The organism is Chitinophaga sp. Ak27 (genome assembly GCF_012726295.1).
In the GTDB taxonomy this organism is placed as follows: Bacteria; Bacteroidota; Bacteroidia; order Chitinophagales; family Chitinophagaceae; genus Chitinophaga.
In genome coordinates this window covers 1-57,671 of record NZ_JABAOB010000007.1, presented here as the reverse complement: position 1 = coordinate 57,671, position 57,671 = coordinate 1, and the positions used below count along the sequence as shown (strand labels likewise).

Here is a 57,671-nt window from a genome sequence, read left to right as displayed (position 1 = left end):
GCTAACAACCAGCATCGGGCTACCGATATGGAAAGTGTTTTTTTTATACCTTCATACATCATTCAAGACACGCTTATGGAAAATAAATCCACACCCGAATTCTGGGATGCCGCTTTCATGGAAAAACAGGAGATGTGGGGCTTTGAGCCGGCGAAATCCGCTATCCTGACAAAAGATTTTTTCGTGCAGCAGGGTGTTAAAAATGTGCTCATTCCAGGTATAGGCTATGGCAGGAATGCCCAGCTTTTCAGAGATAATGGTATGAAGGTAACAGGAATCGAGATATCAGCCACTGCGATACAAATGGCGGAAAAACACTACGGCACAGGAATGGTCATCCACCATGGCTCTGTTACAGATATGCCGTTTGACCATAACCGCTATGACGGCATATTCTGTTATGCGCTCATTCATTTATTAGACAGTAACGAAAGAGCTAAACTTGTCCACGACTGCTATCATCAATTATCAGAGAATGGCTACATGGTGTTTACAGTCATCTCTAAGGAGGCGCCCACCTATGGCAAGGGTACATTTATCAGCCAGGACCGCTATGAAATGTTTGGAGGCGTTAAAATGTTTTTTTATGACAGATCATCGATCCAAGCGGAGTTTGGGCCAGCAGGGTTGTTTGATATTATGGAGGTAAATGAAAATTATCCTTTCTTTTTGATTAAGTGTAAGAAGGTATCTGATCATTAAAAGCGAGTAATAACAAACCCTTCCATCTATTACTGCAAAGACAGAAGGGTTTATGATACCAACAGCATTCTTGCCTGTCACATGTATAGCTAATATGATAATGTTCTTGTAAATACCCCATATGGGGTATTTACAAGAAAGCCGGTGATTTGTTTGTTATTATTGTAGCTATAAGTATAGGTAGTTTTCTTTCCATTTTCTGAAGAACTCTCAGGCATATTTTTGTTAATAAGGCTTTCGTCATTCGCTACTCCGTCCAACCCCAGATTGTTAATGTAATTCAGCAAAGACAAGGGCTGAAAGATATTTGCGTTGGTGGTATATGTATAACTAACTTCTGCCTGTAGCTCCCCTGCACTATTGTACTCCTTACGATGGGTAACATTACCATTCGTTATCTCGTAAGTAAAATATCGCCATAAATTCAGCGTATTGGGTTCATTGAGATTGGTAATTGTATAGTAACTCTTTTTTGAAAGCACACCGTTAGTATACTCATATAAAAAGCGGTTGGGATGTCCAAAAAGATGGTGATCAGCTTCAATCAACTGGTTATTTGCATTGTATTTAAATGTCATCATTTCTGAAGTATCTCCCCTGTAATTCTCCGCTATTTCAATAAGGTTGTCGGCATTATCGTAACTGGCAATAAATTCATCTCTATCTGAGGTATTATTGACATTTTTTATTCGCTTCTTGTCGTCATAAGTGATGGTGAAAAGAGTGTCGTCCTGTGTGGTAGTTCCCTGACGCCATCCGCTTAAAAGACCGCTTGCCGCTGGATTAGGCTCTGGCGGCTGATTATCTGGTTCTGCTGATTTTTCTTTGCTACAAGACATCAGCCCAATAAAAATAAATAGGCATAAATAAGGGGTAAATTTTAATTTCATGGTATACAGTCATATTTTCCTTAAAAATACACATTAATTAAATATCTATATAAAATAAGCGGTGTAGATATTTTTTTTGAGTCTATTACGCTACATACACAGGCTGCCAGTATGCTATACTCACATTCTACCAGGCGCCGATAAAAAATAGTATGATTTAATTTTTATAAAGTATTATTTTGCGGCCATCAGTACATATTGTACATACCTCCTTATTGCATTCAGGATCTTTTTTAAATTATTGTAGGAGTATGTATAACATGGAAAAATTGATCAATGCAAAAAGGGCCCTCCTTAAAGGATGGTGCTGCCTTTTATTATGTACCATTTCCCCGCTCAGGGGCTTTTCTCAAAGTGATGCACAACAATGGTACGGCGACCAGGCCACCATTAATTCAAATGCTATTGAAGCAATCCGGGATGCCACCCATAAGATTCAATGGCTGGCATTAAAACCGCAGGCCGACAGTAACCGTACCCCCCCCGATATTATTTATAAAATAAAAGTACCCCGGGCGGGAATTTATGAGATGATTACCTATACCGCTGCCGGGGCCGACTTACCACCCACACCGGATGGAAAAACAGCGACAGCCTATATCCGTATTCAAATTGACCAGGAGCGGCCTACCCGGAGAATTTTATACGATGCCTATGGCGGTGCAATACAGTCGTCCGGGAAATTTACGCTTACAGGCCGGGAACAGATCATAAAACTCTGGCTGCCCAAGGGTATACAACTGGGACATATTGAATGGAAAGCCTATGTACCACCGCCAGTTCCCGAGGCAGCGCAGCATTATGTACCTGCTATTACGCCACCAGCCAGCCACCCACGTTTATGGGTAAATGAACAAACATTACCAGTGATAAAAGCGCACCTCAACATGGGCGACAACCAACCCGCCTGGGCTAAAGTGAAGCAATTGGCGGAAACACCTTATCCGTTTGCATTTGATGCCAATAAAGAAATATTTCACAATGAAGAACTTGAGAAAGTAGCACAAACGAAAGCCTTTTATTACCTGATGACGGACAATAAAAAAATCGGTAGAGAAGCCGTCCAGCTGATGGTTCACTATCTTTCCGTACTTGAATTCGGTAATATCCGGTATGGAGATATTACCCGGGAAATTGGCCGTGCTATTTATATAGGCTCCACGGTATATGATTGGTGCTATGATTTACTCAGCAAACAAGAACGGCAAGCCTTATGTAAGCACCTGATGAGACTAGCCATGGATATGGAGATAGGCTGGCCTCCGTTCGACAACAGTGCTATTAATGGTCATGGTAACGAAGCCCAGGTAAGCCGTGACTTATTGGCCATGAGTATTGCCATTTACAATGAAGATCCGCTACCCTATCAATATACCTCCTATATCGTATTAGAGCAGCTGGTCCCTATGCGGAAATTTGAGTACCAATCGCCGCGCCACAACCAGGGCGTGGACTATGGCGCCTATCGCTTCGGCTGGGAAATGCACGCGGCATGGCTATTTTACCGCATGACCGGCACCCCTGTTTTCGATGATAACATCAAACGCTTATCAGATTACTGGCTATATATGCGTCTTCCAGACGGTGATATGTTGCACGACGGTGATAAATTTAATGTGAACACCCATGGCAAGCCATTTTACTGGAAACAGCCACAAACCATGTTGCTATGTTACGGCTACAACCATGATCCATTGATAAAAGGAGAATTTGAGCGGGAAGGCGGTTTACCAGACAATCCTGTTTTATACCTGTTGGTCAACGATCCGGCTCTGAAGGCGGAACCTGACATAGCCTCCCTCCCACTCACCAAAGATTTTGGCCCGGTGCTAGGCGGTATGGTTGCCCGTACCGGCTGGAATAATATACCAGGAAGCAGCGATGTAATTGGGGCCATTAAAGGAGGAGGGTATCATTTCGGTAATCACCAGCATGCCGATGCCGGGGAGCTGCAGATCTACTATCACGGTATGCAGGTGGGCTGTATTGGGTTGTATTTATCGTACGGTACGCCTTACGATTTCAACTTCAACAAGCGCTCTATATCACATAGCATGATGCTGGCCAGGGATCCTGCCGAGCCCCTGCTTTTCAGGACAGAAGCCAATGACGGCGGATCAAGGTTCAGTCAGCGATTCCCGGTTACGCCGCGGGAAACCATAACCGATCCCTGGTTTGACTATGGTACGGTGCAGTCTTCCGATTACGGGCCTTCTGCACAAACACCCTCTTACAGTTACTTTAAAGCAGATCTTACCGCTGCTTATACATCCAAAATGAGTAGCTATACACGGGGATTTTGCTTCCTGAACCTGGGAAGAACAGATGTACCGGCCGCAATCATCCTCACAGACGATATGACCACTTCCAGCCCGGCATTCAAAAAATACTGGCAGATCAATACCTTGAAAGCACCGGTAGAAACAGCCAATGGTGTGATCTTACACAATGAGCAAAGCGGTATAAGCGGTAATACCTATACAGACATGCTGGTCCCCGCCGCGAAAGATCGTGAAACCACCATACTCAGCGGCGATAAGGCTAACAGCACATTTGAGTTTCCATACAAAGTAAACTCAGATAAGCCGGAGGCGCATGCTTACCGTATTATGGTTGCACCTAAAACTGCGCAGCAACGCGACCGTTTCCTCACTGTATTCCAAATGGCTGCTAATGGTGTTGCACCGCTGCCGGTTGATTTTTATGAAACAGGAGATAGTTACATTATTACGCTCGCAGATCGTATTGTGGGCATGAGCGCCAGCACGGACCTGGTGCATACGCCAATTACGATAAAGGTACCTGCTGGTAAAAACTATGACGTAGTACTCACTGGCTTAGCGCCCGGATTCTGGCATGTAGCCGGTTCGGACAAACAAGCGACCAACCGGAAAGTAATCGCTGGTAAAAATACTTTGTTCTTCCGCGCTACTGTCGGGGAATATGTGATTACACCTGGAAGGGTATATGAGCCGGTTCAGGCTAAAAAATAGTTGCACCGCAAATGAATACCAGGAGAGGAATATGGTGATCGCTTCCCTCCTGGTATTATTTAAACCAGGAACCGGACAGGGTAAAATATCTCATTAAAAATATTATTATTTTGTAAACAAAATAATAACCTAAAGGTAAACAAAAACGATTTTCCAGCGACAATCATTGCTTTACAAGGGCTTATTACATGGAGTATGATTATATTTACAGAGAACGGGTGAGCCGAAAAGGTGTATTATCACTATATTTCTTAAAAACTTTTTTTGTATACAAATAATACGTATAATTGTATACAATTACTTGAATGCAATAAGTAAATACCGGGTTTAAAACCGGTGAGGTATATATATCATTGGCTATGTTTTTTGCAGTCTGCATGCAGCACTGCCACCACGAGAAAAAGTAACGTAGAAAAACTAAAATCAGCCTTCCAACACAAAGGAGTGATGGCGGCGTATTCCCGCAGGAGAGTGACAGAATACATCATTAGTAAAAGACAATAATATCAACCAATAAAACCGGTATCATCTCAGATATCGGTTTAAAACCAGGAAACATACACCAGCATTATTAAGCAACCGGTTATCAATCTGCCGTTCTTTCAGACATCTCAGCTGATAGCTGGTCAGGCTTTAACGCGCGTATGCAAGTCGGCGCCTTGCATACAAGGCAATCTTGTGCCGGATTACAAGCAATCTGATTTATCACCTGTAATTAACAAATATGATTTTCAACGTTCGTACCGAGGGTCGTGTAAATGCCTTGCTGCCTGCATTTAACACCCGGCCAGGTATTTTCAACTTCCGCATGATAACAAAGCTGATGATCGTATGCTTTGTTTTCTTCTTCCATGCGCACGGCATTGCAGCTACTTCCACTGCGGCTAACTTACGGGGTACCATCACCCCGGCCGACTCCATCAGCGTAAGCGGTACCGTTACCGACTCTCTTGGCCATCCCATACCTGGCGTAGTGGTACGAGTAGTCGGCACCGCTCACGCCATCCCTACAGATGCCAATGGTTATTATCACTTTAAGCAGGTAACCAAAGGAGCTTTGCTCTCTTTCAGCATGATGGGATATGCACCTCAGCAGGTAATCGCTAACAGTAACCAGGTAAACGTTCGCCTGCAACAGGCCGTTCGCACTCTCGATGAAATCATCATTACAGATCCCTACCGGACCACCACCCGGGCCACCAATGCCAGCGCTATTGGCAGCATCCGGGGCAACGCACTGGAAAACAAACCCTTCTCGTCCTTTATGCAGGCCATGCAGGGACAGGTGGCCGGTGTAGTAGCCCCTTTAACCAGCGGTCAACCAGGCGCCAATGTCAATATCCGTATCAGGGGCGTTGGGTCGTTATCGTTATCTTCCGATCCACTGATCGTCGTGGATGGCATGATCGTTAACTCCGGCAGTTTATCAGGTGCCGTAACTACCTCCAACGCACTGGCAGGCATCAATCAAAATGATATCGAGAGTATAGATGTGCTCAAAGATGCCGCTGCGACTGCTTTGTATGGCTCCCGTGGCGCTACCGGCGTAATTGTTATCACCACCAAACGCGGCAAACTGGGAAAAACCCAGGTAAGAATTGATGCAGAAGGTGGCAATACCAGCCCTATCGGGTTACCGCATGCCGGCCAACCACTCAATGCCAGTCAATATGCCGAGTTATTCAAAGAAGCACTCAGCAACTCCGGTTACACTGAGGCACAGGTAAAAGATGCCGCCGATAAATATGGATTAAACAGTGGAAAAAGCAATAACTGGTACGACCTGGTTACCCGCAACGGACGGCAACAACAGTATAATGTAAGCATCAACGGAGGTACAGAAAAAACAAAACTATTTGCCTCCGCCGGCTATTTCGATCAGCAAGCCACCACCATCGGCGCCGACTTTAAAAGAATATCCGGGCTCTTCAACTTCGATCACCAGATTAACAAGCGAATCCAATTGTCGGCCGGCATCAACTTTTCCAACGTAGATCAAAACACGCCCTATAGCAGTAATTATTCCGGTAATCCCACCTATGCGGCGCGCATCCTGCGGCCCTATCAGCTGGCCTACAACGATGATGGCTCTATCAATACCAGCACCGCAGGAAATATCAATTTCCCCGGTGTGTACAACCCGCTATGGATCGCACAATATGATAACAAACACTTGTCGGAAACCCGGGTGCTGGGTAATACCCGGCTTAAATGGAATATCTGGGATAAACTGACCTATACCAGCTATTACAGCATCGACTACAACCTGTTGGAAGAAACCATGTTCTTAAATGCCACCATGGGTGATGGTGTATCTTCCGGCGGTACCAGTAAAAACTATTATACCCGTTACTTTAACTGGCTTACCCGCAACCAGCTCGATTATCGCTATGATATACCCGGGTATGATAACTTTTACGTAACGGCTGCAGTAGGATACGAAGCGCAGAAATCCAAAAAGTACCTGCTGGCAGCAGTCGGCACCGGCTTCCCGTCCAGCCATGAAGACCTGACCGCGCTTAGTAATGCTGCCACGCCCACCGGCGCCTATGGTCAAATCAGCAACTATGCGTTTACTTCGATGTATTCCAATGCCGGGGTGAACTATCAAAACAAGTATGCGCTCAATGCCTCCTTCCGCAGAGATGGCTCCTCCAGGTTTCCTGCCAATCACCGCAATGCCAGCTTCTATTCTATAGGAGGTACCTGGAATGTACAGGAAGAAAACTTCTTCCGGCAACAACATATCCTATCTTCCCTGAAACTGCGCTCTTCCTATGGCACCACCGGTAATGCCAATCTCGGCAACTACGACTGGATGCCACAGGTAAGCTATAGCAGTACGTATAGCTATGCGGGTTATAATGGTAGCCAATATTCCGTGATTGGAAACACGGACCTGCGCTGGGAAACGTCCAAAAAGTTTGACGCCGGTACTGATATCGGGTTTATGGCCGACCGGTTCATACTGACGGTAGATTATTACTACAATAACATTGATGGACTGATCAGGTCTGTGCCCACTTCCCTTTCCACCGGTTTTGGCAGCGTGAGCCAGAACGTAGGCGCTATGGCTAACAAAGGCTGGGAGTTTACGATTAAGGGAGATGTGGTAAAGCTCCGGAACTTCAACTGGTACAGTAATTTCAACTTATCTCTCAATAAAAATGTGATCACCAGGCTACCAAAAAATACCAACGAACGCAACGACCAGTTTTACCTGAAAGAAGGGTATAGCTTCAACACCTACTACATGAAAGAATTTGCCGGAGTAGATACTCAAACTGGTAGTCCACTGTATTACACCGACGGAGGACATGGTACCACTACCACCGATATTTCCAAAGCAGCCTATGTAGTACTCAACAGGCAGTCGGTTCCCAAAGCTACCGGTGGGTTCAGCAATGTATTTACCTACCAGGGCATTAGCCTGGGTGTCGATATTAACTACAACCTGGGATACTGGGTATATGGGGCATCCGACATTTATTTCACTTCCGGCGCCTATTATACTTACAATAAGTACCAGTTTATCTATGACCGGCGCTGGACTACACCCGGGCAGCAAACCGATGTACCTAAGTACTCCACTACTACCGACAATTCCACCAGCACCTATCGTTTATATCGCGGCGATCACATTCGCTTGCAGAACCTCAGCATAGGATATGACTTTAAAAACATACCGGTTGCCAAACGGTTGGGGGTAAGCAAACTGCATGTATATGCCAGGGGTACCAACCTGTTTCTCAAGACCTTCGACAGCCGGCTGCCATTTGACCCGGAAGTCAATTATTCCGGCTATGACTATCAGAATATGTTGAAATACAAAACTTATACACTCGGTATTAATGTTGGACTTTAAACGATGATGAAAATGAAAAAAAGATATATCCATCTCTCACTTTTGCTGGCATTTGTAGTAACGATGTCGTCCTGCAGTAAAAAGTTCCTGGATGAGGAGCCTTCCACATCTGTATCAGTTGAAAACGGCATACTCACCGATAAAGATATGATGGAAGCACTTGCCGGCTTGTACCGGAACCTGGACAGCTATTACCTGTTTGGCCGTAATGCAGTAGTATTCGGTGATTTGCTGGCAGACAATATCTATCTGAGCAGTACCAATTCCACGCGCCTGCTGATGCAGTATGCTTACACCTTTACCGCATCAAGCCCGGAGGCAAAGCTATTGTGGTCACAGAGTTACTACAGCATTCTCCAGGCTAACCGGATTATTGGCGCCCATCTGAAAGTGTCGGCCAATGTAAATCAGCTGCGTGGGGAAGCCTATACGATCAGGGCGCTTTGCTACCTTAACCTGGTAAACTGGTTTGCCACTCCCTACACAGTAAAACCAAGTGCTGATGGAGTACCGCTGGTAACCGTATCTACCGAAGTAGGCGGCGCTTACATTAAGCCGGCACGGGCCAGTGTAGCAGATGTATACACACAAATTATCGCCGACCTGGACAGTGCCTATACGCTGATGCCCGACGTTACACCGGCTATTCATACTACCAGCTCCAATTTTATCGCTAAGTATGCGGCGAAAGCACTTCAGGCCAGGGCATATCTGTATAAGGGTGATTACGAGCATGCCCGTGATGCTGCGTTACTCGTGGCAACCAATGGTGGTTATACCCTGGCGCCAGATGCCAATAGCTTTAGTAGTTACTGGGCATCGGCGGTAGCCCGCACCGACAAACAGGAAACCATTTTTGAGTTGAATAATTCCCCTGCGGCCAACAATGGTCCAGAAGGAATGGATTATATTTATTCTCCCAATGGATTGGGCGATTTGCTGGTAACCGATGATACCTATGCCTTGTACACGGCGAGCGACAGGCGGCTGGGATTGATGCTCGATGGAAAAAGGGGAAGCTACCAGGCTTACCAGGTAAACAAATACCAGAATGCCAATAAAACAGATAAAGACGAAGTGAAGCTGCTTCGGTATGCGGAAGTATTACTAACACTGGCAGAATCTTATGCCCGCCTGGGTAGCGAACCAGATGCCTTGAAATATCTTAACCAGGTAGCACAAAACCGGGACCCTAACCTCATCGCATATACGTATACCGGCCAAGCGCTGGTAACTGCTATCATTACCGAAAGACGCAAGGAACTGGCGTTTGAAGGATTGAGATTCTTTGATCTTACCCGCACCAATGTAGCCTTTACCCGGCAAAATATGGGGGTGAAAGCATATGCATTTTATACCGATGTTAAGACGACTGATTTCAGGAGACTACAACCTATTCCCGAAGCGGAAACCGGCGCGAATGCCAATGTGAATCAAAATCCCGGGTACTAGTATGTACAATCCACAGGTAAGAACCGGGGACATTTGGTTCCCGGTTTTTTATTATCCCCTGTTTGACATAGTATGATTAAAAAGACAGGTCTGCAATAAAGCTTACGCTTCATGCAGATCCTGTCCTGGTCCGGCAATCCCTCCTGCCGTTGCTTTGTAGCGCTGCATTCCCGGATATGATGAGCATAGAAAGGTCATTACCCTGTTAGAGGTAGCGCAACAAAGCATCCATGCAATTTGTAAATAATAGGGGAAGGACCTGGCTTACAGGTGAGCGGGACTAAAGTAACCGCGTAAAATTTTTACGGCAGTACCGATTTGATTCTTTACGGTTTGAATACTGGTATTCATTTCCGCAGCAATTTCTTTATGGCTCTTTTGCTCATAATGTCTTAAACGGAAGGCTGCAGAGGACTTGGGCGGTACTTTCTTCTTCAGCGCGCTGTTCACCTGTGTATAAATTTCTTTGCTTTCCAGCGGATCATTAGGCAGAAAAGGTTCATCCGGGATGTCGGAAATAAATTTCTTCTCCCTGGTAATCTTATTCAAACAACGATTACGAATACTGGCATACAGATAATTCTTCATGATGCTGTCCTTATCCCTGTTTTGATAATTAATATCAATTTTGAGAAACAGCTTTTTGTGCCAGAAATCCATGAAAAACTCCTGCAATAAATCTTCTGCCTTGTTTACGTCTTTCAACATATCACAGGCCATGACCATTAGCATGTGATGGTACTTGTGGTACACAGTTGTAAAAGCTTGCGCGCTCCCATCTTTTAGCAGATCCAGGAGGACCGCATCTTGGTTGTTTTGTTGCATGCTCATTTCCTTTTAGAGAGACTGATTAGGAAAAATATTTGTTCTTATTGTTGCCGGTAATTAGAAAAAATGAATTTTCTATGGTTTATTACCATGGTTGAAAGTGGTTTATTTTGCATTCCTGACTTTAAAACTTAACCTAAAAGTAATGCTATAAAAGATGTCAGATGGTTAATACATTGTTAAGCAGGAATGTTTAAATATCTTTAAGAATCAATCCCATAGCGGAAAGGGCGAATTTACATTTATTAAACGAAGGAGACATAAGCAACCAAACAATTGCATGATAGACGGGTATTCAAAACGGGATTAACAAACACATCATAACCTTTAAAAAATGATTGATCAGGGCTTTAGAAAATCACCGTCAATGATCAGCAATTTTACCCCTGCCTCAGATATAGAACGATGGCTACTCATTTCATCTGCTACTACATAAGTCATTCCTTCCAATAACTCAAAGCGATCACCATTCTGCAATTCACTCACAAAGGCTCCCTGTAAACAGTGTACCACATGCCCTTTCTGGCACCAGTGGTCCGCCAGGTATCCGGGAGAGTATTCTACGATACGCAAACGCAGACCTGGCAACTGCAAGGTTTGCCACCAGGCAGTTCCCGTTTCACCCGGATGCGCCGTCTTTTCAATAGTTGTCCAGTCGATCGTTTGAAAAGGATAATTTGCACTCATAGGAAAAATATTTTAACGTAAACGGATATACGCTTCTATAATCTCATGGTTTACCTGCAGGCTATCAATTTTCTCTATCCCACGCTGTATCAATGTATCATTGTGCAATGTGAGCGTAAAAGAGAAATGCTTATCCTCCCAGCCCCTATAGCTGCAATATTGCAGGTGTTCTTCATATTTATCGCCCGACAATACATAGGTGCCAGCGCCGGATGAATACACGGCATTACTGGTGTCGGTACCTTTTGATAAGTCGTGTTGAAAAAAAGCAAAATGGCTGCCGTTAAATAGCTTGATCATTTCCAGCCCTGCTACCGGAAAGGTACTGGTAGTATCGCCATTCTTAATCATTTTACTATAGGCCAATTTCCAGGTGCCTGTGAGGGTTAAACCTGGTGTTGAGGAAACTGCAGGCGTTTTATCGCCGCAGGCAGCAAATGTCAATGCCATTATACCAATGGCGGAGAATAATCGTAGGTTCATATCTGTTATAGCTGTTTTAATCACAACGGGCACCATTGATGACCGGTATTATTCCGGCAGTACAAGGTTAATAAAAAAGTAGCAGGAGTTTTAGTTCATAACAGGCGTCACGGTATATCCTTGCTTTCTCAGTAAGGTAATGATGCCTATAGGTCCTCCCAGGTGGCCTGCTCCTACAGCAAAAAAGCTGGAACCTTTCTGCATCATTTCCGGCATCTCCGTTACCCAATGAAGGTTTCTTTCTTCGAGCATTATCTGGATGGTATGTTTATCTGTTAACTCCTCCACCATCCGGTTATACAGGGCGCCTACATCTTCTGCTTTATAATTTTCTACCATTTCATTCATCATTATCCGGGCGCTATCAAATCCTTTTACCTGGGTAATAATCTGCTCGTCTGAAAATGCCTTATTCATCAGGTCGAGCTGCTCTTGTACCGTTTCCAGTGCCCCTACCGGCAGCTTTTTAACGGTAGCCATCTGATTGAAAGTCATCTCGTATGATTTGGGTTGTGCACACGAAAATAATTTTTGTGCCATCAGGGCCATTACCATGGTGAGTTTGAAATTATCGAAAGGTTTCAGGGTCATACCCATTTTCTGCTGCATCAGAGAATCCAGCATGGTATATTCTGTTGGAGAAAGTTTCTTGCTTAGTGGTGTATCCGCTGTCATAGCCGCTTTCACCAGTGCAGGTGTTGAAGGGTTAAATAAATCGGCCTCCAGTACCAGTTGCGATGCCTGCTCAAAAGCGTTCTTCGTTTTGGTGGCTATTTTAAAATCGGCGTCACATATCATATGGATTGTGCCGTATAAGTAAGATGGTTGGGTTAATCCTTTCCCGGTTACTTTCCAGAGGAGTGATTTTTCCAGCAGGGGTTGTTGCTGTCCATTGGCGTTGCCTGTGAAAAGGCCAACAAATACAATGGCTAACAGGCCTATAGTTTTCATGATGTATTGCATATTGGGTTTTATTTGAAGGATTAGTAGCCGAAACCATGATTTCGTTACATCAAGGGGGGCGTTTTTTTTATTTTTTTTTGGAGAGATAGGTATGCAGCATTATTTTATCGCTGCATACCTGTGTATCAATATTTATTCAAACGGTAACTCTGCCCGTTTGGCAGCGACGTGATTCAAATTGTGCTCAATCATTTTTTCCAACAGGTAGTAGCCCGCATTAGGCCGCACATGGGCATATTCGCGTTCCAGTTTGGTAATGGGCGATAGCCAGTATAAATTCACCTTGTCTCCATATACTTCCGGCAGTTGGATTTCCGGGCCATTGTATAGGGCGGAAGAAAGCACTATGCTTTCGAAGGGAGCTATCAGCTCATCAGATTTAACCGTATGTCCTTCACCCAGCCAGGTCATCTGTTTCCATGGACGGTCGGCCAGCCCTGACATAAAGCTACCCATATTCATGATCTCCTTGTCGCTGAAATCGTCTTTACGGAAGGCCATGGCCAGTTCCATCCTCCGAAAACCGGGCGCTCTTTCATTATATAACAACTCCACCCATGGCATGGGTCGTATGCTTACGCCTAGCGTGAGCAAATACACGATGGCCTCTTTTTCAAATTTGCCGATAGCCATTGGCGGCCATTGATCACCATCTATCGCGTAATATTGCTGCAGGGGGCCCAAAGCCGCCTCGTAGGCTTTAATATATTTGTCCTGTAAAATGCTCCATGCCTGGGAGGTTTCATTCGACCATTCATTCCAGAAGGCAATAGCCTGGTCTACCCGGTCATACATGGCATTGGCGCCTCTCTTCCCCAGAGGCATCAGACGGTCTGTGTCGCCGGCGCCGATACAATCAGCCGCATAGGCTACCGAATGCTCTTCGTTATATAAACTCCAGCCCGGGATAACACCCAGCATTTCGCCATCATACATAACGGCAGCGCCATCGCCTTCCTCCATCCATACAATCGCCAGCCGCTCTTTTTCCAATGGTTCCTTTCCCTGCGGATGATTGCAGAAAGCCACCTCCAGCATAGGCGCCATGCCTTCTTTCATAGCGGCCACATCTTTTTTTGCTGGGGCCGGCTTTAAATTACGCAACCAGCAGGGGCGCGGAGAATATTTAGACGTCAGCAATTCAGACGGATAAAGATAAAAATAAGCTACCCGGTCGTCCTGTTCTACTACGGCATATAAAGTACCTCTATTGTTAGCTTGTTCTATTAACATTACCGGTTCAGACATAAATTACATTTTTAGATCCTTCAAATTTAGTGCATTCAACCCAGTACTATAAATCCTGATTTATTTGCAGTATTTTGTCAATTATACAATTCATTTTATTATGAGAAATTCCACCTTTTTATTGGCATTCCTGTTGTTTTGCAGCACTGCACTTTTTGCAAAAGAGCGGCAATTCTACCAGATCAAGATCTATCATCTTACCACTACTTCCCAGGAGGCATTGGTAGACAATTACCTGGAAAAGGCTTTCCTGCCGGCATTGCACCGGGCAGGTATCAAACAGGCGGGCGTTTTCAAACCCGTTACGCCCGATACCGCAGATATCCGGATCTATGTATTCATTCCATTTCAATCGATGGAACAATTCGTAAACCTCGATAAAACCCTGCAGGCAGATAAATTGCTGTCAGCTAACAGCCAGGCCTATACGGATGCACCCTGGAATAATATTCCCTTTGCCCGTATAGAATCTATTCTATTGCAGGCATTTCCTGGGATGCCCATTATGGAAGCACCTGTTCTGTCTGCGCCCAAAAGCGAACGGGTATACGAACTACGCAGTTATGAAAGCCCATCTGAAAAATACCATATTAACAAGGTAAAAATGTTTAATACGGGCGACGAAATTGGCATTTTCAAAAGCCTGGGTTTCCATGCCGTATTTTATGCATCGGTTATTTCCGGCCCCCGGATGCCCAACCTTATGTATATGACCACCTTTAATAGCAAAGAAGACCGGGACGCACACTGGAAGGCATTTAGCGCCGATCCCAGGTGGAAAAGCCTGTCTGCCCTGGAAGAATATAGTCACAACGTATCCAAATCAGATATCCTCTTTTTGAGACCTGTCAATTATTCCGATATATAATTTTTTTTCCGGGTAGATAACGGTATGCCGTTATCTACCCGGATGCCTTGCAGGTACCCGGATTTTTTTACTGATAGCGGTTTGTAGCTGTCAAAAGCGGCGATCCACTTTTAGCAACCACCAGAAAATATTTTTTTCTGCTGCAATTCATCAAAAATCCCATCTCACAGCAACTACCTTGAAACACTGTACAGCAATACATTACACAGGATTGTTGTTTAGACAATATGATCACAATTCCCGTGAAATGCTCGTCAGTACTCAAAAAAATTAATCGTTAAATTTTGTAGTTTAAATTATTTACCTACATTTGCAACCACATTGCGAGGTAGAGCAGAGGTAGCTCGTCGGGCTCATAACCCGAAGGTCAGTGGTTCGAATCCGCTCCTCGCTACAAATTATGGAAGTCCTGGACACACTGTTCAGGACTTTTTTTTTCCCATATAGCGGATCATCAAATAAATTAGTATTATTACAACAGGCCACCAATATGCTAAAAGCGCACTTTTGTTAGCCATCAAACCTAATCCCAACAATAAAAAGTAAATCAATCTATGAAGCAAAAACCATCAATGGCATTTATTGCTGCCTCCTGGGTGGCTGTACTAGCAGGTATTCTGGGCTTTGTTATTGGTCTTTGGAATGCCACCATGCAACTGAATGAAAAAGGATATTACTTCACCGTATTGATGTACGGATTGTTTTCCGCCGTATCTGTGCAGAAATGTGTGAGAGATAAAATCGAGGGCATTCCTGTTACTGATATTTATTATGGACTGAGCTGGGTATCTATGCTCCTCACCATTTTGCTGTTGACCGTGGGTCTATGGAATGCTACGCTGGCTCCCAGTGAAAAAGGGTTTTATGCGTTCGCATTTCTACTCAGTGTTTTCGGTGCTATTACCGTACAAAAAAATACCCGGGATACACAGGCGGCTAAAGCAGCCGACGTGTCCAGGGAAACTATTTAGCTCCTTTCCTCCCACCGGAAGGCATAAACGAATAAATTATCCTGTAAAACAAGGCCTTCGGCAGCTTGCTGCTGAGGGCTTCTTTTTTCATTCCTTCCTCTCACTGCGACATTCAGAAAAAAATGTTAAAAATGATTTCATTTAATGCAAATAAGTATTACTTTTATTCCTGAGTTAGAGAAATTGTGTCCGTTAATTAACTTGTTATTCAAACCAGAGATTCCCATGAATCTTTTTTTTGACCATATTTGCTAAATCGATTTTTTAATGACAGTAAAATGATCGTTAACAAATAGTGATAGGAGATACCGCGTATGAACGAAAAAACTAAAAGGTGTATAAAGCATATTCCGGTGCTGTATTAAAAAAATAAACTTGTTATTCTCGTTGTTAGCTAAATCGATATAGTATTATAAGGAAGGTACTATAAGCGACCAGTGATTTTTACTTATGCTACATCATTAGAGGAACCATGTAAACCTGAATGGAAACCAGGTTACTGCCTCCTATGGAGGTATTTGCACTATTCTAAAACAATTAAAAAAACGTAACTCAAATTCTAAGAAACAGCCTGTACCCTTATTGCTAAATCGTTTTTTCAATAATTCAGACAGGCATCTTTATTAACCAATATCAATAAATGTATATGCACAAACGATCCACGTTTTGGGCTCGGACGAGTATTGCCGCTACTGTCCTGATGCTCCTTTCGCTGTTCGCCTCTTCCCAGAGCAGAACTGTAACCGGAAAGGTAATGGACGGTAGCGACCAATCCGTCATTCCGGGAGTTTCCGTCCAGGTAAAAAATACCAGTACCGGTACGGTTACCAAAGCAGATGGTACCTTTTCTCTGCAGGCGCCGGAAAACAGCGTCCTGATTTTTTCCTTCGTGGGATATCAGCCACAAGAAGTTCCTGCCAGCAAAGGCGCACCTATGCTTATTAAACTTACTGCTGCCGTTAAATCATTACAAGACATCGTAGTGGTAGGTTATGGTACACAAAAAAGAAATGAGGTAACTACCTCCGTAGCCACCGTAAAGCCTGAAAGCTTTAACCAGGGCGGCTCCCGCTCACCGATGGACCTTATCCAGGGTAAAGTGGCCGGCTTATCTGTTACCAGAACACAGGGTAACAACCCTAACAGTGGCGCCTCCATCCAAATCAGAGGTATCAGCTCCATCTCCGGCAACATGAGCCCCCTGATCGTTATTGACGGTATTCCCGGCGGCAACCTCGACCTGCTGCAGCAAGATGACATCGCCAGCTTCGACGTACTGAAAGATGGTGCCGCAGCAGCTATATATGGTACCCGCGGTAACAACGGCGTAATCCTCATCACCACCAAAAAAGGGAAAGCCGGCGATCCGCAGTATACCTACTCTACTTACCTGCAACGTGAAGGCGTAGCCAAAAGACCTCACATGCTCAGCGCTGCCGACTACGTAAAAGTAGCCGGAGCCAGCAACAACCAGGGCGCCGATGTTGATATGTACGACCTGCTGCTGGATAAAAACAACCTTAGCCATTATCACAACTTCGCCGCTTCAGGCGGTACCGCCAACAGCAATTACAGAGCCTCCCTCTACTACAGCGATGCCAATGGTATTGCCATAGAAAACGGCCGTAAACAATATGGTGGCAGGGTAAACGTAAATCAAACAGGATTACAGGGTAAACTGACCCTCGCCATGAACCTGGCTACCAACTTCAACAAAGCCAATCTCAATGGTGGTAACAGCGGCGATAAAGCAGGCGGCAACGGCGCGGACTTCGAACAGGCCGTACAACGCAATCCTACCGCTCCTATTTATGATGCCAATGGGAAATTTATCGAAACCAACGGGTACAATAACTATAACCCGCTGGCCCGCTTACAGCAGGAACTGTATGACCGCGATCAGAAAACTTACTCCGGCGATGCCCGCCTGACCCTGGAGCCAATCCGCGATCTGAAACTATCTGCCTTCGGCGCCATTCTCCGCGACGAGTGGAACGACCGCAACTACCGCAGTAAGTTGTCACGCTCCTCTATCCAGGATTACTCCGGTGGTGGTTATGCTTATAAAGGTAATCATACCGACCTGAGTAAAACATTTGAAGCAACCGCAGATTATACCAAAACCGTTAACAGTGATCATACGTTCAACCTGATGGGCGGTTATAGCTATCAATACCAAACACTGGAAACCTACGATATGGATAACAACGGGTTCCTTACCGATGCCTTCCAGGACTGGAATATCAACGCCGGTAACGCTATCAACGATCCAAAACTGCCACGTCCTTCCCAGAACAGCTTTAAGGAAGACAATACCCTTATCGCGTTCTTCGGCCGTTTGAACTATAACTACAAACAGAAATACATGCTGCAGGCCATCCTGCGCCATGAAGGTTCTTCCCGGTTTGGAGCCAACTACAAATGGGGTAACTTCCCTGCGGTATCAGCAGGATGGGTGATCTCCAAAGAAGCATTTATGCAAAACCTTACCGTAATCAACAACCTGAAACTGCGTGCTGGTTACGGTATTACCGGTAACCAGGGCATTCCCAACTACAAATCACTGATCACACTGGGCACCGGTGGTGCTTACCTCCAATATGGTAAGTGGATACAGACCTATGGCCCGGATAAAAACCCGAATCCAAACCTGAGATGGGAAAAGAAAAAAGAATTCAACGTGGGTCTGGACTTCTCCCTGTTGCAAAACAGGTTGGGTGGCGCTATCGACGTATACAGCCGCAAAACAGTGGACCTGTTGTTCGGTTATGCAGCAGCATTGCCTCCTAACATCGTCGACAACATCTTTACCAACGTAGGTACCATTTCCAATAATGGTGTGGAAGTAGTGATTAATGCCGTACCGGTAAAAACCAGGGATTTCGTATGGAACAGTGATGTGACTTTCAACTCCCAGCGGAATAAAATGGTATCGTTCTCCAACAATATCTACAAAGCTACCGAACAGTATTTTGGGGACCTTCCTTCCCCGGGTAACCTGGGCCCTGCTATCCGCGTAGTGGAAGGCGGACCGCTGGGTACCTTCTATGGTTACCGCTATGCAGGTCTTACAGATGATGGTAACTGGCTGTTCTATAAAAAAGATGGCACTAAAGGCACTCCTTCAGAAGTAAACCAGGATGATAAAGTAGTATTAGGCAATGGTATCCCTAAATACATGGCTTCCTGGAACAACACTTTTCACTATAAAAACTTTGACCTGAGCGTGTTTTTCCGTGGCAAGTTTGGCTTCAAAATCCTCAATCTCCAGGATATGTATTTCGGTAACAAGAAATGGGCGCCCAACAATATGCTGAGCAGCGCTATCGGCAAAAACAGCAAGATCAATGCAGATCCGCAATTTTCCGATTATTACCTGGAAAAAGGTGATTTCGTGAAGCTGGATAACATTACCCTCGGCTATAACTTCAAGCTGAAAACCAAGTATATCCGCAACCTGCGCGTATATGCGAGCGGCCGTAACATTGCCACCTTTACCAAATACAGTGGCCTGGATCCGGAACTGGAAGATACCGCCCTGGATTCCGGTATAGATGGAAGAGGATTTTATCCACGTACCCGTTCCTATACCATCGGATTGAACATTGGATTCTAAAAGCAGTAAAACCGACACGCATGAAAAAAACTAAAGTATATATCAGTGCAGCTTTACTGGCGCTCGGCATGAGTGCCTGTACCAAGCTCGATGAAAAGCCATACAGCGTTATCACCGCGGATAACTTTTATCATAACCGGGAAGAAGTGCTGGCCGCCGTATTACGCCCCTTTACGCACGCTAACGCCTGGGCTGCTCCTACCGGGCAAACCGGCTACTGGCGTCTCCAGGAATTATCAGCCGATCAGCTGGCATGGCCGCAAAAAGGCCGCCACGGCTATGATGGCGGTAACTGGATCCGCCTGCACAACCATACCTGGATCGCCAACGACGACAACGCCTGGAATCCATGGCGACTTATGTTCTGGGGAATGGGCTTCTGTAACAACTCCATCGCCGACTTTACTAAACTGGATTTTACCAAAATTGGTATGACCGAAGCCGATAAAGTCAGCATTATTGCAGAAACGAAAGTGCTCCGAGCCTGGCACTATCTCAAACTGATGGACCTCTACGGCAATATTCCCATCGTAACCGAAGTAGGTATTCCGGAAACACCTCCAACCAAACCCCGGAAGGAAGTATTTGCCTTTATTGAAAAAGAAATCAAGGACAACGTAGAACAGCTGAAACCTTTATCCGCCGACATGGTGGGCCGCGTTACCAAAGCAGGCGCCTATGCCATGCTGGTAGAGCTTTACCTCAATGCCAAAGAATGGTCCGGCACCGAACGCTGGGATGACTGTATCACCTATTGCAATAAAATTATTGCAGGTGACGGTGGCTCCCTCAGCGGTTCCATTCCTGCCCTGGAACCAGATATCTTCCGTGCATTTGCCAATACCAATGCTACATCTCCGGAAGACCTGTTCCAGATTGCCTACGACTTCAGAAACGGTAACTTCCGCTTCGGATGGAACGGCGATTTCTGGCACTACCGCCAACGCCAGGTATACAACGTAGACCGCGATGGTAACAATGGTATCGTAGTAATACCCACCGCCTACGATGCCTTCAAAGACAATGACCTCCGTAAACAAAACTGGATGCTCATTGGTCCGCAGAAAAAAGATCCGGCACTGCGCACCAGTGTAGGCGACAGCCTGGTACTGGGTACAGAAGAGTACAACAACAAGCCACTGGTATTTGTGAAAGAGATCCGCAGAAATTCAGAAGGAGAAACCGGACCTGGTGGCATGACCCGTGGAGAAGAGAATAGCGGCGCGCGTTTCGCGAAATACCTGCCTGGTAAACTAGACGATCCTAACTACTGGGGCAATGACTTCGTATTATACCGCCTCACTGAAATTTATTACAACAAGGCAGAAGCGCTTATGCGGAAAGCCGGCGGTGTAGCTACCCAGGAAGCAGTAGACCTGATCAACACCTGTAAAAAACGCGCCTTTAAGCCGGCCGATTGGCCTAAAGAAGCCTATACGACCAATTCCCTCACCATGGATGAATTACTGGCAGAAAGAGGCCGCGAATTCATTTTCGAAGGAAAGCGCCGTACAGACCTGATCCGCTTTAACAAATTCACCACCGCTACCTGGTGGGATCATCAGCCATCCGCTGATAAATACAAACTGTTTCCAATTCCATTCAGACAAATGAGCATCAATCCTAACCTCGTACAAAACGACGGTTATTAATTCAACTATTTGGGCCTGATGGGGTAGACGACACAGGCCCGGATGCGGAACCAGACAAAGAAATGCCATCTCCGTGAAGAGATGGCATTTTCTTTTCATTCCAACAAATCATTAGTCTACAACATTACCAGCCAAAAATCTGCTTGAGATTCGCATTCAATACTAACTGTGACAATGGTATTGGGCGATAGTAATATTTTGGTTCTATGAATACCCGTTTGCTGTCGCGATCACGCGTAAACATAATGTGGCCGGAAGTGCCACTTTCCAGGTAGAAGTTATTGTCTTTTCCATTGTTATCCTTCAGATAAAACCTGGCGACGCTGGCCCGTACATCTGCCGGTAAACCTGCCAATGCGGAAGTATCTGTAGGAGATGCCAGGATAGCGATATCCGCTTTTCCGTCGCCAGTCATGTCGATACCACCCAGCGCAGCTACATACATGCCTTGTTGGGAATCCTGGAAGCGCATACCGGCCTTCCATCTGTTAACATCGTTAAAACGCAATCCTTCGCAGGCTGTTTCTACCCTTCTTTCTCTTCTGATTTCCAGCAATACGCCTTTATTGGCGCCGGTCACATTCGAATAAGCCGCTGCCTGTACAGGATCGGGTGCTGCATTAGCCAGTCCCATGTTCAGGTGAGGCATTTGAACGCGGTCCCTGAGCTGATTAACGGTATTATCAATATCTGTTTGTGTTAACGTACCCAGCTCAGCTTTCGCCTCTGCATAGTTCAGCAGAACTTCGGCATAGCGGAACAGCGGAAGCGCAGTGTAATCTGCACCCCAACCCTGGCGCTGCGCCGGATCACGTGGATAAAACTTCAGCTGATCAAATCCTCCCAGGTTGGGCTTAGGAATATAATAGCTTTTATCATTGGTAGTAGAGAATCCCGGGTAGGCTACGGTTTCGGCTAAACGTGGATCGCGGTTAGAAAAAACGCTGACGAAATCCTGTTTAGCATAGCCCGGAGTAGAAGTAAACGGTGTACCATCTGTCATCAGATAAGCATATACCAGGCTTTGACTCAGCGACCAGGTCCACCCCAGTACGGCATGCGTATTATTACCACGGCCTAAACTTTGCTGGAAATCTACCCACTGTATCATTTCAGGATTGCCGGACAAAGAACCACTGGCAAACAACGCGCGGTAATCTGCGGCCCCTTTGCCGGTATTGTAAATCTTAAATTTACCGGAAGCCATCAGCTGCTCACAGGCCCAGGCTGCCTTTTGTAAATATGTACCGGCAGTTGCCTGCAGGTTCAGCTCATCGTGATACTTGCGGAAAGTTCCTTCAAATACCCCGAAACGGGCCATCAATGCGAGTGCCGTCCATTTAGTAACACGGGTATTATTTCCCTGATCTGGTTTAATGTTATCCACCGCAAACTGCAAATCAGCCATAATGGAATCTACCACCAGGGTACGTGGATCGCGTGGCTTGTACAACGACGAGTCGAGATTAGATAAGGCATGTGAATACCAGGGTACATCAGAATAGCGGGCCACCTTAGCCATATAAAACCTGGCACGGAAAAAACGCGCAATACCAATATAATGGTTAATAGTAACCTGGTCGCCGGTTGTTTTGGACACATTATCCAGCATAAAGTTAAAGCTGCGTAAGTCACTCCAGTCGTCCCATCCACCTACGGTAGTAGGATTGATGCCATTTTCCACCAGCAGATCCATTTCACCGCCACCACTGTAGCTGGAAATATTATCCGAGTTAATGTCATCCGTCTGGTAATAGTCCTTCACATAGAAGCCATTGGTATAAGTTTCCAGGTCTTTGGTGGTATTAAAAAAAGCTTCAGGTACAATGTTGGTTTGGGGCAATCGCTCCAGGTAATCTTTGTTACAAGCAGCAGCGGCGCTTCCCAGTATAATAAATGATAAATATAGCCTCAGATTTTTCATGATGCACATTTTAGAATACATTAAAAATTCATATTCAAACCAAACGAATAAGTTTTCTGGAATGGGTAAATAGTACCATCCAGCCCTTCCGGATCGAGGTTTACTTTCAGGTGAGAGATAGTGAAGATATTTTCCGCGCTGAAATAAAACCGAAGGCGGCTGATCTTCATTCTATCTGTAACATTCTTGGGCAGCGTATATCCCAATGTTACGTTTTTGAGGCGCAGGTAAGCGGCATTTTGCAGGTACTTAGTTTGCGGCGCACTCAACTCATCTCCATCTTCGGCGATATAAGCCTTTACACGTGGGAAATAGGCATTAGGATTTTCCGGCGTCCAGTGATCCATATTCTGCACATTCACGTTGGTCCATGGTTGTGCATAGATACCCCAGAAATAGTGATTTCCTCCACCAGGATACCAATCTCTCTTACCAATGCCCTGCGCAAATATGCGGATATCAAATCCTTTGTAAGACGCGCTCATATCCACGCTGTAGGGGAAACGGGGGCTACTGTTACCAATAATTTTTCTATCCCCCGGATCGCTTAATGTGTTTTTACCATAGCTGATTTCGCCATCACCATTCAGGTCTTTGAATTTCAGATCGCCTACATAGAATTTATAGTTCTGATCATCCTCTCCTACCTTGGTTTGGTCGGCATGGCTTTTCAGCTCTGCATCATTCTGGAAATACCCTTCCGTTGTAAGGCCCCAGATTTCGCCCATCTCTTTCCCTTTGTAATGATCGCTGAGTGTGCCGCTGGGATTATCGTACTTGGTGATAAACGTACGGCTGTCTGCCAGCGCAACTTTCACACTATAGGAGAATGGATTTTTATTGATGTTAAACTGGTCGCGCCAAACGATGCTAAGTTCCTGGCCACGGGTTTTCAGGTTAGCCGCGTTGGTCACGGGTTCTGAAGCGCCATATACGGCAGGCAATGTTTTACTCTTCTGGAACATACCTTCCGTAAAGCGGGTATAGCGATCATAACTCACCGTCAAGCGCTCTTTCAGCAGGGAAACATCCACACCACCGTTAATCGATCTTACGGTTTCCCAGGTGTAGTCTGGTGTTACCGGAGAAGGTTGAAATACCGCCACTGGTTGCTTACCATCCAGGATAGTATTGATGGTATTGGCATTCATCGTGGCCAGGTATCCATAGTTCAGATAGTTCTGATCACCCAGTGAACCATAGGATCCACGTAACTTGAAGGCATCGAATTTCAGTGCTTCTGTTACCGGTTTAAAGAATTTTTCTTTAGACAATACCCAGGCGGCAGATGCCGATGGGAAGAAACCCCAGCGATGTTCAGACGGGAAGCGGGAAGATCCGTCTCTACGACCGTTTAATTCCAGCAGGTATTTATCATCGAAAGCGTAGTTAACCCGGTAAAAAATCCCTCTTACTGCCCAGTCTGAAATATTCTGGCCCTGCTTTACAGCGCCGGTAGCCAATGCAGTGGTAGGATAAGCAGGGCTGATCAAACCATTGACGCTGGCAGAAAACGTGTTGAAATTATAATACTCCTGGTTGAAACCTACCACCGCTCCCAGGTCATGTTTACCAAATCTCTTGTTGAAATCGGAATAGATGTTAAATACATTGTACTTAGTCTGACTGGCATTGTTGCTGGCACTCGACTGGTTGCCATCGGTGTATTGGAACGGCTGATTAGGGCCGGTACGATATGCTACAGGGATTACATAGGAACTACCGGTACCGTTACTGCGACGGAAAGTGACATCTGCTTTCAGGCTCCATACATTTTTTACCAATCCTATTTCTGTATTCAGCGTGGTCAGGAATTCGCCCATGTTGCTGTTCGTACGACCGCCGCTCTGTAATTTCCCTAACAAATAAGCGCCATCTGAAGTCCAGGTACCATCCGGGTTTTTAGGAACGGATAAGGACGGAGTACGGTTAGCATTATGGAAAAACAGCCAGCTTGCGTTGGTAGGCTGGTCATAGTTCATATTGGTATATACCGTGTTGGTACCCAGTTTAAAACGATCGTTGAAGGTATAGGTTGCCTTGGCGCGGAGATTATAACGGGTATAGATATCGGGGTTGCTGCGCAACATACCATCTTGCTTATAATATTCGCCTGATAAATAATAATTCAGTTTGTCATCGCCGCGGGCAATGCTGAAGTTGGCTGTCAATGCTGGTGCAGACTTATTATACACCTCATGTAGCCAGTCGGTGGTACCATAATATGCATAAGCATTAGGATTGGTAGGATCTACAATAACAGCGGGTAAGGAAGGATCTTTAGAGCGCTTGGCGGCATAAGCCCTCACTGCATCGGGGTACAGGTCATACAATGGTGTGGCGGCATCATGTTTCATCTGCATAACTACCAGGGGATCGGTAATAATTTTAGGAACAGCGCCTAAAGTACGCACAGCATAGTTAGCATTTGCAGATACCGACAAACGGCCATCCTTAGCGGTTTTTGTGGTGATCAACACTACGCCGAAAGCTGCGCGGGCGCCATAAATGGCCGCTGATGCCGCATCTTTCAATACTGATACACTTTCAATGTCAGCAGGATTCAAACGTGATACTTCATCTGCGGTAAAGGGAATATTATCTACCAGGATAAAAGGATCGCCACCGTTTAGCGAAGTATAACCACGCAGGTTAAATCCGGGAGCATCGGAAGACCGGCCACTGGCTACCGTAATGTTCAGGTTGGGAATCAACCCTTGTAAACCTGTTCCTACGTTGGTAATAGGTCTGCTCTCCAGGGCTTTACCAGATATATTATCTACCGCTCCACTCAGGTTTACTCTTTTTTGTTTGCCATAACCTACTACCACTACTTCATTCAGGCCGCTGGCGTTGGCCTTCATTACTACCATTACTCCCTGTGCTCCTTTTACCGGTAATTGCCTGGTTTCATATCCCACATAAGAAAATTCGAGTATGGCATTCTCCGGAGCTTCTAGCTCATAGCGGCCCTGGGCATCTGTTTTGGCACCTTGCGTGGTCCCTTTTATCAATACGGTTACCCCAATTAACGGAACACCTTCCTCATCTTTCACCTGTCCTTTTACTTTCACCGACTGCATGGTTTCTCCCGCTTTCATAATCACGACCAGGTTATCGGCCATGATCCGGTAATTCAGCGAGGTACCCGCCAATGCCCTGTCTAACACATCTTTCACGGGTGCATCATCCATTTTAATGGCAATCTTTGTTTCGGGAATAGCGCTGTTTTTGTACACAATGGTATAATCGCTCTTCTTCCCGATTATGTTCAGGAGCTTACCAATGCTGATACTTTTGTAATCAACACTGATTTTCTCCTGTGAAAACCCATGTGCGCTCAGCTGCAAGAAACCAGCACAAAGCAATACGGAAGTTAGTTTCATACGCAGTAGAAGTTTCCTCATATCCCGCTGGGGGATATTAGAAGGCCACCAATAACTTTTTTTCATAAATTTGTTTCGTTAGGTTAAATAATTAGGCCATTACCAGATTGTGTGGATCGGTTTACGTTGTTTAGCCAGCACTTTGAAAAGGGGAATGTTCGAGCATTTCCCTTTTTTATTTGCTGTCAGCAATAAAAAAGTAATTTGATTTATATGTTCATGAATGATTATTCAGCCAAGTGACTACCATATGTAAATAACATTCTCCTTACTGTTCACTTCGTAGTGCATATCTGCCGACATTAACTGCAAAGCCTGCAATACCTGCTCAATACGCTGTTTGCGGAAAGCGCCTGTAAATACTTCCTGCTTATATTTATCGTTTTTAAAGCGGATCGTTATGTTATACCAGCGTTCCAGGTCGTGTGATAACTGTTCCAGCGTAATATTATCAAATTCAAAGCGGTCGTTCATCCAGGCAGTTTCCTGCTGTTTACTGCTATCGCCCTGGTTATTCACTTTCAGTGGGGTAATGGCGAAAGTATGAATGGTATCATTACGACTGCTTTGTGCAGCAGCATTCATGGGTTGCTTATCTATAACCAGCTTTTGTTCCGGCTCCAGCACTACTACCTTGTTTACTTTACCGGCAGCACCTTCGCGGAAACTCACTTCCACTTTACCACTGAGCAGGGTAGTCTCTATAGTAGCATCTTCCGCATAGGCTTTCACATTAAAAACAGTACCTAATACCTTTATACTGGCATGAGCGGTTTGGATAATAAAAGGATGCTGTGGATCATGCTTCACATCAAAATAAGCTTCTCCAGTGAGCACTACTTCCCGGTTACCATTCAGAAATTTATTCACATCATATTTCAGGCGGCTGCAGGCATTGAGCACCACGTTAGTACCGTCTGGTAATACTACAGCGGTTTTAGAACCGTTCTTCGTCACTATCTCATTTCCATAACTGCCATTGCGCGGCATTTTCCATATACCATATACCGCCACCAGCACCGCTATGCACGCGGCTATACCGGCGCTTATCTTCCAGGGGAATAACCGCTTTACCGGGCTTTCTTCGGCTACAGCTATCAATCGCTCCATATTTGCCAGTCCATCTTTCAGCAACTGCTGTTCTTCAGCGGCCGAAAATGCCCCGGTTTCTTTCACCTCCCGGATATCTGCTACAATTGTATAAGTATATTGAAGCTCAGGATATTGCAACAGCAGTTCATCCAGTTCTGCCAACTCTTCCAGGGAAGCCTCCCCGGCTACCTTCCTGGTCATCAATAAATTTATCCGCTGCTGCTCGATCATTTACTTGCTTGTAAGTGTTATAGCAGAAGGACGAAAAGAAATTCAAAAACCCCCAAAATGGAAATAATATTTTTTTTTGCGCAGTGGTGGCGGATTAACCTGGTGAGGAGTAACTGCAATATCAGCTTGCAACAAAATAATATCAGGGCTACAAAAACCTTTTGCAGATAAATTAATTTGTTAACTTTAGCGTAATCTACGTTATATAATTTGCAACCATTATCAGCGGGAAACAGGAATGGATCAGTGTACAATTAATGAGCTTTTTAGTAACATCACAGTGAATAATGATCAGGCAGCCTTCCGGGCTTTCTACAATCATTTCTTTGTGACCTTACTCCGCTTTTCATTTACACTGACGCATTCCAAAGAAATTGCTGAAGAAATTACCAACGATGTTTTTATGCATTGCTGGCAAAAAAGAGCGTCCCTCGCACACGTCAAAAATCCACAGGTATATCTTTTTGTGATCGCAAAAAATAAAGCGATTGATCATCACCGGAAACAAGTGGCTTCCCGTCAGGTATTTTTTCCGGAGGAAGATAAAATAGATATTGCATTCGGCAGCGATCCCGAACAGCTGATGATTTCCGCGGAGATGGTGCGCAAAATGGAATTCGCTATACAGCAACTTCCTCCGAAATGCAAGATGGTATTTACGCTGATTAAACAAAACGGCATGAAATATAAAGAGGTGGCTGCAGTTATGAATCTCTCTGTAAAAACAGTAGAAAATCAACTCGCCATTGCCATGAAACGTTTAACCGCTGCCGTTAGCTTTACCTTTGGTACTGCTTCTAAAGCAGTGAAATAACCGGCGCCTGCGGCTATTGCGGTAATCCTTCTTTTTCAAAAATAATACACCCTATTTTCAACTCAGACCATCCTGAGTATCCAAGTACTGATAACTTTAATAGGCCAATAGCTGGCGAATCATCTGGCTTACCTTTTCCGGACCTGGCAGCATCGCTGCTTCCAGCCCCGTATTGAGCGGCACTGCTGGCAAATCCAGGGCGCCCATGGTAAATACCGGAGCATCCAGGAATTGAAAACAGGCATGTTGAATACGGCCGGCCAGCGCCTGTGCAAAAGAATTATTGAGTTGTTCTTCTGTCAGAATCAGGCATTTGCCATGTTGCCGCACCATCCCATATACCAGCGCTTCATCCAGTGGGAACAGTGTGCGCAGATCGATAATAGTTACTTGTCCGGGCCAGTCTTTGGCGGCAGCCTTGGCCCAATACACGCCCATTCCGTAGGTAATGATGCAGAGCGTATTACCGTTTGCCACGTCATTCGGATGCGCGTGTTGTACCACCGCTCCTTTGCCCAATGGCAGTACATAATCGGCGGCCGGCTCCACGGTCATTGCTTCCAGGGTACCTGGCACCTTGCTCCAGTAGAGCCCTTTATGCTCCAGCATCACTACTGGATTGGGATCCAGGAAGGCTGCTTTCATCAGGCCCTTCATATCAGCAGCGTTAGACGGGTACACTACTTTGATGCCTTTTATGCTCAACAGTGTTGATTCCACGCTGCCGGAATGATAAGGTCCGCCTCCGCCGTAGGCGCCAATAGGCACACGGATAAGGGTTTGTACCGGGTATTTTCCGTTGGTGAGGTAACAGGATTTAGAGATTTCCGTTACCAGCTGGTTAAATCCGGGATAGATATAATCCGCGAACTGCACTTCCACTATGGGTTTTACGCCTACGGCAGATAGCCCTGCGGTGGCGCCTATAATATACGCTTCCTGTATAGCGGTGTTATATACGCGGTGTATACCAAATTTATCACCGAGGGTAGCCGCTTCGCGGAATACGCCGCCGAGGCGGCGGCCTACGTCCTGGCCAAAAAATATGGCTTCGGGGTGTGCCGACATAATTTCTTCTACAGCATGCAGGGCAGCATCTACCATCACTACCTTCTGCTTTCCGGCGGGACTACGCTCCCCTTTTTCTTCGGTAACGGCGGCAGGCGCAAATATGTGTTCGGTAACGGTACCCGGTAGGGGTTCGGAAGCTGCTACCGCTTTATCAAAAGCGGCTTGTATATCAGCTGCCGCGGTGGCCGCCACCTGGTCGAGTACAGCGGCGGCAACTCCGCGTTTTTCCAGTAATGCACGGAGTTTCGGTAACGGGTCGTTGGCAGCATGTTTCGCCAGGTCCTCTGGCGTCCGGTACCACTCTTTTCTTACCCCGGAGGTATGATGTCCGAGCAGCGGTACGGTAGCGTGTACGAGGATCGGTTTACGTTCGTGGCGTACGTAACCGATGGCAGCTTCCATGGCGGCATAGCTGGCAGTAAAATCGCTGCCATCTACCTGCATACGCTCTAACCCTTTAAAGCCGGCAGCATACTCGTAGGCGTCCATGGTACGGACTTCTGCAGAAGTAGCGGAAATTCCCCAATCGTTGTCCTGTACCAGGTAGATAACCGGCAGTTGTTTTAAAACGGCAAACTGGAAGGCTTCCGCCACCTCTCCTTCGGTCACGCTGCCGTCGCCCAGGGAGCAAATGACCACCGGTAATTCACCCGCAGGACCGGTACGCAACAGGTTGGAATGGATCTGTTCCAGGTATTGAATGCCCTGTGCTATGCCGGTAGTAGGAATCACCTGCATGCCGGTGGCACTGCTTTGATGAGGAATTTGCGGTCGGTCTGTTCTGCGGCTGTTAGGGTGGCTGTAATAAGATCGCCCCCCGGAGAAAGGGTCGTCAGCTTTGGCAAGCAACTGCAGCATTAACTCGTAGGGCGAGAAGCCTATGGCGAGCAACATACTTTCATCGCGGTAATAGGGACTTACAAAATCCCACGGCTGCAGTTGCAGGCCTGTGGCTATTTGTATGGCCTCATGCCCCCGGGAGGTAGAGTGTACATACCGGCAGATATTCCTGTTGTTTTCATAAATGGCGGCCATGGAACCGGCCTCACACATCAATCTCCACGCTGTCAGTAAATCAGCCATTTCGCCCTGGTGACCACCCGGATCGGATGTGGGCGTTTTTAAAGTTGAAACGCTTGTGCTATCTTTAAACACAATAAGACTGTTTTGGTGATGACGGTAATCTAAAAACAATAGTTGCCATAGCAACAGTTGCTAATGCAAATTAACTAATATGACTGATACTTTCGTCAGTAATCCATCTTTTTTTAAGTTGGATGCTACGCTCAAAAAATTGCGCAACTATTGGCAAAAAAAGTTCGACGCCGAGCAGAAGGACATTACAGTGGACCAATGGTTGTTAATAGAGAATCTTTACAAGCACAAAAAAACCACCCATAACGAGCTGGCCCGTAATACCTCGAAGGACATTACAACTATTTCCCGTATTATAGAATTATTGGTAAAGAAGGGATTGGTAAAGCGGGAGGCGGATGCCCAGGATCGCCGCAAAGTATACCTGCAGCTTACCCCGGCGGGTGTGGATAAATACAAAGACGTAAAATCGCTCGTGTATGACATGCGCAAAATTGGCTGGAAAACGCTCACAGAGGCCGATTATGCAGAGTTAACGAGAATACTGGATACCATTTATGCGAATATTCCGTCCTAGAAAGCGGAAAGCCGAAAGCAAAAAGCTATTGTGGAGAATGATTAAAGCGAATTTTAAATACTCGCTAGGCCTTCTCCACAATAGCTTTTTGCTTTCGGCTTTCGGCTTTCTGCTTATCTCACATTAAACTCCAACAGGCTATCATTTTCAATAAATGCTTCAAAACTATCCCCGATTTCGGCGGGTCCTACGCCGGCGGGAGTGCCCGTAAAGATCAGATCCCCGATATTGAGTGTAAAAAAGCGGGAAATATAGGCCAGGAGGAAATCGAAAGAAAACAGCAGGTCTTTCGTGTTGCCGGCCTGGGCAAGGGCCTTGTTTTTGTACAAACAGAAATTAATATCTTTCTTATCCATTTCCGGGGTAATGGGAATGAAATTGCCTACCAGGGCTGAATTGTCGAAAGATTTGGCAATTTCCCAGGGTAAGCCTTTGGCTTTTTGTTTATCCTGCAGATCTCTCGCAGTAAAATCGATTCCTACAGAAATCTGATCGTAATATTTATCGGCAAACTTTTCCTGTATATGTTTCCCGTTCTTGCTCACTTTCAATACCAGTTCACATTCATAGTGCAGGTTGCTGGTAAATTCGGGGTAATAAAACGGGTGGCCATTCTGAAGCAGTGCACTCTTGGGTTTCATGAACAATACCGGCTCTGAGGGCACTTCATTCTTTAATTCTTTGGCATGGTCGGCATAATTCCTGCCTACGCAAATAATTTTCATAATGCGTTTGTTTTTAAAGATAAGAAAAACAGCGAGGTATCCGCTATACGATTCATTTACAGCAGAAACGTGAGTTTGTTGGCGTCATTCATAGTACGGGCAATGCCGATGCTGGCAAAACTCTCAATAATTTCCGTGCTTTTGTTAATTTTTTCCTGCACAACGGGCTCTTCCGTTTTTTTCCATTTGCTCAACACAAATTCCACCTGTCGTCCTTTGGGGTAGTCCTTGCCCACACCAAAGCGCAGCCGGGGATATTGGTTGGTGCCCAGCGACTCCTGTATACTTTTTAGCCCGTTATGCCCGGCATCGCTGCCTCCCGGGCGTAACCGTATCGATTCAATGGGAAGGGCGAGGTCATCGAGGATCACCAGCAGGTTTTCTACCGGAATCTTTTCCTTGTCGAGCCAGTACTTAATGGCTCTCCCACTAAGATTCATGTAGGTAGTGGGTTTAATGACAATAAACGTTTTCCCTTTCCATTTACATTCAGCAACATCGGCCAGCCGGTCGTTCCGGAAACTTGCCTGGTGCTTGGCTGCAAAGGCATCAGCCACATCAAAACCGATGTTATGGCGGGTATGCTTATATTCTTCCCCAATGTTGCCCAATCCGGCTATTAAATATTTCATAACCTGAAAAATCTAAAATTAAAAAGCCCCTCTAAAAGTAGAGAGGCTTTTTGGAAAAATATTTCTAAAAGATTATTTCTTTTTAGCGTCTTTTTCAGCAGTAGCTTCTTCCTGGCGCAGCTGACGGGTCATAACCACAGAAGCGATAGGAATACGCGGAGAGTTAGTGATTTCGATACCATCGATTTTCACATCTTCTACACGGATGTTAGCATTCAGTTCCAGGTTATCGATGTTAACTTCGATATTTTCAACCAGGTGCTTAGGTAATGCTTTTACTTTCAGCGCTTTCAGTTTGCTCACCAGTTTACCACCGGCTTTAACACCTACAGACTGACCAACCAGTTTGATAGGCAGGGTTACTGCTACCGCTTTGTCTTCTACCAGCTCCATGAAATCGATGTGAGCCAGTTCGTCAGTTACTACGTCAAACTGCAGATCTTTTAATACACATCTGTAAGTTTTAGCGCCCAGTTTAACTTCTGCGATCTGAAAATCAGCAGTGTACACCAGGTTTTTGAATGCTTTTGCAGGAGCTGAAAAATTAACAGTTTCTGCACCCCCGTAAATAACGCAAGGCACTTTTTCCTCAGAACGGATCTGGCGGGTGGCTTTTTTGCCGAATTCGCTCCTGAGTTGTCCTTCGATGGTTATTGTTTTCATTGTTTAGACAATTTTATATTGGTAATTAAAATACTTGTTATTCGCCCCGGCGATGACTGTGTATAAACAAGCTGGTGATAGACTTGTTTTCGTGCATATTACGGATAGCTACCGCAAACAGCTCGGCCACAGAAATCACTTTAATCTTGGAACCCGGCGCTTGTGGCTTGATAGGAATAGTATCGCATACTACGATTTCTTCCAGTACTGAATTCATGATGTTTTCGTACGCATTCCCGCTGAATACCGGGTGTGTACAAAATGCACGGACACTTCTGGCGCCTTTTTCCTTTAACAGGTTGGCCGCTTTAGACAGTGTTCCTGCTGTATCACAGATATCGTCAATGAGCACAATGTCCCTGTCTTTCACCTCTCCGATCACTACCATGGATGCTATTTCATTGGCACGTTTACGATGTTTATCGCAAATCACCATTTCAGCATTAAAGTAAGACGCTACTTCACGCACCCTATTGGTGCTACCTACGTCAGGGGACGCAAAGGTAAGGTTTTCTAACCTTAAATTCTCTATATAGGGAATAAAAATAGCGGAACTATCCAGGTGGTCTACCGGGATATCAAAGAATCCCTGGATCTGAGGAGCGTGTAAGTCCATGGTTATCACCCTGTTGGCCCCTGCGGAAGTAAGTAGATTGGCCATCAGTTTAGACCCGATTGCCACCCTGGGCTTATCCTTTCTATCCTGACGGGCGTATCCGAAATAAGGTATTACAGCGGTAATATAGCCTGCAGATGCCCGTTTAGCGGCGTCTATCATTAACAATAGCTCCAGCAGGTTGTCTGACGGCGCACTGGTGCCCTGGATAAGAAAAACATAGTCGCCACGGATACTTTCCAGGAACACAGGCTGGATCTCACCATCACTGAATTTCTGAATTTTTACTTTGCCAAGACCGCCATTAAGACCCTTGCCATATTTTTTGGCAATTTTCTCGGCCAATGCAGGATTACTGTTGCCTGTGAAAATTTTTACTGAAGGTTGCATACTAGATACTAGTGGAAAAGAGGTTGCAAAACTATGGTTTTTTGGGAGTACCAGCCTGATTTTTTTTCAAATACATAATATATAGTTATTATTAAACAACTATAAACACCGCATTAACAACAAACACTGAAAGGTATTTCGTCCCGAAAAATTCCCATAACGATCGGTACTCAATATAACAATTTTATAACGATCGTATGAAAAAGGAAGAGAAAAATGTGGAGAAAGCGGGGAGATTCCGGGAGAGATAAAGTATCTTTGGATAAAGAGAGATTACCATGTTTGTTGACCTTAAACCGGCTCCCCGCCTGGCCATACGTGATTGGCCGGAAGATGAAAAACCCCGCGAAAAATTCAGTCAGCTTGGCCCCACCGCCCTCAGCGATGCGGAACTGTTAGCCATCCTATTACATACTGGATATAAAGGAAAGTCGGCCATAGAACTGGCTAAGGAAATTCTTCGCCTGGCCAATAATAACTTGGCAGAACTGGGGAAAATGAATATCGGGCAATTACAACAGCTGCCAGGTATGGGAGAAGCCAAAGCCACTACCGTACTGGCTGCCATGGAATTGGCCCGCAGACGACAGGCAGGCGCCATCGACAAAAAAACCGTGATTGGCAACGGCACAGAAGCCGCCCTTTTCTTTAAGCCATTGCTTGCCGATCAGCCCTTTGAATCCTTCTATGTTATGTTCCTGAACCATGCTAATAAAGTACTCCGCTACCGCTGTATCAGCAGCGGCGGAATGACCAGCACGGTAGTAGATCCCAGGCTCATCTTCCGGGAAGCCCTCTATGCCGGGGCTACCAAACTATTGCTTTGCCATAACCATCCTTCCGGTAGCCTGCGTCCCAGCCAGGCCGATATCCGCATTACCCATAAAATAAAAGACCTGGGCCTTCTGTTTGATATCGCCGTACTCGACCATATCATCGTATCGGAAACCGGCTACTACAGTCTCGCGGAAGAAGGAATGATCTGAGATGATGATATTTGATTACTTTCGCACATATTTATTCATTTTCCATATGCTCAAAATAGGACTCTTCGGCGTAGGACATTTAGGTAAAATACACCTCTCTCAACTGGCCACTATGAAAGATGTAGAAGTGGTAGGCTTCTACGATCCCAACAATGCAAATGCGGCCAGCATCATCGAGCAATATAACATCCCACGCTTTACCCTGGCGGAAGAATTGATTCAGCAGGTAGACGCCATCGATATCGTGGCCCCTACCACGCTGCACTTCAAATTATGCGAACTCGCCATCCGCAATGGTAAACACATCTTCGTGGAAAAACCCATGACCAACACCATGGAAGAGGCCAAAACACTGGTAAAACTGGTGGATGAAGCCAACATCAAATTCCAGGTAGGACATGTGGAACGCTTCAACCCTGCCTATCTCGCCCTCAAAGGATATGACCTGAAACCCATGTTCATTGAAGTGCATCGCCTGGCAGAATTCAATCCCCGCGGTACGGATGTCAGCGTAATCCTCGACCTGATGATCCATGATATCGACATCGTACTCAGCATCGTAAAATCTACCGTAAGCCGCATTTCCGCCAGTGGCGTTGCCGTTATGAGCGACACCCCGGATATTGCCAACGTACGCATAGAATTTCATAACGGCTGCGTAGCCAACCTCACCTCCAGCCGCATTTCCCTGAAGAAAATGCGCAAAATGCGCCTGTTCCAGAAAGATGCCTATATCGGCATTGACTTCCTCGACAAGAAAACAGAAATTATCAAACTGAAAACACCGGAAGACGAAGGCCTATTTACCCTGGATATCGAAACCAACAGCGGTAAAAAAACCATTGCCATCGACAATCCACAAATCAAACAATCCAATGCCATCCGCATGGAATTGGAAATGTTCCGCGATAGCATCCTGCACAACAAACCGGTAGCCGTAAACGCGATCGATGGCCTCCAGGCGCTGGATGTGGCACACCAGATCCTGCAAAAAATAAATAAAGGCCTGTCTGAAACAGCCGCCGCTAAATAATTAACTACTGTAACAAAAGCCGCTGTCAGTCCGTTTTCATACCACAACCAACTTGTATGAAACGTATTCTTCCTGTACTGACAGTGGCTTTAGCAATGACGGCCTGCTTTAAAGATCCTCCCCCCAGCATTTCCAAGCCAATGTTTTACTATGAAACATTATGCAATAACCCCTGGGGCCCTGCCCTCACTACCAAACAAGACACCGTAGCCACCTGGCTTTCCAAACAAAGTATACGCTATGAATACCTGAGTATACAGGGTGAGATTTTTTCCGGTGCCGCCAACATCACCAAATGCGATACGCTCACCAACCGGCAAATTGTTGTTGCCGTGCTCTATGCAGATACTTCAAAAGCAGCGGCAGCGGGGTTTAAAAGCCCTTACTAAAACCACTGCTGTTTAATTTAATGCCGCTCCTTTAACAGGGCTTCTGCAATAGTCAGGTCCAATGGTTTGGTAATCTTGATATTGGATTCTTCTCCGGGCAGCAGATGCACCGGGTGCCCCAAACGTTCTACTACCGTTGCTTCATCTGTAAACAACGGATCATAAGGTAACTCAAATGCGGGCAAAATCAGGTGAGAAAGAAAGGTTTGTGGGGTCTGAATAATTTTAAAACGATCGCGGTCTACCGCCGCATTATTACCTGCCCGGATCTCCCGGATACTATCTTTCATATCTACCACCGGAATAGCAGTACCATGATTTAAGGCAGCCTCATAACAGGCACGAATCAACGCAGTAGACACCAGTGGTCGTACGCCATCATGTACAAACACCACCGAAGGACTATTTACCAATTGTAATCCATTCTTAACAGAATGAAAACGGGTTTCTCCTCCCTTTACTATAGTGACAGCTGGTAAGGGATCAAATGCCTGTAGTAATTGATTCGCAAAAGAGAAATGTGCTTCCGGCAATACCAATACGATTTCCATATCGGTATAGGCAGCGGCAAAAGCAGCAATGGTGTGGTATAGGACGGGCTTTCCCGCAAGCTCCAGGAACTGTTTGGGCACAGCACTTTGCATACGGGTACCGGAACCTCCGGCAACGATGATCGCCACTTTTTTATATTCCATACAAAAAGTCAGGGATTACCTTACCCAGTACGCTGAATAAGATAATCCCCGGAAATACTTTGTAATTAGATGATCAGCATGGCATCGCCATAGCTGAAGAAACGGTATTTTTCTTTGATGGCCTGCTGGTAAGCCTCCATGATCAGATCATATCCTGCAAAAGCGCAGGTCATAATCAACAGGCTGGTCTTAGGCAGGTGGAAGTTGGTGACCATTGCATTTGGAATAGCAAAGTCGTAAGGCGGATGAATAAAGGTATTAGTCCATCCTTCCGCAGCCTTCAGGTGGTTTTGCGCAGTAACAGAAGATTCCACGGCACGTACGGAAGTAGTACCAATGGCGCAGATCTTGCGGTTTTCTTCTTTTGCTTTATTTACCACTTTCACGGCATGTTCTTCGATCAGGAAGTACTCTGCATCCATCTTATGCTTGCTCAGGTCTTCTACCTCGATAGGACGGAAAGTTCCCAAACCTGTATGCAGCGTTACTTCTGCAAACTTCACTCCTTTGATTTCCAAACGCTTGATCAACTCACGGCTAAAGTGCAGCCCCGCAGTAGGTGCAGCTACCGCACCTTCGTACTTGGCATACACGGTCTGATAACGTTCCTTGTCTTCATCTTCCGGTTTACGCTTAATATATTTAGGCAAAGGCGTTTCTCCCAGCTGGTCTAATACCTGCTTGAATTCTTCATCATTGCCTTCAAATAAGAAACGAATAGTACGGCCCCTGGAGGTGGTGTTATCAATGACTTCTGCCACCAGCGTTTCATCATCGCCAAAATACAACTTGTTGCCTACACGGATTTTACGGGCAGGGTCAACAATTACATCCCACAAACGGTTTTGCTTGTTCAGCTCACGCAACAGGAATACCTCAATTTTTGCTCCTGTCTTTTCTTTACGGCCATACAACCTCGCAGGAAATACCTTGGTATTGTTCACAATCATTACATCCTTGTCATTAAAATAACCGAGGATGTCCTTGAATACTTTGTGCTCAATTTTTCCGGTATTACGATGTACCACCATTAAACGTGATTCATCTCTTGTCTTGGTAGGGTGCTGTGCGATCAGATTTAAAGGAAGATCGAATTTGAACTGTGATAGTTTCATATTACGGTATGAATAAATTTTAGAGGTGCGAAGGTACCAATTATAATCTATTTCATCAAAAAATGATATAAAATAAATAATAATCAGTAATTTATATATTATATTCCCTTAGGAATAGCTGCAATCAGTTGTTGGGTATAAGCATTTTGCGGGTGGTTGTAAACGGCATCGGCTGCCCCCTGCTCTACAATTTTTCCCTTCTGCATCACCATCATCCGGTCGCTGATAAACCGCACCACCGATAAATCGTGCGAAATAAAAATACAGGTAAAGCCCAACTCTTCCCGTAAACGGATCAGCAAATTCAACACCTGGGCCTGTATACTTACGTCCAGCGCTGCCACCGATTCATCACAGATAATAAAAGAAGGATCCACCGCCAGTGCCCGTGCAATGACTACCCGCTGCCGTTGCCCGCCAGAAAACTCATGCGGATACCGGTTGAAATGCTCCGGCTGCAGGTTTACTTTCTCCAGCAATTCCATGACCCGCTCCCGCTGACTGTGCTCCGATCCATGCAGACCATGCACCTGCATAGGCTCCAGGATGGCGGCGCCAATGGTCCTGCGTGGATTCAGCGATGCATAGGGATCCTGGAAAATCAGCTGCATATCCTTGCGTAAGCCACGCATGCCGGCGGCCGACAAACTCATAATGTCCTGTCCTTTATAATAAATACTCCCAGCTGTAGGGGGTATCAGTCTTAACAAAGATCTACCCAACGTTGTTTTACCGCAGCCCGATTCTCCCACCAACCCCATTGTTTCACCGGTCTTCACCCGGAAACTCACGTCGTCTACGGCCTTCGCCCATTGCAGTACTTTACCGGTTATACTTCTCTTTACAGGAAACCAGGTCTTTAATCCCTCTACTTCAAGTAATGGTGCAGCAGCGGCCAGCTGCTGTTTCCTGCGCCTGATATCGGCTTCCGGGATTACCAGGGCATCCAGCACTGCCCGGATAGCTTCGTTTTTTTCGTGTATCTGTCCCTGTGAGTCAGTTTCCATAAAGTCGCGGATAACGGGCAATCGCACCAAACGTTTATCCAGTGGGGGGCGGCAGGCCAGCAACCCTTTAGTATAGGGGTGTTGCGGCTGCCGGAATACGGTAGCCACATCTCCCTGCTCTACAATATTGCCTTTATACATCACCACTACCCGGTTGGCCAGTTCGGCCACTACGCCGAGGTCGTGGGTAATAAAAATAACGCTCATATCCATCTGCTGTTGCAGGTCGCGGAGCAGTTCGAGGATAGCTTTCTGAACGGTGACGTCTAAAGCGGTAGTGGGTTCATCGGCGAGGAGCAGCCTGGGATGGCAGGAAATGGCCATGGCAATCATGACGCGTTGTTTTTGTCCGCCAGAAAGTTCATGGGGATAACGCTGCATGATACCTGCCGGGTCGGGCAGTTTTACTTTTTCAAACAGGGACTTCACCTGCTCTCTGGCCGTTGACAGGTTCACGGCCGTGTGCAGCCGGATGGCTTCGGCCACCTGTTGGCCACAGGTATGCAGCGGGTTCAGGGCCGTCATGGGCTCCTGGAAGATCATGGCTATTTCGTTGCCCCGGTAGCTGCGCATCGCCTTTTCGGGCAATGCCAGCAAATTTACCGGCTGTGCTGAACCGGGCTGGTAAAGTATTTGTCCGCCGGAATCAGCGCCTGGCAAGTCGATCAGCCGCATGAGCGACAGGGCGGTAACAGATTTTCCGGAGCCGGATTCTCCTACTACGCCTACAATTTCTCCCTTGCCTATAGAAAGGGAAATATGGTTAACAGCCTTTGTGGTGGTTTCACCTGACCGGAAAGTGACCGCAAGGTCCTGTATCTCTACCCGAGTGGAAAGCATACCCGGAAGATACAAACAATCCTAAAAACGCAGGTGCTTCACAGTTTGGTGACTGTCAATCAGTTTCTGTAAGGAGTCTATTCCTACTTTAAGATGACGTTCTACGAAATGCGTTGTTACCTTTTTGTCGCTTTCTTCCGTTTTTACTCCTTCTGGCACCATAGGTTGATCAGATACCAGCAATAAAGCGCCCGTAGGAATTTTGTTATAGAACCCAACCGAAAAGATAGTGGCTGTTTCCATATCTACCGCCATGGCTCTCACCCTTTCCAGGTAGTGCTTAAAGTCAATATCATGTTCCCATACCCGGCGGTTGGTGGTATAACAGGTACCTGTCCAATAGTCGAAGCCGGAATCACGGATAGTGGTGGAAATAGCTTTTTGCAATGCAAACGCAGGCAGCGCCGGTACTTCGGGTGGGAAATAGTCATTGCTGGTACCTTCTCCCCGTATAGCCGCTATGGGCAATATAAGGTCTCCGATATTATTTTTCTTTTTCAGTCCTCCACATTTTCCCAGGAATAATACGGCTTTGGGAGAGATGGCGGATAACAGGTCCATCACGGTAGCAGCACCCGGGCTTCCCATACCGAAGTTGATAATGGTGATATCGCCAGCTGTAGCGCATTGCATAGGTTTACCGTGGCCAATGATTTCCACATTATTCCATTCGGCAAACATGGTTACATAATTACTGAAATTGGTGAGGAGAATATGAGATCCGAAACGGTCCAGTTTCTCACCGGTGTAGCGAGGCAGCCAATTAGCTACAATTTCTTCTTTTGTCTTCATAGCCTTTTGACAAGCAAATGTAACGTTTTGTTCGCTAACGGCAATATTATCCTAATGTAACTATCTTCGTATCCACATTAAAACCTGTTGTATTTTGATTGCGATTAGCTTCCCCCCACCGGATTTTAAGATCACGAAAGAAGGTAATAAAGAAATGATTTTCGACCGCTTCCGCAAGAAATACGTGGTGCTCACGCCGGAAGAATGGGTCAGGCAAAATTTCCTGAACTACCTGGTAAAAGTGATGGGATACCCGGCTGCGCTCATAGGTATTGAAAAAGAAATATACCTGGGAGAGATGAAAAAGCGGTATGATATCGTGATCTACAATCGTGCAACACAACCCTGGATGCTGGTAGAATGCAAGGAGATGAACGTGCCGCTTACTGAGCAAGCCATGCAACAGGTGATCCGTTATAATATGGTGATCCCGGCTACTTACCTGGTGATTACCAATGGCATCCATACCTTCTGTGGCAAGTATATGGCCCGGGAACAACAATGGAACTTCCTTTCCGTTTTACCTCCATTTGCATAAAAAAGCCCCTACGCCGTCGGCGCAGGGGCTATAAAATTTATCTATCATCGTGCATCACGGGAAAATACCCAGTTGCTCGTAAGCAGCGCCTACTTTGTTGATTGCTACTACATAAGCAGCCGTACGCATGTCATGTATCTGTGGATTAGACATCATTACATCCCGTACTTCATGAAGGGCGGCATGCATGGTTTCTTCCAGACCGGAGTATACCAGGTCTACCTCATCTGCTCCATGAGCAATGAATTTTCTCTCGTTATCAGATACTTTCTTACCGGTCAGGTCTTCAATTGTTTGCAGGATATGAATGTTCATATTTTCATCGAAGCGTTTGCCCAAACGGCCATAACGTACGTGGCTGAGGTTTTTCAACCATTCGAAATAAGAAACGGTTACCCCGCCGGCGTTCAGGAACATATCAGGTACCACGATCACGCCTTTCTTATTCAGGATTTCATCTGCTTCCGGTGTTAAAGGGCCATTGGCGGCTTCGCCAATGATCTTGGCTTTAACGTTAGGTGCGTTATGTTTGTCGATTACGTTTTCCAATGCTGCAGGGATCAGGATTTCGCAATCCAGCTCCAGGCCATCAGTATTTTTATTAAGATTGGTAGCACCTGGGAAGTTGACGATAGAGCCGGTGGCTTTCTTATGCATCAGTACTTCATCAGGATTCATGCCCTGTTCGTTGAAGATAGCGCCGTCCCACTCGATGAGACATACCACTTTAGCTCCTGCTTCGTGGAAGTATTTGGCGGCGTGGTAACCTACGTTACCCATCCCCTGAACAATCACACGTTTGCCTTCGATACCGGTAGTGAGGCCCAAACGGTCCATATCTTCCTTGATATTGCACAGCTCACGTAAACCGTAAAATACGCCTAAGCCGGTAGCTTCGGTACGGCCGCGCACCCCGCCCTGGGATACGGGCTTACCGGTTACGCAACCATAACCATCAATTTCACCCGGGCGTAGGCTCATGTAGGTATCCAGGATCCAGCTCATTTCTCTTTCGCCGGTACCATAGTCAGGAGCAGGAACGTCTGTACCGGGGCCAATAAAGTTTTTCTTTACCAGTTCTGCTGTATAGCGACGGGTAATGGCTTCCAGCTGGAAGGGAGTATAATTGCGGGGATTGATTTTCAGACCGCCTTTAGCTCCACCAAAGGGTACGTTTACAATAGCGCATTTGTAGGTCATCAGGGATGCCAGCGCCATCACTTCGTCCTGGTTCACCTCATCACTGAAGCGAATTCCCCCTTTACAAGGCAGTTTATGATGGGAATGTTGTACACGGTAAGCTTCAATTACCTGTACAGTATCGCCTATCCGAACCGGGAACTTAATCTGGTAAACGGCGTTGCAGGCTTTAATCTGCTCCAGGATACCCTTGTCCCATTTGGTGAACGCAGCTGCTTTGTCGAAGCTCTTTTCCACACTTTGGAAAAAGCTATAATGCTGATCTTGCGACATAAATTATTGTTTTGGTATAACGATTAGATTTTATGCTATCAGGGGTTATTTCTTTCCCTTTCTTCCAGCTTGCCTATTTTTCTGTCCAGTCTGATAAGAAATAACACAATTCCAATGAAGATGATCACTAAAACGCCCACAATTACGTATATCTTGTCATTGCTGCGGAAGAATTCATTGATGGGTCCTTTCTCGGTATTCTGCTGTTGTGCATTTGCCAGTACCGATATGCATAGCAAAGCCAGGGTCAGGCAAAATGAAAACGCTTTGTTGATCATTTAAAAATATTTTTAAGCTGTAATTTCTTGTAACGTACTACCAGGCTAAATATCCAAACGCTCAGCAGGGTCCAGCCGATGAAAGCCGGGTACAATACCTGCTTCATGGAGCCGCTGGTATCTTTGGAAGCGAAGCCTGGAGTAGTAGCGCTGCCCGGGTGCAGTGAGTCCACCATGCGCGGGATGATATAGGTGAGCGGTATCAGCAGGGCATAAGCAAAAATGTTATAAACTGCGGATATACGTGCCCGTTTGTCGAGATCATGGATCGAGAGGCGCAATACCAGGTAGGCGAGGTAAATTAATATGGCAATGGCCGTACACATTTGCTTGGGATCGTCGGTGAGCGTTCCTCCCCAGGTATAGGTAGCCCAGAGAGAACCTGTGGCAAATCCCATTACGCCAAAAAAAGAGCCTACTCCCGCAGCCGCGGCGGCAATCACATCTTTTTTCAAATCGTATTTGGAGAGATAGAGAAGTGAGTAGACAATCGAGATGGTGAACATGGTATACATACATATCCACATCGGTACATGAAAGAACAATCCTCTGGATGACTGTCCGTTGGTTCCTATGATAGGTATTTCAACAGTGAACCCGGCGATAATTACATATAAAAGAAGCAGTATCGCTAATGCTTTCCACCAGTGTTTGGCCATTTTCTAATAGCTATATTCCGCTGGCAAACCTACACGTTTTAAACCTAATCACAAAGATTTTCGGGGATTTTAAGTTTATCCAACAGCAGTAAATCCCTGTTAAATATCGTTTACAGAAGTGAGCCTTTTCTTTGATATTTCTAATATCAGTCTTTCCACAAAAAGGGGAAAAGTATCATTGTCAGGGCAATTACGAGGATATCCATCCCTCCCAGCAGGAGGAACATTTTGGGTAGTTCGGGCTGGTACACCGTTACAAAGGCCGATAGGGAGATATTGGCCAGCAGCATCAGCACCGGCATGATCAGTGGGAATCCCATCACTGCCATCAGGGCGGCGTTATGGTTAGCCTGAGCCGCTATAGCCGCCAGCATGGTAAACAACAGGGACAAACTGGTGCCTCCCAGTAACACCATGCCAATAAAATAGGCCGGGTGGAGAATAGGATTGCCCAGGAAAGCCACGCTGCACACCAGGGCAATAACGCTCATCAGCGCCATGAGTATGATATTGTAAATTAATTTGGCCGCAATAAACACCCGGGAATTGACGATAGAATAGAAATACAACAGGCGTCCCCGATTTTCCTGCATAAAGCTCTTGGCCACCGCATTTACCGCTACAAACAGCTGTATCACCCAGAAAAGGGCGTTCCATACCTTATCGTCCGGTCTTCCCATCATTAGGTTGATAACGAAAACCGTAGCCACAATATAGAGCAGTACCCCATAAAAAGCATATTGCTGGCGCAGTTCCAGCGTAAGGTCTTTTTTTACCAGGGTCAATGTTTGCCGAAGCGGATTATCTTTTTTCATGATCAGCCGCAAAGATAGTTTAATGAGCAGAAAGCGGAAAGCAAAAAGCCATTGAGGCAAATGACCGCTGCGAATACTTAAAAATTCCTGCTGGCCGCCCGCTTCGATGGCTTTTGCTTTCAGCTTTCCGCTTTCTGCTCAAAAAAAACCTATATTAGCCCTTCCATAAAAAAGAGCGATGAATAAAATTCTGGTTGCCAATCGGGGAGAAATAGCATTACGCATAATGCGTTCGGCACGTGAAATGGGCATTAAAACGGTAGCGGTTTACTCCGAAGCAGATCGCACGATGCCGTTTGTACAGTATGCGGATGAAGCGGTTTGTATTGGCCCTGCCCCTTCCAATCAATCTTATCTGCTGGGCGAAAAAATCATTGCGGTAGCCAAAGAAAAGCAGGTAGATGGTATTCACCCGGGATATGGATTTTTGAGTGAAAACGCACGTTTTGCGCAACAGGTAACCGATGCGGGCATTACGTTCATCGGGCCGTCCGCTGCTTCTATAGAGGTGATGGGAAGTAAGCTGGCCGCCAAACAGGCTGCCCAGAAATTTGGCGTTCCGATGGTACCAGGTACAGAAACCCCGCTACGCAGCGTGGAAGAAGCCCGGGAAGTGGTGAAAAAGACCGGCTTTCCTATACTTATCAAGGCCTCTGCTGGTGGTGGCGGTAAAGGAATGCGCGTGGTGAATGCACCGGAAGAACTGGAGGAGCAGATCCGGTTAGCTAAAAGTGAAGCCCTGAGCGCCTTTGGCGATGATGCAGTATTCATTGAAAAATATGTGGGCGCCCCGCGTCATATTGAAATTCAGGTGTTGGGCGACCGCCATGGCAACTGCGTATATCTCTTTGAGCGGGAGTGCTCTATCCAGCGCCGGCATCAGAAGTTAATCGAGGAAGCGCCGTCTTCCTGCCTTACGCCAGCAATCCGCGCCGCTATGGGGCAATGTGCCGTAGATGTAGCCAGGGCCTGTAATTATTATGGCGCAGGTACCGTCGAATTCCTGGTAGATGAGCAACTCAATTTCTATTTCCTGGAAATGAATACCCGTTTACAGGTAGAGCACCCTGTTACAGAACTGATCACCGGACTGGACCTCGTTAAAGAACAGATTAAAATAGCCAGGGGAGAAAAACTTTCCTTTACCCAGGAAAGCCTTAAAATAAATGGCCATGCTATCGAATTGCGCATTTGTGCTGAAGATCCGGCCAATAACTTTCTACCTGATACCGGGAAACTGGAAACTTACATCCGTCCGCAAGGATATGGCGTAAGGGTAGACGACGGATATGAACAGGGAATGGATATCCCGATTTATTACGATCCGATGATTGCCAAGCTCATTGCCTGGGGTAGCAACCGCGAGGAAGCCAGACACCGTTTGCTGAGAGCTATTGAAGAATACCAGGTAAAAGGGATTAAAACCACGTTATCCTTCGGCCATTGGGCATTACAGCAACCCGCTTTTATCGAAGGAAAATTTGACACCAATTTCATTGGTAAATATTTCACACCACAGGCACTACAAGCGGAATCTGCCGATATTAATAAGCTGGCAGCTATTTTAGCTGCATACGTATGGCAGCAACAAAATATAACTTTACAGGAAGCAGCTATCAACACCCATTCCGTTTCTTCTCCCTGGAAAAAAAGGAATATGTTAAGATAACCCTGTACAGTTGTTAACTTTCGTTAAAGTGTTTCCGAAAACCCGGAAAACGTATAACTTAGCGCCTATTTTTATGATGCTACAGAACGCCATACTTCAGATACTCAGGTTCTTCTATCAGCCCTTTTCGAAGGTGTTGCCCTGGCAAACCTTCAGGTACCTCGCCTGTGGCGGTGGAAATACCCTGCTGGATATATTCCTGTATTTCGTATGTTACAATTTCGTACTGCATCAGCAGATGGTGCACCTGGTATTTTTTAATATGAGCGCGCATATAGCCGCTTTATTCATGTCTATGGCGGTTACTTTTCCTACCGGCTTCCTGCTCAGTAAATACGTCGTTTTCTCGGACTCCAATCTACGGGGCCGGGTACAGCTATTCCGGTACTTTGTATTAGTGGGCATCTGTATTCTACTGAATTATCTGCTGATGAAGATATTTGTGGATCACCTGCATTTTTATCCTACCGTGGGAAAAATATGTACCACTGCACTGGTGGTTATTTTCAGCTATCTGACCCAAAAGAAATTTACGTTTAAGGTTAAACAACATACTTGATTATATAAGGATTATAAAGGGAAAGCCCACCAAATGGTGGGCTTTCCCTTTATAATCCTTATACATTTTCATAATAGCAATGCCGGCACCGCGGTTCATATACATCTTTTTCCCCCAGCAGTAATGTTTCTTTGGACGCAGATTTCCGGTAAGAATAATTGGCAATATTCCCACATTTTACGCAGATAGCGTGCAGCTTAGTAATATAGTCTGCTTTGGCCAACAGGAACGGCATCTGGCCGAATGGCTTACCTGTATAATCCATATCCAGTCCGGCTATAATTACCCGTACTCCCCTTAGAGCCAGCTGATCACATACATTGGGAAGCTCGTCGTCAAAGAACTGGGCTTCATCAATACCGACTACGTCTACATCCTGTGCCAGTAACAGGATTTGCTGGGAATTTTCTATCGGTGTAGAAACAATCTTGTTTTCATCGTGTGAAGTAATAGCGCCCTCATCGTATCGGATATCTATCGCAGGTTTAAAAATTTCCACCTTTAAATTGGCAATATATACACGTTTCAGGCGGCGGATCAGTTCTTCGGTCTTTCCCGAAAACATGGAGCCGCAAATTACTTCAATCCAGCCCCTCCGTCCTCCTGCAAGAGAAGGTTCAATAAACATATTATACTAATTTGATTATTAATTAATTAAAATATTCTAATTTTATGAGAATAAAATATTTTTATCTCTCACCCGTTAACAATTAAGGCATGGAAAAAATTAATGCATTAATTGAGAAACTACAGGAATTAAAAAATTCCGGGGCTGACCTGTCCGCTATTTCGTACTATGTACAATTGCTGCAGGCGGAGGTGTTGCATGTACGTACCCTGCAACATCAACAACAGGTACAATCATCCCAGCAGAATACAATTGCGGTCATCATGCCGGCGCAACAGCCTGTTACCGTTCCGGTAGCTGAGCCAACTGCGGCGCAAACTACAACATTACCATCAAATAAACCGTTGGAGGTAGTGGCCGTTCCCGAAATATCATCCGATGTGGAAGATATCAATAGTCGGGCGGCGCGGTTGAATGATGTCCCCACTTTCAATCATATTACTCCTGTTCAGGATATCAACAGCCGGATAGCCAATGCCCAGCCTCCTGCACCCGTAGTACCGCCTGAACCGGCAGTGATTCCCAAACCGGCTCCAGCCCCTGTGGCTCATATATCAGTACCGGAAAAGCCTAAACCAGCTACGCTTTTTGATGAAATAGCTGCCCATGCTCCTACCCCGGCCACAGCCTGGGAAAACAAGGCACAAGAACCCGTAAATGGATTGTCTCTGAACGACCGCCTGCGTCAACAAAAGGTGGAGGTAGCCCAAAAATTGGGAGATATGCCCATACACGACCTGCGTCATGCCATTGGTATCAACGACAAATACCAGTTTATACAAGAGCTTTTCCGGGGCGACAGCGATTTGTATGAGCGTTCTATTAAAACGATCAATGAATGCGGTAGCCTGCAGGAGGCTGACTACTGGCTCCAGCGGGAAATAAAAATTATCCAGGGTTGGGAAGACGACCATCACCTGGTACAACAGTTTTATTCCCTGCTCAGAAAACGATTTTCCTGAATATAGTCCAATACTTTCCGGGTAGCCCCGGTGTTAGCAGCTACGTAATTTCCGGCAATCGCGGCAGTGCGGGAATATATTTCCCCTTGTTGTAATAATTGCTGTATGCAGGTATGTAGTTGTGTAGCATTTGTAATTACCAATGCTCCCCCTGCGGCTACCAGTTCCACCGCTTCAAAGTACTTACTGTATTCAGGGCCAATAATAACAGGTTTGTTGTATACGGCAGGCTCCAGCAGGTTATGAATGCCATCTTTCCCAAATCCCCCTCCTACATAAGCGATGGTAGCGTAGCGGTACAACGCGGTGAGCATACCGATGTTATCTATAATGAGTACCTGACCGGTAGCGACCTGGTCTTTTTTGAGCGCAGCAAACCGCTGGGCGGCAGGAAACAGGGTAAGGATGTCTTGTATATGTGATTCCTGAATTTCATGGGGAGCGATAACCAGCTTTAACCCTGGCCTGTTCTCCTGTTGCCACCATTCACTCAGCAGTTTCTCATCTTCGGGCCAGGTGCTGCCAGCTACGATCACCTGGTTGCCGGCAATAAAGGACGCTATTTCAGGCAAGTCGGCATGTTCCTGCAATAAAGCCGATACCCGGTCAAAGCGGGTATCGCCGCTGATGCTGGCGTTTCGTAACCCGATTCCGTGTAATAGCCGGAGGGAGTCCTCGTTTTGAACGAAAATATGTGTCAGCTGTTGTAACAGTTGCCGGAACATAGCTCCATGGCCTTTAAAGAAGACCTGCTCTTTGCGGAAAATGCCGGATACGAGTAAAGTAGGAATTTTACGTTTATAGAGTTCCGTTAGATAGTGGTACCAGAATTCATATTTGATAAAAATGGCCAAAGCAGGCTGTACAATATCCAGCAGTTCCCGGGCATTTCGCCTGGTATCGAGTGGCAGGTAATAAATAAAATCGGCTCCTTTGTAATTTTTCCTCACCTCGTAACCGGAGGGCGAAAAAAAGGTTAATAGAATTTTATAGGAGGGGTAAGTAGCTCGAATGGCTTCCAAAACGGGTCTACCCTGCTCGAATTCGCCCAGGGAGGCGGCGTGAATCCAGACGATGGGGCCGGTTATTTCCTGGCGCATACGGGATTGCCAGTGTTGTCGGCCATTGAGCCAGCGTTGCGCCTTTGTTTTGCCAGCCATCGCCGCCAGCTGTACGCCGGCTTTGTATAATTGAAGTCCGGCATTATAAATGCCTGTTGCTACCATTCCCATGCGTACTTTTACTTAATTTTCAGATGAATGCAAAGATAATCCTCATCCAATCTCAAAATTTGTAAATTTGCACACTTTACATAAAATAAAAATATACGATCATATGGTTCCTATTCAGATGGTGGACTTGAAACGCCAGTATACGAAGATTAAATCACAGGTAGATGCGGCCATCGAAGAAGTTCTGGAAAGCTCGGCCTTTATTAACGGAGGGGCGGTACAGCAATTTACCGGCGAATTACAAACGTATCTGGGCGCGAAGCACGTGATACCTTGTGCCAATGGTACAGACGCCCTTCAGATTGCAATGATGGCATTGGGGCTGGAACCAGGTGATGAAGTTATTACGCCTTCTTTTACTTTTATTGCTACCGCTGAAGTAATAGCTTTATTACGGTTAAAACCCGTTTTCGTGGATATTGACCCTGAAACTTATTGCCTGGATGTAGCGGCCGTGGAAAAAGCGATTACCCCTAAAACCAAGGCCATTGTGCCAGTGCACTTATATGGCCATGTTGCTGATATGGAACCTCTAATGGCCGTTGCTGCCAAACACCAGCTGTATGTGATAGAGGACAATGCCCAGGCGATTGGCGCTGATTATACTTTTCAAGATGGCAGCAAAAAGAAAGCAGGTACTATCGGGCATATAGGCTGTACTTCTTTTTTCCCGTCCAAAAACCTGGGATGCTATGGAGACGGAGGCGCTTTATTCACCAATGATGATGAACTGGCAGCTAAAATACGTATGGTAGCTAATCATGGCCAGTCTGCCCGCTACTACCACGATGTAGTAGGTTGCAACTCCCGTTTAGACTCTGTACAAGCAGCCGTATTACGCATCAAGTTACCGTTGCTGGATGAATATATCGCTGCCCGCCGGGCAGTAGCCGATGCATACGATGCTGCGTTTGCCGGCGTACCACAGATTACCACTCCTTATCGGGCGGCTAATAGTTATCATGTGTTTCATCAATATACCCTGCAGCTGCATGGTGCCGACAGAAATGAGCTGCAGCAGTACCTGGCCTCCAAAGGAGTGCCAGCTATGATTTATTATCCTGTTCCTGCACATCGCCAAAAAATGTTCGAGCACTTCGGCGGAGCAGCATTCAATCTTCCCGTAACCGATAATCTCACCAGTAAGGTGATTTCCTTACCGATACACACTGAAATGGATTCCGATCAACTGGAACATATTATCCAGTCCGTTAAATCATTTTTAAACACCCCCCAATCATGAAGATTACCGTAGTAGGTACAGGTTACGTAGGTCTCGTAACAGGTACCTGTTTTGCCGAAACAGGAAATGATGTCTCCTGCGTAGACATTGACGCCAGCAAAGTAAACAAGCTTTCATCTGGTCAGATTACTATTTATGAACCAGGATTGGAGAAACTATTTGAGCGTAATCTAAAAGAGGGACGCCTGTCTTTTACCACCAGTCTGGAAGATGGTATCCGCGATGCTGAAGTAATTTTCCTGGCCCTTCCTACCCCACCGGGAGCCGATGGTTCAGCAGACCTTTCCTTTGTGCTTAATGTAGCAGCTCATTTAGGCAAAATTATGACCGGTTACAAAGTAATAGTGGATAAAAGTACCGTGCCGGTAGGTACTGCCGAAAAAGTAACAGCAGCCATTGCCCAAAACTGTAAAATCCCATTTGATGTAGTTTCCAACCCTGAATTTCTGCGAGAGGGAGTGGCAGTAGATGATTTCATGAAACCTGACAGAGTGGTGATTGGTACGATGTCGGAGCGGGCACGTAAAGTAATGGGCGAATTGTATGCTCCATTTGTACGGCAGGGAAATCCCATTTTGTTCATGGATGAAAAATCGGCCGAGCTGACCAAGTATGCCGCTAATTCTTTCCTGGCAACCAAGATTTCCTTCATGAATGAAATCGCTATTCTATGTGAGAAACTGGGGGCTGATGTTGACATGGTTCGCAGGGGAATTGGCAGCGATGACCGTATTGGTAAACGCTTCCTGTTTCCTGGTATCGGATATGGAGGCAGCTGCTTTCCCAAAGATGTACAAGCGCTGGTTAAGTCATCTGAAGATGCCGACTATGAATTTAAAATTCTAAATGCGGTAATGGATGTAAACGAAAAACAGAAATTATTTTTATTACCCAAGATAAAAGCCTTTTTTGAAAATAACCTGAGCGGCAAGCACTTTGCGTTATGGGGGCTTGCATTCAAGCCTAATACAGATGATATCCGGGAAGCGCCAGCGTTGTATATCATTGATGCTTTGGTGGCAGAAGGTGCTACTGTAACGGTTTTTGATCCGGAAGCAATGCCTAATGTGAAGCATGTACTGGGCGATAAGATTACCTATGCTGATCATCAATATGCCTGCCTAGATAATGCCGATGCCCTTATCATTGCTACCGAATGGAGCGTATTCAGGACCCCGGATTTCCATAAAATTTCCGCGAGTTTGAAAAATAAAGCGATTTTTGATGGTAGAAACCTTTTCGAAGTAAGTCGTATGAAGGAGCTGGGATACCACTACGAGAGCGTTGGACGTATACCCGCTATGCTTTAATATTTATATCAAACGTATGGAAAAGAAAAGAATACTTATCGCCGGTGCAGCAGGCTTCCTTGGCTCCCATCTCTGCGACCGCTTTATAAAAGAAGGCTACCATGTTATCGCCATGGATAACCTGCTTACTGGTAATATCCAGAATATTGAGCACCTTTTTCCTTCGCCAAATTTTGAATACTATCATCATGATGTGACAAAATTTGTGCATGTACCTGGAAAACTGGACTACATATTAAATTTTGCATCCCCTGCAAGCCCAATAGATTACCTGAAGATGCCGATTCAAACACTAAAGGTGGGCTCTTTGGGAACACATAACCTGTTGGGATTGGCGAAAGAAAAGAAGGCTCGTATTCTCGTGGCTTCCACATCGGAAGTATATGGCGATCCCAATGTACATCCACAGCCGGAAGAATACTGGGGCAACGTTAATCCTGTGGGTCCAAGGGGCGTATACGATGAAGCGAAGAGATTCCTGGAATCTATTACCATGGCTTATCACAACTTCCATGGACTTGAAACACGTATCATTCGTATCTTCAATACCTATGGTCCTCGTATGCGACTCAACGACGGAAGGGCTTTGCCTGCTTTTATGAGCCAGGCATTGAATGGCGAGGACCTCACTGTATTCGGGGATGGTAGCCAGACACGCTCTTTCTGCTATGTAGACGACCTGGTAGAGGGTATTTACCGCTTATTATTAAGCGATTACCACCTGCCGGTAAACATCGGCAATCCACAGGAGATCACCCTGAATCAATTTGCCGAAGAAATCATTGCCCTAACGGGAACCAAACAAAAAATCGTTTACCACCCGTTGCCCAAAGATGACCCGAAACAACGTCAGCCTGACATCACCAAAGCCCGTACTTTATTGGGGTGGGAGCCTAAGGTGAGCCGGCAGGAAGGCTTGAAGATCACATACGAATACTTTAAAAAAGCCTTACTCAAATAAAATTAAATTTTACCGGAAATGAAGCGGAAATTATTGATTACAGGCGGAGCGGGGTTCATCGGTTCCCATGTAGTACGGTTATTTGTTAATAAATATCCGGATTATCAAATTGTGAACCTGGATGCACTCACCTATGCAGGTAATCTTGAAAACCTGGTAGACATCAAGGAACAGCCTAACTATTCTTTTGAAAAGGGAGATATTACCGACGAAGCTTTTATTGAGCAACTCTTCGAAAAATATCAGTTTGATAGTGTAATACATCTGGCTGCAGAAAGTCATGTAGACCGCTCTATCATGGATCCCCTGGCATTTATCAAAACCAATGTATTGGGCACGGCTGTTTTATTAAATAGCGCCAAAAAGCATTGGAAAGATAATATGGAAGGGAAGTTGTTTTATCATGTTTCCACCGACGAAGTATATGGTTCATTGGGAGAAGAAGGTTTTTTCCTGGAAACGACCGCATACGATCCACGTTCTCCCTACTCCGCTTCCAAAGCCAGTTCAGATCATTTTGTGATGGCTTACCACCACACCTACCATCTGCCAGTTGTGATTTCCAATTGCTCCAATAACTATGGTTCACATCATTTCCCGGAAAAATTAATTCCACTGGCGATACATAATATCAAAAATAACAAACCTGTGCCGGTGTATGGTAAAGGAGAGAATGTACGGGACTGGTTATATGTAAATGATCATGCCAGGGCTATTGATACAATTTTCCATCATGGCAAAACAGGAGAAACCTATAATGTAGGTGGCTTTAATGAGTGGAAAAACATTGACCTTATCCAGTTGCTGTGTAGGATTATGGATAGAAAACTAGGACGTCCGGAAGGCTCCTCAGCACAGCTCATCACTTATGTGAAAGATCGTGCAGGGCATGACCTCCGTTACGCTATAGATGCCACCAAACTGAATAAGGAATTGGGTTGGGCACCTTCGCTTCAATTTGAAGAAGGCCTCGAAAAAACGGTGGACTGGTACCTGGAGAATGAAGCATGGCTCAACAACGTAACCAGCGGAGATTACCAGAAATATTATAACGAACAATATCAAAAAAGATAGTTATTACTCATGCCTTTTCAACAAACGGGAATACCCGGTCTTTTAATTTACGAACCAAAAGTATTAGGCGATCATCGTGGTTATTTCTTTGAAAGCTACAATGCCAATACTTTCAGTGCTGAAGGCATTGATTATAAATTTGTTCAGGATAACCAGGCCAGGTCTGTATATGGCGTACTGAGAGGATTGCACTACCAGCTGGAACCGTATGCCCAAACCAAATTAGTAAGAGTACTGGAGGGAAGGATTATTGATGCGGTGGTAGATATCCGTAAGGGTTCTCCTACCTATGGTAAATCTTATGCAATTGAACTAAGTGCCGAAAATAAGTTACAACTACTGGTACCAAAAGGATTTGCACATGGATATGCCGTGATCAGTGAAACCGCAGAGGTTATGTACAAATGCGATAATTTTTATCACAAAAACAGTGAAGGCGGCATTGTCTATAACGATCCTGCCTTGCAAATAGACTGGGGAATTGATCTTAAAGACGCGATCGTTTCTGAAAAAGACCTGATCCTGCCTAAGCTGGCAGACGTACAACATAATTTTATTTTTAACAGCTGATCATTGCCATGAAGAATATTCTTGTTACCGGAGGAAACGGTCAACTAGGCCAGGCCTTGCAGAAAGTAGCCGGTGATTATCCACAATTCAACCTGTTATTCACCGATTACCAGGATCTCGACATTACCAATGCCGATGCACTGGCAGCCTATTTCGCCGCACAACCGATTGATGCCTGTATCAATTGCGCAGCTTATACGGCGGTAGACAAAGCAGAAGAAGACGAAGACAAAGCCTTTCTCTTGAATTTCCAGGCAGTACTTACGCTGGCGGAAATCTGTGCACAACATAACACCCAGTTGCTGCATATTTCTACTGACTATGTATTTAGCGGCCGGCAAAATGTGCCCTACACGGAAGAAGATGAAACCGATCCTCAGAGCATCTACGGCGCCTCCAAAGTTCGGGGCGAAGCCGCAGCTACCGGTTATAATGAACAAACCATTGTACTCCGGACCTCCTGGCTCTATTCAGAATATGCGGTCAACTTCGTAAAGCGTATGCGCGAACTGATGCAGGAAAAACAGGAATTAAACGTGGTTTTTGATCAGGCAGGTACGCCTACGTATGCAGGTGATCTGGCAGTGGCCATCCTGGATATACTGCAATATAAAACAGTAAACCCAGATGCTGCCCTGGGTGGCGTTTATCATTATAGTAACGAGGGAGTTACCAGCTGGTACGACTTTGCTATTGCTATCAAAGAGATGACCAACGCTACCACCCGCATTTCCCCGGTTACCTCTGATAAATATAAAACGGCGGCCAAACGCCCTGCCTACAGTGTGCTGAATAAAGAAAAAATCAAAGCTACCTTCGGCGTTACAGTGCCCTATTGGAGAGATAGCCTGGCTAAATGCCTTAAAAATATGTAATGTTTTAGTCCCGTTGCTCTGCAACGGGACCTTTCTTTTCTCCTTCTCCCCTCCAACCACTTATCCCCCGCAGTTCAGACATTTTTATGTAGGTTTGCAAAAATTGTTATTAAAATCATGAATCTGATAGAAGAACTGCGCTGGCGGGGTATGCTACAGGATATGATGCCTGGTACGGAAGAGCAACTGCAAAAGGAAATGACCACTGCCTACATTGGTTTTGACCCTACTGCGGAGTCATTGCACATCGGGAGCCTGGTACCCATCCTGCTGCTGGTGCACCTGCAAAAGGCAGGACATAAGCCCCTGGCGCTGGTGGGCGGCGCTACCGGAATGGTAGGCGACCCCTCCTTTAAAGCGGAAGAAAGAAAAATGCTGGACCTGGATACCCTGCAAAAAAATGTAGCAGGTATCAAAGCTCAGCTGGAACGCTTCCTCGACTTTGATCCTGCCAAACCCAATGCGGCAGAAATGGTGAATAACTTCGACTGGTTCCAGCACATTTCCTTCCTCGATTTTATTCGCGACACCGGTAAACACATCACCGTTAACTACATGATGGCCAAAGATTCCGTTAAAAAAAGAATCGAAGGCGACAACGGGATGTCATTCACCGAATTTACCTATCAGCTCATACAGGGATACGACTTCTATCATTTGTATACTGCCAAAAACTGTAAACTGCAGATGGGCGGCTCCGATCAATGGGGTAACATTGTTACTGGTACAGAATTGATCCGCAGGAAAGCCCGTGGTGAAGCCTTCGCCTTTACCTGTCCGCTGATTAAAAAAGCTGACGGCACCAAATTTGGGAAAACCGAATCTGGTACTGTATGGCTGGATGCTAAACGTACCTCTCCATATGCGTTCTACCAGTTCTGGCTAAGAACAACCGATGTAGATGCGGAAAGCTATATCCGGATTTTCACCTTCATGGAGCAAGCCGAAATAGAAGATCTCATTGCACAACACAGACAAGACCCCGGACAACGGCTGCTTCAAAAACGCCTCGCTAAAGAAGTAACCGTCTTCATTCATGGTGAAGAGAATTACAATTTTGCGGTAGAAGCATCTTCTATTTTATTTAATAAGGATACCGCTGCGCTATTATCGTCCCTTTCTGAAGAGGATCTGATGGATTTACTCAACAACATTCCAAAGTATGAGATTTCCAGGGCAGAAATTGAAGTAGGTAAAGATATTGTGAGCCTCGCTGCAGAAAGCGGTTTACTCCCCAGCAAAAGCGAAGCCCGCAAAATGGTGCAGGGCGGCGGCGTAAGCGTTAATAAAGTAAAAGCTTCCGGCATCGATATGATCGTAAATACCGAATCTTTGCTGAGAGATAAATATATCCTGTTGCAAAAAGGGAAAACCTATATCGTTATTCAAACGGTATAAACCTTACACGGGGCTGACCAAAAAGTAAAATAAGGCTTTTTGGTCGGCCTTTTTTTTAAGTGATAAATTTTCAGCTTTTAGATCTTGATTTGATTGTCGGGATGTTTAAATGTCTAAAAGTGTGATTTTAGGACAG

At 45.7% G+C, this 57,671-nt stretch carries 48 protein-coding genes and 1 tRNA gene; 25 read left to right on the top strand and 24 right to left on the bottom strand.

Going from position 1 to position 57,671, the window contains the following annotated elements:
- The first annotated feature begins 75 nt into the window (after positions 1-75).
- Positions 76-702 carry a class I SAM-dependent methyltransferase gene (locus HGH90_RS22245; protein WP_169191907.1) on the top strand — a complete coding sequence of 209 codons (627 nt, stop codon included), beginning with the start codon at positions 76-78 and terminating at the stop codon, positions 700-702.
- 89 nt (positions 703-791) lie between these two features.
- Here HGH90_RS22245 and HGH90_RS22240 read toward each other — a convergent pair whose 3' ends face one another.
- Complete coding sequence (locus tag HGH90_RS22240; RefSeq protein WP_169191906.1) at positions 792-1,592, bottom strand: hypothetical protein; 801 nt, start codon at positions 1,590-1,592, stop codon at positions 792-794.
- Positions 1,593-1,843: 251 nt separating this feature from the next.
- Between HGH90_RS22240 and HGH90_RS22235 the strand changes: the two genes are divergently transcribed.
- The 3 genes from HGH90_RS22235 to HGH90_RS22225 all read left to right on the top strand — a co-directional run bounded on the left by HGH90_RS22235 (position 1,844) and on the right by HGH90_RS22225 (position 9,902).
- The gene (locus HGH90_RS22235) at positions 1,844-4,585 is read left to right on the top strand and encodes a hypothetical protein (protein WP_211172668.1); all 2,742 of its coding nucleotides are present in this window, start codon (positions 1,844-1,846) and stop codon (positions 4,583-4,585) included.
- A gap of 724 nt (positions 4,586-5,309) precedes the next feature.
- Positions 5,310-8,450 carry a SusC/RagA family TonB-linked outer membrane protein gene (locus tag HGH90_RS22230; protein WP_169191905.1) on the top strand — a complete coding sequence of 1,047 codons (3,141 nt, stop codon included), beginning with the start codon at positions 5,310-5,312 and terminating at the stop codon, positions 8,448-8,450.
- A gap of 12 nt (positions 8,451-8,462) precedes the next feature.
- Positions 8,463-9,902 (top strand): RagB/SusD family nutrient uptake outer membrane protein, encoded by a 1,440-nt coding sequence (locus HGH90_RS22225; RefSeq protein ID WP_168766000.1) that lies wholly within the window; start codon positions 8,463-8,465, stop codon positions 9,900-9,902.
- Positions 9,903-10,166: 264 nt separating this feature from the next.
- On the opposite strand, the gene HGH90_RS22220 is transcribed toward HGH90_RS22225, so the two are convergent.
- From HGH90_RS22220 to HGH90_RS22200, 5 genes are all read right to left on the bottom strand, one after another.
- Entirely contained in the window at positions 10,167-10,727 is a 561-nt protein-coding gene (locus tag HGH90_RS22220; RefSeq protein WP_168766002.1) for an RNA polymerase sigma factor, read from the bottom strand.
- 345 nt (positions 10,728-11,072) lie between these two features.
- Positions 11,073-11,417 (bottom strand): DHCW motif cupin fold protein, encoded by a 345-nt coding sequence (locus tag HGH90_RS22215; RefSeq protein ID WP_168766004.1) that lies wholly within the window; start codon positions 11,415-11,417, stop codon positions 11,073-11,075.
- 12 nt (positions 11,418-11,429) lie between these two features.
- Entirely contained in the window at positions 11,430-11,900 is a 471-nt protein-coding gene (locus tag HGH90_RS22210) for a hypothetical protein (protein ID WP_168766005.1), read from the bottom strand.
- Between the two features lie 90 nt (positions 11,901-11,990).
- Positions 11,991-12,851: a TraB/GumN family protein gene (locus tag HGH90_RS22205; protein ID WP_169191904.1), complete on the bottom strand. Its 861-nt coding sequence runs from the start codon at positions 12,849-12,851 to the stop codon at positions 11,991-11,993.
- A gap of 144 nt (positions 12,852-12,995) precedes the next feature.
- A complete protein-coding gene (locus tag HGH90_RS22200) occupies positions 12,996-14,111 on the bottom strand; it encodes a suppressor of fused domain protein (protein WP_169191903.1) in 1,116 nt (371 codons plus the stop codon).
- A 100-nt stretch (positions 14,112-14,211) separates the two neighbouring features.
- Here HGH90_RS22200 and HGH90_RS22195 point away from each other — a divergent pair, with 100 nt between their 5' ends.
- The 5 genes from HGH90_RS22195 to HGH90_RS22175 all read left to right on the top strand — a co-directional run bounded on the left by HGH90_RS22195 (position 14,212) and on the right by HGH90_RS22175 (position 21,218).
- On the top strand, positions 14,212-14,979 hold the full coding sequence (locus tag HGH90_RS22195) for an NIPSNAP family protein (RefSeq protein ID WP_168766010.1): 768 nt from the start codon (positions 14,212-14,214) through the stop codon (positions 14,977-14,979).
- A gap of 322 nt (positions 14,980-15,301) precedes the next feature.
- Positions 15,302-15,373 (top strand) — tRNA-Met (locus HGH90_RS22190).
- Positions 15,374-15,533: 160 nt separating this feature from the next.
- Positions 15,534-15,950 (top strand): inner membrane protein YiaA, encoded by a 417-nt coding sequence (gene yiaA / locus HGH90_RS22185; RefSeq protein ID WP_145674097.1) that lies wholly within the window; start codon positions 15,534-15,536, stop codon positions 15,948-15,950.
- A 646-nt stretch (positions 15,951-16,596) separates the two neighbouring features.
- The gene (locus tag HGH90_RS22180; protein WP_168766012.1) at positions 16,597-19,566 is read left to right on the top strand and encodes a SusC/RagA family TonB-linked outer membrane protein; all 2,970 of its coding nucleotides are present in this window, start codon (positions 16,597-16,599) and stop codon (positions 19,564-19,566) included.
- Positions 19,567-19,586: 20 nt separating this feature from the next.
- A complete protein-coding gene (locus HGH90_RS22175; RefSeq protein WP_169191902.1) occupies positions 19,587-21,218 on the top strand; it encodes a RagB/SusD family nutrient uptake outer membrane protein in 1,632 nt (543 codons plus the stop codon).
- Positions 21,219-21,342: 124 nt separating this feature from the next.
- Here HGH90_RS22175 and HGH90_RS22170 read toward each other — a convergent pair whose 3' ends face one another.
- The 3 genes from HGH90_RS22170 to HGH90_RS22160 all read right to left on the bottom strand — a co-directional run bounded on the left by HGH90_RS22170 (position 21,343) and on the right by HGH90_RS22160 (position 27,821).
- Complete coding sequence (locus HGH90_RS22170) at positions 21,343-23,142, bottom strand: RagB/SusD family nutrient uptake outer membrane protein (RefSeq protein ID WP_211093059.1); 1,800 nt, start codon at positions 23,140-23,142, stop codon at positions 21,343-21,345.
- Between the two features lie 20 nt (positions 23,143-23,162).
- Entirely contained in the window at positions 23,163-26,528 is a 3,366-nt protein-coding gene (locus HGH90_RS22165; protein WP_211172667.1) for a SusC/RagA family TonB-linked outer membrane protein, read from the bottom strand.
- 243 nt (positions 26,529-26,771) lie between these two features.
- Positions 26,772-27,821 (bottom strand): FecR family protein, encoded by a 1,050-nt coding sequence (locus tag HGH90_RS22160; protein ID WP_168766018.1) that lies wholly within the window; start codon positions 27,819-27,821, stop codon positions 26,772-26,774.
- A gap of 268 nt (positions 27,822-28,089) precedes the next feature.
- On the opposite strand from HGH90_RS22160, the gene HGH90_RS22155 reads away from it, so the two are divergent.
- A complete protein-coding gene (locus tag HGH90_RS22155; protein ID WP_168766020.1) occupies positions 28,090-28,665 on the top strand; it encodes an RNA polymerase sigma factor in 576 nt (191 codons plus the stop codon).
- Positions 28,666-28,761: 96 nt separating this feature from the next.
- Here the strand turns inward: HGH90_RS22155 and HGH90_RS22150 are convergent, their stop codons facing one another.
- A complete protein-coding gene (locus HGH90_RS22150; RefSeq protein ID WP_317166169.1) occupies positions 28,762-30,891 on the bottom strand; it encodes a thiamine pyrophosphate-dependent enzyme in 2,130 nt (709 codons plus the stop codon).
- Positions 30,892-30,970: 79 nt separating this feature from the next.
- Here HGH90_RS22150 and HGH90_RS22145 point away from each other — a divergent pair, with 79 nt between their 5' ends.
- Positions 30,971-31,408, top strand: coding sequence for a MarR family winged helix-turn-helix transcriptional regulator (locus tag HGH90_RS22145; RefSeq protein WP_168743042.1), 438 nt, complete (start codon positions 30,971-30,973; stop codon positions 31,406-31,408).
- A 113-nt stretch (positions 31,409-31,521) separates the two neighbouring features.
- Here the strand turns inward: HGH90_RS22145 and HGH90_RS22140 are convergent, their stop codons facing one another.
- From HGH90_RS22140 to HGH90_RS22125, 4 genes are all read right to left on the bottom strand, one after another.
- Positions 31,522-32,133 carry a fumarylacetoacetate hydrolase family protein gene (locus HGH90_RS22140; RefSeq protein ID WP_168766022.1) on the bottom strand — a complete coding sequence of 204 codons (612 nt, stop codon included), beginning with the start codon at positions 32,131-32,133 and terminating at the stop codon, positions 31,522-31,524.
- A gap of 56 nt (positions 32,134-32,189) precedes the next feature.
- Entirely contained in the window at positions 32,190-32,765 is a 576-nt protein-coding gene (gene pth / locus HGH90_RS22135; RefSeq protein WP_168766024.1) for an aminoacyl-tRNA hydrolase, read from the bottom strand.
- A gap of 72 nt (positions 32,766-32,837) precedes the next feature.
- The gene (locus HGH90_RS22130; protein ID WP_168766025.1) at positions 32,838-33,428 is read right to left on the bottom strand and encodes a 50S ribosomal protein L25; all 591 of its coding nucleotides are present in this window, start codon (positions 33,426-33,428) and stop codon (positions 32,838-32,840) included.
- Between the two features lie 37 nt (positions 33,429-33,465).
- The gene (locus tag HGH90_RS22125; protein WP_145674118.1) at positions 33,466-34,434 is read right to left on the bottom strand and encodes a ribose-phosphate pyrophosphokinase; all 969 of its coding nucleotides are present in this window, start codon (positions 34,432-34,434) and stop codon (positions 33,466-33,468) included.
- A gap of 278 nt (positions 34,435-34,712) precedes the next feature.
- Between HGH90_RS22125 and radC the strand changes: the two genes are divergently transcribed.
- The 3 genes from radC to HGH90_RS22110 are packed head-to-tail and all read left to right on the top strand — an operon-like array spanning position 34,713 to position 36,842.
- A complete protein-coding gene (radC, locus tag HGH90_RS22120) occupies positions 34,713-35,420 on the top strand; it encodes a RadC family protein (RefSeq protein WP_169191901.1) in 708 nt (235 codons plus the stop codon).
- Positions 35,421-35,466: 46 nt separating this feature from the next.
- The gene (locus tag HGH90_RS22115; RefSeq protein ID WP_145674133.1) at positions 35,467-36,453 is read left to right on the top strand and encodes a Gfo/Idh/MocA family protein; all 987 of its coding nucleotides are present in this window, start codon (positions 35,467-35,469) and stop codon (positions 36,451-36,453) included.
- Positions 36,454-36,509: 56 nt separating this feature from the next.
- Positions 36,510-36,842, top strand: a complete 333-nt coding sequence (locus tag HGH90_RS22110) for a hypothetical protein (RefSeq protein ID WP_169191900.1) — start codon at positions 36,510-36,512, stop codon at positions 36,840-36,842.
- A 17-nt stretch (positions 36,843-36,859) separates the two neighbouring features.
- On the opposite strand, the gene HGH90_RS22105 is transcribed toward HGH90_RS22110, so the two are convergent.
- The 4 genes from HGH90_RS22105 to HGH90_RS22090 all read right to left on the bottom strand — a co-directional run bounded on the left by HGH90_RS22105 (position 36,860) and on the right by HGH90_RS22090 (position 41,291).
- Entirely contained in the window at positions 36,860-37,537 is a 678-nt protein-coding gene (locus tag HGH90_RS22105; protein ID WP_168766029.1) for a 2-C-methyl-D-erythritol 4-phosphate cytidylyltransferase, read from the bottom strand.
- 65 nt (positions 37,538-37,602) lie between these two features.
- Positions 37,603-38,652, bottom strand: coding sequence for a tRNA preQ1(34) S-adenosylmethionine ribosyltransferase-isomerase QueA (gene queA, locus HGH90_RS22100; RefSeq protein WP_168743034.1), 1,050 nt, complete (start codon positions 38,650-38,652; stop codon positions 37,603-37,605).
- Positions 38,653-38,750: 98 nt separating this feature from the next.
- Complete coding sequence (locus HGH90_RS22095; RefSeq protein ID WP_169191899.1) at positions 38,751-40,499, bottom strand: ABC transporter ATP-binding protein; 1,749 nt, start codon at positions 40,497-40,499, stop codon at positions 38,751-38,753.
- A gap of 21 nt (positions 40,500-40,520) precedes the next feature.
- Complete coding sequence (locus tag HGH90_RS22090; RefSeq protein ID WP_168766033.1) at positions 40,521-41,291, bottom strand: AMP nucleosidase; 771 nt, start codon at positions 41,289-41,291, stop codon at positions 40,521-40,523.
- Between the two features lie 94 nt (positions 41,292-41,385).
- On the opposite strand from HGH90_RS22090, the gene HGH90_RS22085 reads away from it, so the two are divergent.
- On the top strand, positions 41,386-41,829 hold the full coding sequence (locus tag HGH90_RS22085) for a type I restriction enzyme HsdR N-terminal domain-containing protein (protein WP_169191898.1): 444 nt from the start codon (positions 41,386-41,388) through the stop codon (positions 41,827-41,829).
- Positions 41,830-41,883: 54 nt separating this feature from the next.
- On the opposite strand, the gene HGH90_RS22080 is transcribed toward HGH90_RS22085, so the two are convergent.
- The 4 genes from HGH90_RS22080 to HGH90_RS22065 all read right to left on the bottom strand — a co-directional run bounded on the left by HGH90_RS22080 (position 41,884) and on the right by HGH90_RS22065 (position 45,054).
- Positions 41,884-43,302, bottom strand: coding sequence for a Glu/Leu/Phe/Val family dehydrogenase (locus tag HGH90_RS22080; protein WP_168766037.1), 1,419 nt, complete (start codon positions 43,300-43,302; stop codon positions 41,884-41,886).
- A 38-nt stretch (positions 43,303-43,340) separates the two neighbouring features.
- The gene (locus tag HGH90_RS22075; protein WP_145674147.1) at positions 43,341-43,580 is read right to left on the bottom strand and encodes a CcmD family protein; all 240 of its coding nucleotides are present in this window, start codon (positions 43,578-43,580) and stop codon (positions 43,341-43,343) included.
- Positions 43,577-44,239 (bottom strand): cytochrome c biogenesis protein CcsA, encoded by a 663-nt coding sequence (gene ccsA, locus HGH90_RS22070; RefSeq protein WP_145674149.1) that lies wholly within the window; start codon positions 44,237-44,239, stop codon positions 43,577-43,579. The genes HGH90_RS22075 and ccsA overlap by 4 nt, the downstream gene beginning before the upstream one ends.
- A 146-nt stretch (positions 44,240-44,385) precedes the next feature.
- Complete coding sequence (locus HGH90_RS22065; RefSeq protein ID WP_168766039.1) at positions 44,386-45,054, bottom strand: heme exporter protein CcmB; 669 nt, start codon at positions 45,052-45,054, stop codon at positions 44,386-44,388.
- Between the two features lie 178 nt (positions 45,055-45,232).
- Here HGH90_RS22065 and accC point away from each other — a divergent pair, with 178 nt between their 5' ends.
- A complete protein-coding gene (accC, locus tag HGH90_RS22060; RefSeq protein WP_168766041.1) occupies positions 45,233-46,723 on the top strand; it encodes an acetyl-CoA carboxylase biotin carboxylase subunit in 1,491 nt (496 codons plus the stop codon).
- Positions 46,724-46,796: 73 nt separating this feature from the next.
- Complete coding sequence (locus HGH90_RS22055) at positions 46,797-47,282, top strand: GtrA family protein (protein ID WP_247679980.1); 486 nt, start codon at positions 46,797-46,799, stop codon at positions 47,280-47,282.
- Positions 47,283-47,340: 58 nt separating this feature from the next.
- On the opposite strand, the gene HGH90_RS22050 is transcribed toward HGH90_RS22055, so the two are convergent.
- Positions 47,341-47,910, bottom strand: coding sequence for a thymidine kinase (locus tag HGH90_RS22050; protein ID WP_168766043.1), 570 nt, complete (start codon positions 47,908-47,910; stop codon positions 47,341-47,343).
- A gap of 89 nt (positions 47,911-47,999) precedes the next feature.
- Here HGH90_RS22050 and HGH90_RS22045 point away from each other — a divergent pair, with 89 nt between their 5' ends.
- Positions 48,000-48,872, top strand: a complete 873-nt coding sequence (locus HGH90_RS22045; RefSeq protein WP_168766045.1) for a hypothetical protein — start codon at positions 48,000-48,002, stop codon at positions 48,870-48,872.
- On the opposite strand, the gene HGH90_RS22040 is transcribed toward HGH90_RS22045, so the two are convergent.
- Complete coding sequence (locus tag HGH90_RS22040; RefSeq protein ID WP_247679981.1) at positions 48,842-50,104, bottom strand: 3-deoxy-D-manno-octulosonic acid transferase; 1,263 nt, start codon at positions 50,102-50,104, stop codon at positions 48,842-48,844. The genes HGH90_RS22045 and HGH90_RS22040 overlap by 31 nt on opposite strands.
- A gap of 103 nt (positions 50,105-50,207) precedes the next feature.
- Between HGH90_RS22040 and HGH90_RS22035 the strand changes: the two genes are divergently transcribed.
- The 7 genes from HGH90_RS22035 to tyrS all read left to right on the top strand — a co-directional run bounded on the left by HGH90_RS22035 (position 50,208) and on the right by tyrS (position 57,535).
- A complete protein-coding gene (locus HGH90_RS22035; protein WP_168766047.1) occupies positions 50,208-51,347 on the top strand; it encodes a DegT/DnrJ/EryC1/StrS family aminotransferase in 1,140 nt (379 codons plus the stop codon).
- Positions 51,344-52,657 (top strand): UDP-glucose dehydrogenase family protein, encoded by a 1,314-nt coding sequence (locus HGH90_RS22030; RefSeq protein WP_169191897.1) that lies wholly within the window; start codon positions 51,344-51,346, stop codon positions 52,655-52,657. The genes HGH90_RS22035 and HGH90_RS22030 overlap by 4 nt, the downstream gene beginning before the upstream one ends.
- A 16-nt stretch (positions 52,658-52,673) precedes the next feature.
- The gene (locus tag HGH90_RS22025; protein WP_169191896.1) at positions 52,674-53,618 is read left to right on the top strand and encodes a UDP-glucuronic acid decarboxylase family protein; all 945 of its coding nucleotides are present in this window, start codon (positions 52,674-52,676) and stop codon (positions 53,616-53,618) included.
- A gap of 18 nt (positions 53,619-53,636) precedes the next feature.
- The gene (gene rfbB, locus HGH90_RS22020) at positions 53,637-54,692 is read left to right on the top strand and encodes a dTDP-glucose 4,6-dehydratase (protein WP_169191895.1); all 1,056 of its coding nucleotides are present in this window, start codon (positions 53,637-53,639) and stop codon (positions 54,690-54,692) included.
- Between the two features lie 9 nt (positions 54,693-54,701).
- Positions 54,702-55,262 carry a dTDP-4-dehydrorhamnose 3,5-epimerase gene (rfbC, locus tag HGH90_RS22015; RefSeq protein ID WP_168766054.1) on the top strand — a complete coding sequence of 187 codons (561 nt, stop codon included), beginning with the start codon at positions 54,702-54,704 and terminating at the stop codon, positions 55,260-55,262.
- Between the two features lie 8 nt (positions 55,263-55,270).
- Positions 55,271-56,137 (top strand): dTDP-4-dehydrorhamnose reductase, encoded by an 867-nt coding sequence (gene rfbD, locus HGH90_RS22010; RefSeq protein ID WP_169191894.1) that lies wholly within the window; start codon positions 55,271-55,273, stop codon positions 56,135-56,137.
- A 117-nt stretch (positions 56,138-56,254) separates the two neighbouring features.
- On the top strand, positions 56,255-57,535 hold the full coding sequence (gene tyrS / locus HGH90_RS22005; RefSeq protein WP_168766056.1) for a tyrosine--tRNA ligase: 1,281 nt from the start codon (positions 56,255-56,257) through the stop codon (positions 57,533-57,535).
- Positions 57,536-57,671: the final 136 nt, after the last annotated feature.

Coding starts and splice junctions, on each gene's coding strand:
- radC (WP_169191901.1), top strand. CDS start 34,713: ATGTTTGTTGACCTTAAACCGGCTCCCCGCCTGGCCATACGTGATTGG.
- HGH90_RS22245 (WP_169191907.1), top strand. CDS start 76: ATGGAAAATAAATCCACACCCGAATTCTGGGATGCCGCTTTCATGGAA.
- HGH90_RS22130 (WP_168766025.1), bottom strand. CDS start 33,428: ATGAAAACAATAACCATCGAAGGACAACTCAGGAGCGAATTCGGCAAA.
- HGH90_RS22230 (WP_169191905.1), top strand. CDS start 5,310: ATGATTTTCAACGTTCGTACCGAGGGTCGTGTAAATGCCTTGCTGCCT.
- HGH90_RS22195 (WP_168766010.1), top strand. CDS start 14,212: ATGAGAAATTCCACCTTTTTATTGGCATTCCTGTTGTTTTGCAGCACT.
- HGH90_RS22215 (WP_168766004.1), bottom strand. CDS start 11,417: ATGAGTGCAAATTATCCTTTTCAAACGATCGACTGGACAACTATTGAA.
- HGH90_RS22180 (WP_168766012.1), top strand. CDS start 16,597: ATGCACAAACGATCCACGTTTTGGGCTCGGACGAGTATTGCCGCTACT.
- HGH90_RS22170 (WP_211093059.1), bottom strand. CDS start 23,142: ATGAAAAATCTGAGGCTATATTTATCATTTATTATACTGGGAAGCGCC.
- HGH90_RS22155 (WP_168766020.1), top strand. CDS start 28,090: ATGGATCAGTGTACAATTAATGAGCTTTTTAGTAACATCACAGTGAAT.
- HGH90_RS22115 (WP_145674133.1), top strand. CDS start 35,467: ATGCTCAAAATAGGACTCTTCGGCGTAGGACATTTAGGTAAAATACAC.
- HGH90_RS22035 (WP_168766047.1), top strand. CDS start 50,208: ATGGTTCCTATTCAGATGGTGGACTTGAAACGCCAGTATACGAAGATT.
- HGH90_RS22110 (WP_169191900.1), top strand. CDS start 36,510: ATGAAACGTATTCTTCCTGTACTGACAGTGGCTTTAGCAATGACGGCC.
- HGH90_RS22025 (WP_169191896.1), top strand. CDS start 52,674: ATGGAAAAGAAAAGAATACTTATCGCCGGTGCAGCAGGCTTCCTTGGC.
- rfbD (WP_169191894.1), top strand. CDS start 55,271: ATGAAGAATATTCTTGTTACCGGAGGAAACGGTCAACTAGGCCAGGCC.
- HGH90_RS22065 (WP_168766039.1), bottom strand. CDS start 45,054: ATGAAAAAAGATAATCCGCTTCGGCAAACATTGACCCTGGTAAAAAAA.
- HGH90_RS22240 (WP_169191906.1), bottom strand. CDS start 1,592: ATGAAATTAAAATTTACCCCTTATTTATGCCTATTTATTTTTATTGGG.
- rfbC (WP_168766054.1), top strand. CDS start 54,702: ATGCCTTTTCAACAAACGGGAATACCCGGTCTTTTAATTTACGAACCA.
- HGH90_RS22205 (WP_169191904.1), bottom strand. CDS start 12,851: ATGAAAACTATAGGCCTGTTAGCCATTGTATTTGTTGGCCTTTTCACA.
- HGH90_RS22055 (WP_247679980.1), top strand. CDS start 46,797: ATGATGCTACAGAACGCCATACTTCAGATACTCAGGTTCTTCTATCAG.
- HGH90_RS22045 (WP_168766045.1), top strand. CDS start 48,000: ATGGAAAAAATTAATGCATTAATTGAGAAACTACAGGAATTAAAAAAT.
- HGH90_RS22090 (WP_168766033.1), bottom strand. CDS start 41,291: ATGAAGACAAAAGAAGAAATTGTAGCTAATTGGCTGCCTCGCTACACC.
- HGH90_RS22225 (WP_168766000.1), top strand. CDS start 8,463: ATGAAAAAAAGATATATCCATCTCTCACTTTTGCTGGCATTTGTAGTA.
- HGH90_RS22140 (WP_168766022.1), bottom strand. CDS start 32,133: ATGAAAATTATTTGCGTAGGCAGGAATTATGCCGACCATGCCAAAGAA.
- accC (WP_168766041.1), top strand. CDS start 45,233: ATGAATAAAATTCTGGTTGCCAATCGGGGAGAAATAGCATTACGCATA.
- HGH90_RS22030 (WP_169191897.1), top strand. CDS start 51,344: ATGAAGATTACCGTAGTAGGTACAGGTTACGTAGGTCTCGTAACAGGT.
- HGH90_RS22095 (WP_169191899.1), bottom strand. CDS start 40,499: ATGCTTTCCACTCGGGTAGAGATACAGGACCTTGCGGTCACTTTCCGG.
- HGH90_RS22175 (WP_169191902.1), top strand. CDS start 19,587: ATGAAAAAAACTAAAGTATATATCAGTGCAGCTTTACTGGCGCTCGGC.
- ccsA (WP_145674149.1), bottom strand. CDS start 44,239: ATGGCCAAACACTGGTGGAAAGCATTAGCGATACTGCTTCTTTTATAT.
- HGH90_RS22160 (WP_168766018.1), bottom strand. CDS start 27,821: ATGACCAGGAAGGTAGCCGGGGAGGCTTCCCTGGAAGAGTTGGCAGAA.
- yiaA (WP_145674097.1), top strand. CDS start 15,534: ATGAAGCAAAAACCATCAATGGCATTTATTGCTGCCTCCTGGGTGGCT.
- tyrS (WP_168766056.1), top strand. CDS start 56,255: ATGAATCTGATAGAAGAACTGCGCTGGCGGGGTATGCTACAGGATATG.
- pth (WP_168766024.1), bottom strand. CDS start 32,765: ATGAAATATTTAATAGCCGGATTGGGCAACATTGGGGAAGAATATAAG.
- HGH90_RS22040 (WP_247679981.1), bottom strand. CDS start 50,104: ATGGGAATGGTAGCAACAGGCATTTATAATGCCGGACTTCAATTATAC.
- HGH90_RS22220 (WP_168766002.1), bottom strand. CDS start 10,727: ATGCAACAAAACAACCAAGATGCGGTCCTCCTGGATCTGCTAAAAGAT.
- queA (WP_168743034.1), bottom strand. CDS start 38,652: ATGAAACTATCACAGTTCAAATTCGATCTTCCTTTAAATCTGATCGCA.
- HGH90_RS22050 (WP_168766043.1), bottom strand. CDS start 47,910: ATGTTTATTGAACCTTCTCTTGCAGGAGGACGGAGGGGCTGGATTGAA.
- HGH90_RS22145 (WP_168743042.1), top strand. CDS start 30,971: ATGACTGATACTTTCGTCAGTAATCCATCTTTTTTTAAGTTGGATGCT.
- rfbB (WP_169191895.1), top strand. CDS start 53,637: ATGAAGCGGAAATTATTGATTACAGGCGGAGCGGGGTTCATCGGTTCC.
- HGH90_RS22075 (WP_145674147.1), bottom strand. CDS start 43,580: ATGATCAACAAAGCGTTTTCATTTTGCCTGACCCTGGCTTTGCTATGC.
- HGH90_RS22235 (WP_211172668.1), top strand. CDS start 1,844: ATGTATAACATGGAAAAATTGATCAATGCAAAAAGGGCCCTCCTTAAA.
- HGH90_RS22125 (WP_145674118.1), bottom strand. CDS start 34,434: ATGCAACCTTCAGTAAAAATTTTCACAGGCAACAGTAATCCTGCATTG.
- HGH90_RS22210 (WP_168766005.1), bottom strand. CDS start 11,900: ATGAACCTACGATTATTCTCCGCCATTGGTATAATGGCATTGACATTT.
- HGH90_RS22165 (WP_211172667.1), bottom strand. CDS start 26,528: ATGAAACTAACTTCCGTATTGCTTTGTGCTGGTTTCTTGCAGCTGAGC.
- HGH90_RS22080 (WP_168766037.1), bottom strand. CDS start 43,302: ATGTCGCAAGATCAGCATTATAGCTTTTTCCAAAGTGTGGAAAAGAGC.
- HGH90_RS22105 (WP_168766029.1), bottom strand. CDS start 37,537: ATGGAATATAAAAAAGTGGCGATCATCGTTGCCGGAGGTTCCGGTACC.
- HGH90_RS22200 (WP_169191903.1), bottom strand. CDS start 14,111: ATGTCTGAACCGGTAATGTTAATAGAACAAGCTAACAATAGAGGTACT.